We start from the raw sequence: 54938 nt of genomic DNA on the forward strand, positions 1-54938 counted from the left end.
AGGCGTTTCCGCCCATCGGTCCTGATAGAGACCGAAGAGGGCGAAGGCTTTCTCGAAAACGGTTGGGTGGATCACGTCGTCAGGATCGGCGACACTGATATGCGCGTCACCGAAGCCTCGCGCCGCTGCGGCATGACGCTTGTCGCACAGCCCGGCCTGTCCGAAGAGCCCGACGTGCTGCGGGGCATCATGCGCCACAACAAGCGCAATCTCGGGGTCTATGCCACGCCTGCCAAAGGCGTGACGATCAGCGTCGGCGACCCCGTCTACGCCGAGATCTGAAAGAGCCTCGTCTCGGCCTCCGAGATATCCTTCAGGATCGCGCGACCGACGGTCTCCCCAATGTCCCGTGCGCTGGTGATCCCCTGAACGAAGGGCTCCTTATGCAGCAGAAAGGCGATCGCCGCGCAATAGAGCCGGCCTTGCGACATCAGGCCGAGACGCGGGCGATAGCAGTCGTCGACATCAATGCCACCGGTGCGAACCATATCCGGATCCCGGTCTAGCGACATGATCGCCTCGACCTTGGGCGTCGCGGCTTCGCGCACGCCCCCCTGTGCGACAAGCGTTGGAAAGGGGAGATCCGTCGCCGACAGGGTTTCCTGCCCGGTCGCGTCGATGAAGGCACCGAAGCGATGTGTCGTGCCCGACACCTCGACCTCTGCGCCCCGCTCCAGACCGTCCTCGGCCGTGCGGATTGTGTAGTCCTCGCCCAATCTCAAGATCGACAACTTGCCGGCGCGCGACAACGCCAGAAGCCTGCGAATCGACATCAACGGCACCGTTGCATAGTCGTCGATGAAGATGCCCTTGAAGTGCCGGTGGAAGCGTTTCAGGTCGTTCTCATCCAGATGCGGAATGACCCGGGCGACGATCTCGTGGGTGATCAGGATCGCGTAGCGCCACGGCACGGTGTAGCGCTTCAACCTGTTTTCCTCGGCCTCGGCCAGGTTCTTCGCGGCCCAGACGAAGGGATCGCTTTGCGTGCGATCCGCATAGTAAGCGGCAGCGAAGGTCTCTACCGTCAGCTGCGACAGTCCGATCCTGGCGGCATAGTCAGGATCGGCGGCGACAATTTCGCGGCGGAAGAGATCAAAGACATCGTCGAGCAGATCGTGACGACCCGTCGCGATCAAGGCCTCGATCGCCTCTTCGGTGCAGACCTGCGGCTCCACATAGGGCAACGGACAGTAAAAATCGGCTTCCGGCAGGATGCCCTTGCGCGACATCAGCGTCGCGCGAAAGTCCTCCGTGCCCTCAGCCGGCTGATACTGCAGGTCCCCGGCCACATCGCTGTAGAACATGCCATGGGCGGTCGCGACCGTCATCAGCGCGTCGATACCGCTCAACGACGTGCCGAGAATGCCCACGGCCTCGTTGCGGATGGATTTGAGAACGGTCGCCGGCCAGGGCGAGACGAAATAGCCGGGACGGATCTCCGTGCTTTCCGGCCAGTTGTGCCCGGTCGCCATCACGACATGGTCGAAGGCCGCGTCGTCCTCGCCATCCGGATGAGAAACCCGCAGCCGGATCGCATCGTCCTGGATCTCGATATCGGCCACCTTGTGGTGGGCCAGCACGGTGATCTCGTGGCCGCGCTCGGCGGCCAGCGCCAGCATGCGCTCGAATTGCGCCTGCATGTAATCGCCCAGCACGAGGCGCGGGTAGAATTCCCGCTCGTCGATCGCCTCGCGGCGGATGCCATGGCGCATCAGGGTGTCGTCGTCCTGTCGATGCAGCCACTCGGCCAGTGTCTCGGTGAAAGCAGGAAGCTCGATGCTGGGAATGTTCGACAGCATCGCCGGATCGTTCATGTCGGGGTGGTACGGCGTACCCTTTCCCGGCTCGCCCTCGGCCTCATAGAGCGTGATCGACAGGGGAACGGTCGAGCTGATCAATTGTTTGAAGGTGTAGAGGCCGGTCGGACCCGTGCCGATGATCGCAATTCTCGGAAGCATAGATGTACTCGCTGTCCGGCGAGGGATCTCGCGCGGGGGTCCCGAACAATGCGCGCGCGGGGTGGATGTTCCCCTTCTCAACTGCATTCGTCGCCTGACCGGCGTCCGGAACAAATCCCGCCGATCGAGGCTTTCTCAAGCATCGCAACACCCGAAGGAGAATGACCGATGATTTCTGCAGATCAGATCCGCGAACACATGGAAGTGCTGGCTCAGGACGGCGCCCATGTCGGCACCGTCGATCACATGGACGGCGCAAGCCGCATCAAGCTGACCCGCAAGGATTCCGCCGACGGTCAGCACCACTACATCCCGCTCGACTGGGTCGATCATGTCGACCAGCACGTGCACCTGGCCAAGAACGCCGATGACGTGAAGCGCGACTGGTCGGTCAACTGATCGATACCGCTTCCGGCAAGAGGCCGCGGCAATGCCGCGGCCTCTTTCGTTTGTCTCAGGCGCGATGATCAATCGTCGTCGTCGGACGAATTGGACGAGCTGTTCGAGGAAGAGTTCGAGGAACTGTTAGACGAGCCGTTCGAAGAGGAATTCGAACTGGAATTGTTCGACGAGTTCGACGACGAATTGGAACTGCTGTTGGACGAGGAGTTCGAATTGCTGTTGGAATTCGAATTGCTCGACGAGTTCGAGTTGCTGTTGCTGTTCGAGCTCCAGCCACGGCGATCGTCGTTGCGGTTGCCGGACCGTGCATAGGACCGGCCTTCACCGGTCGCCCGGTCGAGGAAGCGGGTCAGCGGATCGTCGGCCAGCGCCGGTGCCGGTGCGGTGGTGCCGATGGCGAGCACCGAGCTCAGGATGGCGATGAATTTCTTCATGGTCAGTCTCCTTGGTTTCTTTCACGGCAGCACGTCGGCTGCAGGGGAGAAACGGACCGGCTTCAGGTTTATTCCGATAAAAATCATTTATTTTCAGATATTTAATTCAAACCGTCGGCACAATCGGAGACGCCACCCGAAACGGTGTTCCGGGTGGTCAGCAACAGGATGATGCTGGTTTCGTCAGCGCTGAGCGCGGGCGAACTTCCGGTACCAGCCTTCCGAGGCGATCGTCTTTCGAAAGATCGTCTTGCGCGCCGTCTGCTCTTCCGCCGTTTCGCTGCGAATATCCCCGTCGAGATCGGATGTCTCTCGCCGGAAGGGAATGACCTGCACGATCGGCGTGCCGCGTTCCAGCACGTGCAAGCCATCCGGGCCTGTCGCGAAGAAGGGGAAATGGATCTCCGACTGATAGGTATCGGTGTCGACGACACCCGCCACGACCTCGAAGAGACCGTTCGGGCGATTGAGCGGCGATACGAAGAGACAACTCCAGCCGGGCGGCGTGCGGATGGTCCAGTAATTGTGGAACTTGCAGGGCGGCATCGGGTCGCGCGGATTGCCGGCCACCTGGTGGGTGGCATGGTTGCTGACGAGGGTGCGATCGAAATCCCAGCCGCAATTCACCGTGCGCCCGCCATCGGCGATCTCCATGCGGACTGTCGCCGGCAGGCCGATCACCCAGCCCGCCATCATCGCGTCGAGGAAGGGCATGCAGCGTTTGACCGTCAGGCCGCTGTCGGTCGGCGAGACCTTGTCTTCCGTCACGGCCGGCAGTTTGCGGAACCACTCAGGCAACACGGTCTTTGCCCGCACCGGCGGCGTGATCACACTCTCGTCCTCGGGGCGGCAGGTGAAGGTGATGCGGGGGGCGGGACGTTTCAGCAGCGAGAGCTTCATCGGCTTTCTCCAGATCCTTGTCTGTTCTGGAGAACGGATGCGGCGGGAGTTTATTCCCGGACCGCATCACTTTTTTCGTTTCAGCGGCTGCGAAGTGCCTCGATATCAGCGGTTTCTTCCTGGGGCGACAGCGGCGCACCGGCGCCGATGCCGGAGAGGAAGGCATCCAGCGTGTCCGTGGTGGAGGCCGGCACATAGCCTTCCGCCACCGGATTGGTGAGCGCGATGCGCGTCTGCCAGCCCGCCGGTCCATGGCAGGCCACCGCCGTGGTCACGGCATCCGCGGCCTTGCGTTCATATTCGCGGCAGAGATGCCCTTCGGCATCGCGAAAGCTCGCGATCATGTGCAGGCTTTCGACTTCGGAGAGCGCGCGCTCCCCGCCCGACGGCAGGGTTTCCAGCGCCTCGTTGACGGCGACGCTCGGGCCCTCAGGTGCGACGCCAGTGGATTGGCCGAGCAGGAAGCCGCCGAGGCCCACCACGACCCCGACGAAGGAGGCGGCAAGGGCCATGCCCCAGGGCGACGACATGCTCGATCCCGTTGACCTAGTCACAAGCGGCGACGGCACGCGTGGCCGGAAGGCGACAACCGTTTCGTCCGCATCGGGCGATGCCGTCTGCTTCTCGCGGGCGGCCGCAATCGCAGAGGCCACCGAAGCCTGCAGCGCGCCCGGCACCGGTTCATCGATCAGTGGCTTCATGGTCGCCGCAAGCTCTTGTCTCGTGTCCATGAACACGGCGAGCCGTTCGGCAAGAAGCTCGTCCTCGGCGAGGGCCGCCTCGATCTCCCCCTGCTCGGCGGGGGCGAGTTCGCCATCAGCAAAGGCCATCAGCATTTCGTCGGAAATCGCGCGTGTCATGGAGTGTCCGCCTTTCTCATGGCGAAGAACGTCTGGCTTCGGGATTTATTCCCGTCAATTCGGAAAGTGCCTTTCGGGCGCGGGCGAGCCGGCTCATCACCGTGCCGACCGGGATTTCCAGCACGTCTGCGGCATCGCGATAGCTCAGCTCCTCGATGCAGACCAGGACTAGCACTTCCCGCTGTTCCGATGGCAATTGCTGCAGGGCGGCTTCAACCCGTTCAAGCGCCAGCCGTGCCTCGCTCTGAGCCTCGCCCGATGCCACGGCAAGATCATGCATCTCGTCGATATCAATGGCGGGGCCGGCCGTCTTCCGGCGGCGCAGCTGGTCGAGCCAGAGATTGCGCAGGATCCGAAAGACCCAGGCATCGAAGCGTGTCTGCGGGTCGAAGCTCGCGGCTGCCGCAAGGGCCCGCTCGCAGGTCTGCTGCACCAGATCATCGGCGACATCGCGCGCACGGCAGAGCGAAATCGCAAAGCGCCTGAGGTTCGGCAGGAAGGAAACGAGGCGCTCTCCGACAATATCGACAGGCTCGACCATAAAAACTTTCCGTCTCTCCGGAATAAACCGGCGGCTCGCGCGTACATTCTGGCATCACATAAGTCGGCGGGCCTCTAAGCCCGGGCATCGGCTAGGGAGAGATGGAACATGGATCGCATCTTGGCAAGGTTGCTCGGCGGATTGCTGGGTCTCGCGGTGGTCCTGCCCCCGCCGGTTTCGCTGCCCTTCGCCCCCACGCACCAGCTCGTCACGCTCGCGCATGCCGATGACGACGATGACGGCGGCGGGGACGACGATGACGGCGGGGGTGGGCGCAGCGACCGCGGCGGCTCCGGTGGATCGGGCGAACGCAGGCCCTCGCGGCAATCCGGCTTCACGCTCTTTCCGTTCCTGCAATCGCCCCGCCCGGCGCCGGTCCGCCGCGCAGCCCCTGCTGCCATTCCCGACCGTGTTCCCAATGAGATCATCGCGGCCGGGCTTTCAGAGGCGGCCATAACCCAGCTGACCACCGAAGGCTATGCCGTCGCCGAGCGGCAGAGCCTCGCACTGCTGGCGACCGAGCCGCCTACCGAGCCAGCGACCGAGATTGTACGCCTCGTCGTGCCGCGTGGCACCGGGCTCGACGCCGCCCGCGCTCGGGTCGCAGCACTCGCGCCCGTGGCGCAGGTCGATTTCAACCATTACTATCGCCCCGAACAGACCGAAACCGACCCCGAATGCGGCGGCCAGAGTTGTGCCCTGGTGCGCGAGATCATCGGCTGGCCTCTCGATCCAGCAGGGCTCGTGCAGCGCTGCGGAAGCCTGCCGAAGATCGGCCTGATCGACACCGCCATCAATCCCGCCCATCCCTCGCTCGACAAGGCGAGGCTCGAAGTCATCCGGATTTCCGACGATGCCCTGCCGCAATCCGGACGCCAGCACGGGACGGCGGTCGTCGCACTTCTGGTGGGCGCTGCCGGTAGCCGGGCGCCCGGCCTTCTGCCGTCATCCGAGGTGATCGCCGTGGATGCCTTTCGTCGGCTCGGCGGTTCGGCCGATGTTGCCTCGACCTTCGATCTGGTGCGTGCTCTCGATGCGCTGGCGGGTCGCAATGTGCGGGTGATCAATCTGAGCCTTGCCGGTCCTGACAATCTCCTGCTGAAGAGGGCCGTGGAGGCCATGATCGCGCGCGGCGCGATCCTCGTCGCGGCCGTCGGCAATGCCGGCCCTCGGGCAAAACCGCTCTATCCCGCCGGCTATGAGGGTGTGATTGCCGTCACCGCCGTCGACAAGGGCCGCAACGCCTATCGCCGCGCGAACCAGGGGGCGCATGTCGATATCGCCGCCCCGGGCGTCAATGTCTGGACGGCAGCCTCGATCAGCGGCGCTCGGCCGAAGAGTGGCACGTCATTCGCCGCTCCCTTCGTCAGCGCTGCTGCGGCCGTCCTGCTGGCCGAGCGACCGGAGCTGACGCCGGCCCAGATGGCCGAGGCGCTGTCGCTGATGGCGCAGGATATCGGCACTCCCGGCCGGGACAGTGTCTTCGGCTGGGGCCTGCTCGATGCCCGTCGTCTCTGCACCGCCGAGGCCTCGGCGGCGCCCTGAGAGCAAACGAACCCGACGTGGCTCAGCCGCCGACCTGGGCGATCCAGTCGGGAAGGCTGTAGTAATTGGAGATGCGGGCGACCTTGCCGTCGCGGATCTCGAAGAAGGCGCCGGCCGGCAGCCGGTAGGTCTGGCCATTCGCTTCCGGCAGACCCTCGTCGGTTGCCAGATACGTGCCGTTGACGATGAATTCGGCAGCACCCCGCGTTCCGTCCTCGTTCACCATCACCACCATGTCGGTGAGCTCTTCCCGGTAGCTGCGGTTCATGTGATCCATGAACTTTGCGAAGGCGTCCTTCCCCGTCTGGCGGGCACCCTGGTTGATATCGTGGGCGACATCCTCAGTCAGCAGCGCGAGAAAGCGGTCCATGTCGCCGGCATTGAAGGCGTCGTAATAGGCACGGATGGTGGCTGCGGCGGTCATCGATCACTCCTCGTCGTGGAATTGCTTTCTCGGGTCGTGGGAGATGGGTATAACCACTCCGCAACGGACTGAAAACACTCTATGACGCTCACCATCCAATCCTATTCCGGCAGCGACGCGACGCCCTTCTTCGGCGACCTCGCGCGGCTCAGATCCACCGTCTTTCGCGCCTTTCCCTATCTCTACGAGGGAAATCCGGACTACGAACAGACCTATCTCTCGACCTATGCGAAGTCCGAGGGCTCCGTCTTCGTGCTGGCGATCGATGGTAACCAAGTGGTTGGAGTTGCCACGGGAACGCCGATGGCGGGCGAAACCGAGGAGGTCAAACGCCCCTTCCTCGCCGCCGGTCTCGACCCTAAGCAATTCTTCTATTTTGGCGAAAGCGTGCTTTTGCCTCAGTATCGCGGCCAGGGTATTGGCGTGAAATTCTTCGAAGGTCGCGAGGCGCAGGCGAAGAGGCTCGGCCTGCGTTACGCCACCTTCTGTGCCGTGGAGCGCCCCGCCGACCATCCACGCCGCCCAGCCGATTACGTGCCGCTTGATGCCTTCTGGGCCAAGCGCGGCTATACCCATCACCCCGAGCTTCGAACGAGTTTCACTTGGCGCGACCTCGACGACACTGTCGAGAGCCCGAAGCCGCTTTCCTTCTGGATCCGGGACCTTTCCACATGACAGCCCTTACCCTTGCCGCCTGCCAGTACAAGATCGAATTGATCGAGAGCTGGGAGGATTACGTCCTCCACCTGACGGGCCTGGTGCATCAGGCCGTCGAACGCGGCGCAAAACTCGTGCTCCTGCCGGAATATGCCGGCCTTGTGCTCGCGGGCCAGTTAGACACTCACACCCGCTCCGACCTTCACGGCTCGATCGCCGGCATCCAGCCGCTGATCCCGGCCTGGGTCGAGCTCTGCGAGGAACTGGCGCGCACCCACGAAATCGTCTTCCAGCCCGGCTCAGCCCCCATCCTTGATTCCGACGGCCAATACCGTAACCGCGCCTTCCTCTTCGGACCCGATGGGCTGATCGGCCATCAGGACAAGATCATCATGACCCGCTTCGAGCGTGAGCAATGGGGCATCGCCGCAGGACTTGAGGGCCTCACCGCCTTCGACACACCACTCGGCAAGCTCGGCATACTCATCTGCTACGACAATGAATTCCCGATGCTCGCCCATAACCTCGCAAACCAGGGCGTCGACCTGATCCTCTCGCCTTCCTGCACCGACACACTCGCCGGCGCCTATCGCGTCCGCATCGGCGCCCAGGCCAGAGCACTCGAAAACCAGATCGCCGTCCTCTCCTCGCCGACTGCGGGCACCGCGCCCTGGTCCCCGGCACTCGACGAAAACCGCGGCCGCGCGGCGCTTTATGTGCCCTCCGACTACGGCCTGCCGCCCAGTGGCATCTATGCCGAAAGTGAAAGCGACGAAGTCGAGGAAAGCCACTGGCTGATTACGGAGATCGATCTCGATACGGTCCGACGCCTAAGGACCGAAGGACAGGTCGCCACCCGCCGCGACTGGCCCGAACAGTTCGGGTTGTGAGCAACTCAGGACGCCACCAACATCTCCCGCCGCCGCTCCAGAAACCGCCGCTCTGCCTCGCCGGGTGAAAGGGCCAGCGCGCGGTGATAGGCCTCCAACGCCGCATGGGCCCTCCCCTGCCGCGCCAAGAGATCCGCCCGTGCGGCATGGAACGGCAGGAAATCGGACAAGGCTTCGGCATCCAGTCCATCCAGCTCGGCGAGCGCCTCTTCCGCCCCCTTTACCTCGGCCAGTGCCACAGCCCGGTTGATGCGGATGATCGCGTCATCGCGCAGCTCGACGAGGATGTCATAGGCCGCCAGCACGGCCTTCCAGGGCGGCGGATCGGCGAGGCTCTTTCGGCCGCACCAGAGCGCGTGAATCATCATCTGCAGGATGCGCGGACCGGGTCCTGATATCCCGAGGGCTCTCCCGCAGTAACGTCGCGCCTCCTCGATCAGCGGCTTCGCCCAGAGCGACGGATCCTGCTCGGCAAGCGGCACCATCACGCCCTCCCCGTCGATTCTTGCCGGACGCCTGGCTTCAGCAAAGCGGATCGTGGCGGCCAGCGCCAGCACCTCGGCCTCATCCGGCAGCATCTCTGAGAGCAAAGCCGTCACTTCCAGCATTTCCCTCGCAAAGCCCGCATGCCGGCCAGAGCCCGCCGCATCCTCATGCGCCTTGGCATAGGCGACTTCGAGCGTCGAGAGCACGGCTGCCAGCCGCTCGGCCCAGTGTTCCGGCCCCGGCACCTCGAAACTCACGCCGGCCTCGGCAATCTTGCGCTTGGCGCGGACCAGCCGCTGGGCGAGCGTCGTTTGGGAAACGAGAAAAGCCCGCGCCACCTCCTCGGTCGAGAGGCCACAGACCATTTTCAGCGTCAGCGCCGCCCGGCTGTCGGCGGCGACGGCCGGGCGGCGCTGACGAAAATCAGCTTTAGCCGCTCGTCGGGAATGACGGCGTCGTCGCTGGCCAACCGATCCTCGACGGTCGGCTCGGGTTCCGGCTCATCCGGCCGGTTTTCCGCCCGGGTTCGCCTGCGCCTGAGGATATCGAGGGCTGCGCGCTCGGCGACCCGGTAGAGCCAGGCGGCCGGATCGCGCGGCAGGTCCTGCCCCTCCTGCCCCCAGGCCTTCAACGCCTTGAGGCAGCTTTCGGCAAAGGCCTCCTCGGCAATGTCGAGATCGCGGTAGCGGGCGGCGAGTGCTGCACGAATGCGCCCGCCCGCCGCCCGGAAGGTCTCGTCGAGGACCGCTGACCGCATCAGCTCAACGCTTCACCGCAGGCCCGGCGGCATCGGCAAGACCGGCCGGACCTCGATTGCGCCATCCTTGCCGAGCGGCACCTTCCTGGCGATCGCGATCGCCGCATCGAGGTCCTCGGCTTCCACGAGATAAAAGCCGCCCAGCTGTTCGCGCGTTTCGGCGAAGGGACCGTCATGGATGGTCTGCTTGCCAGCCGTGGTGCGCACGGTGGTTGCAGCCTCCGTGCCCTTCAGCCCGGCGCCCGCATACATTTTCTCGCCCAGCTCATGGCTGAAGGCGAAATGGCGGGGGCCGAGATCGGCCATGATCGGGCCCATCTTGTCCGGTCCGCCAAAGATTTCCTCATTCTCGTAGATCAGCAGCAGGTATTGCATCGGTTTTGCCCCTCCTTCGGGCCCTTGCGGCATCGTCAATCGATCCCGTCGATGAAGAGACGCGGCTCCAACACCGGATTCGACAACGATCAAAAGATTTTTTCGGGCCCCGCCCACTATCGGCGACAGGCCCGCCGCTGACAACGGTCGTCATAAGGCGGCCCGCCGCCTCCCCGCGACGTCAAAACCGCCGTGATCGCCTGCAAAACCCGATCTTTCCGCTTTGCGATACAGGGGCTCGCTGCTATATGCGCGAGCCATGAGCACCGATCGCACCCCTCTCGACCATATCCGCAACTTTTCCATCGTCGCCCATATCGACCATGGCAAATCGACGCTGGCCGACCGCCTGATCCAGTCGACCGGCGGTCTCGCTGACCGCGAGATGTCGGAGCAGGTCCTCGACAATATGGAGATCGAGAAGGAACGCGGCATCACCATCAAGGCCCAGACGGTGCGTCTGCACTACAAGGCCAATAATGGCGAGACCTATGTGCTGAACCTGATCGACACGCCCGGACACGTCGACTTCGCCTATGAAGTCTCGCGCTCGCTGTCTGCCTGCGAAGGCTCGCTGCTCGTCGTCGACGCCTCCCAGGGCGTCGAAGCCCAGACGCTCGCCAACGTCTATCAGGCGATCGACAACAATCACGAGCTGGTTACCGTCCTCAACAAGGTCGACCTGCCGGCCGCCGAGCCCGAGCGCATCAAGGAACAGATTGAGGAAGTCATCGGTATCGATGCTTCCGAGGCCGTGCTGATTTCGGCCAAGACCGGTCTCGGCATTCCCGACGTGCTCGAAGCCATCGTGCACAAGCTGCCGGCGCCGAAGAGCGAAGGCGGCGAAAAGGCCCCGCTCAAGGCCCTGCTCGTCGACAGCTGGTACGACACCTATCTCGGCGTCATGGTACTTGTCCGCGTGCTCGACGGCGTGCTGACCAAGGGCCAGACCATCCGCATGATGGGCACGGACGCGAAATACGCGGTCGAACGCGTCGGCGTGCTGACCCCGAAGATGGTCGCCGTGGATTCACTCGGCCCAGGCGAAATCGGCTTCTTTACCGGTTCGATCAAGGAAGTGGCCGACACCCGCGTCGGCGATACCATCACCGAAGACAAGCGCCCGACCGCCAAGATGCTGCCGGGCTTCAAGCCCGCCCAGCCGGTCGTCTTCTGCGGCCTCTTCCCGGTCGATGCCGCTGACTTTGAAGATCTGCGCGCCGCCATGGGCAAGCTGCGCCTCAACGACGCCTCCTTCTCCTTCGAAATGGAATCGTCTGCCGCGCTCGGCTTCGGCTTCCGCTGCGGCTTCCTCGGCCTGCTGCATCTCGAAATCATCCAGGAGCGCCTCGAGCGCGAATTCGATCTCGACCTGATCGCGACTGCCCCTTCGGTCGTCTACAAGCTGTTCATGACTGACGGCACGGAACGCGAGCTGCACAACCCGGCCGACATGCCCGATGTGGTCAAGATCTCGGAAATCCACGAGCCGTGGATCAAGGCGACGATCCTCACCCCCGACGATTATCTCGGCGGCATCCTGAAGCTCTGCCAGGACCGTCGCGGCGTCCAGACCGAACTCACCTATGTCGGCAAGCGCGCCATGATCACCTATGAGCTGCCGCTCAACGAAGTGGTCTTCGATTTCTACGACCGCCTGAAGTCGATCTCCAAGGGCTACGCCTCCTTCGACTACCATCTCGACGGCCATCGCGAGGGCAACCTCGTCAAGATGTCGATCCTCGTCAACGGCGAGCCGGTCGATGCACTCTCGATGATGGTGCACCGCATGGCCGCCGAAAAGCGCGGCCGCGACATGTGCGAAAAGCTCAAGGACCTGATCCCCAAGCACATGTTCAAGATCCCGATCCAGGCCGCAATCGGCGGCAACGTGATCGCCCGCGAAACCATCTCGGCGCTCCGCAAGGACGTGACCGCGAAGTGCTACGGCGGCGACGCGTCGCGCAAGCGCAAGCTGCTCGACAAGCAGAAGGCCGGCAAGAAGCGCATGCGCCAGTTCGGCAAGGTCGAGATCCCACAGGAAGCGTTTATTGCCGCGCTGAAGATGAGCGACGAATAATGACGATGTGAGCGCCGGCGAAAGCCGGCGTTTTCTTTCTGGCTTCTCAGCTCACACGACGAACGTCATCAAGGCCAGCGTCCGACCCATCAGATTTTCTCGCATCATGCCCAAGGCCCCAGCCGCCCATGGCGTCGAGCACGGGCACCAGCGAGCGGCCGTAACAGGTATAGTCATATTCGACATAGACCATGTCGCCCTCTTTCAGGGGCTGGCGTGACACGATGCCGTCCCGCTGCAAGGCCGCCAGATTTTCCGACAGAACCTTTTCGGACACGCCGACATAGCGGCGCAGGTCGCCGAATATGGCCGGCCCATCGCGCAGGCGCCAGAGGATCCTCGGCTTCCACTTGCCGCCGATCACCTCGATCGTCGCCATGACCGGACAGTCGCGTATCTTGTCTATGTCCACCGGATATCCTTCCTGGCCCAGCTCGCGACGGCAAGCCCTAACCTCCAGGTAAGCCCTTGCATGCTCGCAGTTTTTGGCCAGCATGCGTTTTCACAACCGGAGGACGTTGAGCATGATCGTCGAATATATCCGCTACGAACTCAAGACCCACGAGCCCCACGAGCTTGTCGAGGCCTATCGGCTGGCCGCGCCGCATTTCGAGGCGGCACCGCAATGCCTCGGTTATGAGATGTCGCATTGCGTCGAGGCGCCTTCGAGCCTGACGCTCCGCATCCTCTGGACCTCGACGGAGGACCATCTGCAGGCCTTTCGCAAAGGCCCGCATTTCCCACCCTTCCTAGCTGCCATCCGGCCCTTCATCGGCGAGATCGCCGAGATGCGCCACTACGCCCCGACAGACGTCGCCTGGACCCGTACCGAAGGATGATGGCTACAAAATTGATGCCGGAGGAGCTTGGTTTGGAGTGGAGGGGGGCTCTACCCGCCTTGCTCGTTTTGCGCTAGAATGCCTCATCCTCGGAGTTGCGCCATGTCGATCGAAGCCCGCAAAGCCCATGACCTGACCGTCAGTGACGCCCTCATTGCAGAAGCGCAATCCCTAGGCCTCGACATCACGGGCGCTGCCGAGAAAGGCATCGCTCTCGCCATCAAGGCCGAGAAGGAACGGCGGTGGAAGATCGAAAACGCCGAGGCGATCAAGGCATCCAACGACTATGTCGCCAAGCATGGCCTTCCACTCGCGAAATACCGGATGTTCTGACCATGACCCGCTTCCACGTTCACTGCATCGGGAAGGACGGAAGCCTGGCCCTCGACGTGCAATCCAATCTACTCAATGCCCTGACGACCCGCGTGGTCGTGCCACTCGCACCAGTCGGTGACGTTGCGACCCCTGTTCCGCGCCTCAATGCGCGCCTTGCCATCGATGGCGAGACCTTTGCGATGCTCACCCAGTTCATCACGACGGTCCCCGTCTCCGCCGTCGGCCCCTCGATCGCCGATCTCTCCGCCCGCGCCGACGAAATCACCGCTCCCACGGATTTCCTCTTCCAGGGCTTCTGAGCCCTGCTTGCCCGCCTGCTCCAGTCGCGCTAGCATTCGAATGCAATCATAAGCCGATGGGCAAAGCAGGGGAGACAGGCATGCACAAGTTCAAGATCCTGAAGACCGAAAAGGGCGAGTTCCGCGTCCAGTTCGTCTACAATGCCGAGATCATGGTCTGGTCGGAAAACTACGCCTCGAAGGCAAGCGCGAAGAACTGCGTCGAGTCGCTGAAGAAAAACGCGCCGGCAGCCCCTGTCGTCGACCTCACCAAGGAGGAGACCGGCAGCGGCTATCGCTTCGAGATCGACGAAGCCAAGAACGGCGAAACCTTCGTCCGCTTCCGCGCCGCCAATGGCGAAAACATGGTGCGCTCGGAAACCTACAAGTCGAAGTCGAGCGCCAAGAACTGCATCGAGTCAGTGCAGAAGCGGGTGGCGGAGGCTCCTGTCGAAGAGGCGGAGTAACCGCATCAAACGGAGGTCAAGCCGGTACCCCACCTCCCCCTATGCGGGGAGGACGGAAAATCGAAGCTTTTGGCGAGCGTAAGCCGCCTAAACTTCAGATTTTCCTGGAGAGGGGCGCGGTTCCGTTGGCGAATACCTCACCGAGCCCCCCCTCTTGCGAAGTTTCAAGGTTTTGCCCTGATCGGGCCAATTCCTTGACGTTGCTTTCTCCCCCCGCAAGGGGGGAGATAGGCCCGCGGTCCTCACTTGTGTTTGGATCCTCGGGTCAAGCCCGAGGATGACGGAGTGTGGGGGAGCGACGGGTATCCTCCTCTGCCGCTTCCATTGCACAACGCCTGAGGAGAATACCTTCTTCCACTCCAAGGAGGTCGTCATCCTCGGGCTTGACCCGAGGATCCAGACACAAGCATTCTGAGGGCCGACGGGGAGCAAGAAGCGCTCCATTTGCCGGAAAAAAGGGGACGTCCCGCAGCGTTTCTCTAACAAAATCAAACCCCGACACATTTTTTCATCCCCCACCATTTCCACCCCCTTACCCTAGTCCCCGTCCCGCCCTCGGATACACCTGACGATGCGATGTCAGGCGAGGCGGGGCCGGCGCCGGGGAGGAGCACTGTCGCAGGTGTGAGTTCTCGGCCCGCTGCAACGGTCTCCCTCCGGACGAGGGGCTGGTAACGAAGGTGACCGGGTCGGATACCAGGTCACCGGATACCCCGATCGGAAGGACGTGCCTCAGAGGCACACAGACAAGGCGCCCACGCTGTCGCGAACATGCCAGACAGCGGGGCGGATAAAACGGCGGGGATGCGCGCCGGGCCGCAAATGGCCAGACGATCATCCCCCGGGCGAGGGTCCCGGTCGGCATGGTGCACCATCCGACGGGAACCTCCCGGGCCACCGGCCAGGCTGAAGCGTCATCATGTGACGCCGCAGCCGGACCCGCGCCCGGTCACTCCTCGGTCATCCTCGGGCCTGACCCGAGGACCGAAGACCGTCGCCGCCTTGCCAGAGAGACGCATGCAGCGGGAATAGACGCCGAACGAGGCGCCGGAAGGAGCCACATAAAACTACTTAGACAGGTTGCTTTTGGCGCCTCGTCCGATCCTCGGGTTTAACCCGAGGGCAAGCATGAACCCACCCGGAGGGAGTGATCCCGACCGGCGGCGAAGCTTGGGGTTTTTGACAGCAATAGATTTTTCCGCCCGCTGCGGAACGGCGCGGCGCTTGCGGGGTCCGATCTCCACCCTTGTGGGGGAGAACGGAAAATCGAAGGCTTAGGCGAGCGCAGGCCGCCTAAACTTCTGATTTTCCAAGAGAGGGGCACAGTTCCATGGGCGCAGGCCTCACCAAGCCCCCCTCTGGCGAAATCTGAGGTTTGGCCCTGATCGGTCCAATTCCTCGATTTCGCTTTCTCCCCCGCAAGGGGGGAGATGGGTGCCCTCACATCCTCTCGCCCGGCCTCCACGCCCTCGGCGTCTTGCCCGGCTCGACCAGATAAAATCCGTCGGTCGCGACCTTTTGCCATTCCCCAGCCTCGCCATCCGGCCAAAGCACGCGGATCTCAGTCTCTGCCTGCTCCCCCAGCCCAAAATGCCACCAACCGGTCTTGCCGCCCGCATGGCCACCGCCGATCGTCACCTCGCGACGCTGGATGACGTCCCCGGTCTTCACCTCGATCCAGGCGCCGACCGCATCGCGGTTCGAGCCGTCCTGCCGGAGCGCAACCTGCAGGAAGCGGCCCGGAGTTTCCGTCGTGTTGCGCCAGATCTCCACGGGCGCGCCCTGGTTGACGACCAGAAGATCGACCAATCCGTCGAGATTGAAGTCGGCAAGCGCACCGCCCCGGCCCTTGGCCATCGAGGCGACGCCAGCCATTTCGCCCATCTCGGTGAACTTGCCGTCCTCGCCCTGGACAAGCAGGTTGTTGGGATCTTTCTCGGCGAAATCGGGCATCTCCGCGACATTGCCCTTGGCGACGAAAAGATCGGTGCGGCCGTCATTGTTGACGTCCTCGAACTCCGTGTGCCAGGCGGTCGAAGGCCGGATTTCGCCACCGACATAGGGCCGGTGGGCTGTGGCCCCCTTGGCGAAGGCGATATCGGCATAAGAGGGCTTCGGCTTGCCGTCGGCGGGGATTTCGCCCAGCTTCTGCAGCTTGTTGTCGGCCATGCTGGTCAGGAAATATTCCGGGTAGCCGTCGAAATCGAGGTCGTGGGCGGCGATGCCCATGCCCCAGATGCGCAGGTATTTCCACCCCTCTTCCTGGGTGTAGAGCCTCGGTGTCTTGCCCGCCTCGACATGCCACATCTGCTCCTGGCCACCCTTGTAATACTCCCGGTCGTTAGAGACACGCAGCGAGGGCGTGCCGGAGCGGTTCCAGTCGGTAAAGAGGATCGACAGTGGGCAATAGGAGGGCGTGAGCGGCAGCGGCGGGGCAAAGCGGCGCTCGGTGGCGGACATGGGGCGGTGCAGCCAGTTGTCCGTGCAGGAGCCCCAGGGCTCAAAATCCTCGAAGCGGTCGATATAGTTGCCGATGGCGAGCGTCGGCCAGGTGTTGCCGCGCTCCCAGGTGGCGGAGAAGGCCGTGGACCAGGCGTCACCACCATCGAAGCCCCAGGCCTCGTTGGCGCGCTCGAAGCGGCATTCGCCCAATCCCCGCATGACGACATTCTCGCCGGAGCGCAGAAGGACGACATCTTGCAGCCCGTCGCCGTCGATGTCGAGCGGATAGGCGCCGATCACCTTGTCGAGTTCGAGGCCTGAGGGTTTCTCCTCGAATTCGAGCGCTCCGCCCGGCTCGCTGCGGTTCAGGTAGAATTTCGCCTTGTCCTCGCCGCCGGAAAGCACCAGGTCGGGGAACCCGTCGGCATTGCAGTCGAAGCTGCCCGCACCACCGCCGACCATGTACTCCCAGTCGCCGCGATAGGTGCTGGCGATGCCGCTGGAAGCGGTTTCGTCGGTAAAGCGGGGAACGAGGGGGCCGCCATTGGCGAGCGCTGGCGCGGCCTCAGGCAGCGACAGCAGAAGGGCAAGGCCCGCGACCCGACCCGGAAGACGAACCGTCCTGCGCCCGGTCATCCGCGCGTCCTCAGGGCGACCGTCTTCTCGCCGATGCAGCGGCCCTGGTCGAGGCCACGGTCGATCGCCGCGCGGAAGTGGATGCCGCCATACAGGCGGGATACGCCGGCTTCTTCTGCGGCTTCCCAGAAGCTGCCAAAGGATCGATTGGGCAGCTTGTCCTTTTCATGCGTGTTGTCGGTAAAGGCGAAGTTCTCGCCGAAGAAGGCGGTGAGAACCGTGGCAGCTGCGCCCGACTGAGTAGAATGGCCGGAGGGATATTCCGGGAAGGGCGGCGTGATCAGGATCGGCTCCCATTTCGGGTCGATCACGCGCTTGATATAGGTGACAGGGCGGAGCAGGTCGTATTCGAATTTGGAATGCCAGCAGCCGATGAAGGCATCGGCCAGGGTCACGCCGAGGCGGGCCATCAGGTCGGCATGGTCGGCAGCGCTCGCCTTGCGCTCGTCGAGGATCTTCAGACCAATCACGATCCAGTGGCCGGGCGGGGTCGGCGAGAGCATCGGATCGTCGGACCAGAAGCGGGCGACAGCGCGCTGCTCGGGCGTCAGGGTCTTGACGGTCTCGTAGACCTCGAGCGCTTCGTTGTAGAAATCCGAGCCCTTGTCCTCGCTGTATGCCGGCGGCGACGGGAGCGGGCAGCCATTGCCCGTTTCCATCGCGAACGGCCGATTCTCGCCCCATTTTGGCAATAGCGGCATCTGCTGCTGGTTGATCAGACTGGTCGGGATCCAGTGGGATGGGCCTTCATTCAGGGCGAATTCCAGCGGAAAGCCCATGTTCTCGACCTTGGCGCCACCGTCGCCTGCCGACCAGGCAAGGATGTGGGCTGTGACGCTTCGGCCATAGGCTTCGCTGCGGGCGACGAGATCGGGGGCGAGGCCGCTCGACACCTCTGCCGACAGCTTTTCCGTCATGCGCTTCAGGGCGCGCTGGCCGGTCGGGCCGGTATTGCCGAAGAGTTCTCGGGCCGCGGATGAAAGAGCCGCCTGCAAGACGACGGCCTCGTCGTAGCTTGCACCCGCTTCACGCCGGGGCACGGGGGTGAGGCCGTTCAACTGGCCGGAAAGCGTCATCAGCGTCGGATCGCCGGAGGCGAGCGACTCGTGGCTCGCCACACCCAGATAGGCGAAGGCGCGGCTGGCGACAGGCGGTGAATAGGTCGGCGTGTGGCGAACGAGCTCGATCACCAGACGATACCAGTCGCGGATGACCTTGTCGGCACCAACGCTGGATGCCTGGGCCGGCGGAACCGCCAGCGCCATAAGAATGAAGCAGAGCGCCAGAAGGCGGTTCCCCACTGCTTTCATGTCCCCCTCCCACAGGTTTCAGAAGCGATCTCAATCGATTGAATGTCGATTAAGCACGGAGGCGGAACACTCGCAAGAGGAGGCGCGACGACGGGCGTTCAAATCCAGCCGATAGCGCTGCCGGTGCTATGGCAGGAATGCCGCCTGCCGACGCTTGAGCCCCGAGGCCGCAGCGGGCCTCTCAAACCGGCGTAATCTGCCGAACCCAGGCACGCGCAAGGGCAAGGCCGGCTTCGTCCGAGAGCGGCCCCTCCGTCGTTTCGAGTTTCGGATGGCGGGCGAGCCAGCCGGGCTCCTTGCGCTCGATCAGGTCAGGGAAATGGGTCATCCAATTGCGTACCACGTCGCGATTGGCCTCGAAGTGGAACTGAAAACCGTAAGCCGCACGGCCGATGCGGAAGGCCTGGTGCCGGGCGGCGTCGTTCTCTGCCAGGTGCGCCGCACCTTCCGGCAGGGTGAAAGTATCGTCGTGCCACTGGAAGGAGAGGAAACGATCGGGCAGGACCGACAGGACAGGATCGGCCTTTCCGGCCTCGGTGCGGCCGATGCTGCGCCAGCCGAATTCGGGGGCCGACCCGATGAGGTTTTCGCCACCATAGGCGCGGGCAAGGACCTGACTGCCGAGGCAGATGCCCAAGACAGCCTTGCCGCTGTCGCCGAAGCGGCGCATGAGGTCCGCGAGATCCGGCAGATGTGGATGCTTCTCGTCGTCGCGGGCATTCTGTTCGCCGCCGAAGACGACGAGGGCATCATGCGCATCGAAATCCGGCAAGGGTTCCCCCGAATAGGCACGGATCGTGACGATCTGCGCGCCGGCCTCGGCAAGCGCAATGCCGACCTGGCCGGCTTCAGTGACGCGGGTATTCTCGACGATGGCAACGCGCATGGGGGAATCGCATCTCGTGGGCGGGATGCCTCAGAGAAAGCATGGACGCGCGGTCGTCGCAAGACAGGAGGGCGCCGCGAACGACGCCCTCCTGCGACCTCAGAAGGTTTTCTTCAGGCGTGCATCGACGGACTGGCTGTTGCCGCCGCGGATGACGAAGAAGAAGGTGATCGCCGCCCAGAGCAGCGACTTTTCGGCACCGGAAAAACCCTGGTCGAGCTGGATCCAATGGAAATAGACGGTAACGAGCAGGACGATCGTGGCAGCGAGTGCCACCGGGCGGGTGAGCAGACCGATGGCCAGCAGGATACCTCCGAAGAATTCCGTGGCGGCGAGCAGCGGCGACCAGAAGACACCCGGATAGAAGCCCAAGCCCTCGACCATCTGGACGGCGCCGAAGGGATCGACGATCTTGCCGGCGCCGTGGATAACGAGAAAACCGCCTGCGACGAGGCGCAGCAGGGTTTCGACCAGATCATGGCCGGAGCGATAGGCGGGAGCAAGAGCGGGGATGAAAAGACGGTTCGGTTCGGTGGACATTCAAATACCTCGAAAAACAATGATCCCGGCCTCTTGGCGCAAGGCCGCGCCCGTGGCAATTGCGAACAGAAATATACCTGAATAAATGAGTTAACTTATGCGTGATGCGAGGAGAGCCAACATGGACAAGCCGCGGATATCGATCACCTATTGCACCCAGTGCAACTGGCTCCTGCGTTCCGGATGGATGGCGCAAGAGTTGCTGCACACCTTCTCCGACGATCTCGGCGAAGTGGCGCTCATTCCCGCAACGGGCGGGATTTTCGAGATACGGCTGAACGACGAGTTGATCTGGGAGCGCAAGCGGGACGGCGGATTTCCCGGTCCGAAGGAGTTGAAGCAGAAGGTACGCGACGCGATCGATCCCGAGCGTGACCTTGGCCATGTCGACCGGGCGAACCGCAACGAAGGGCTCGACAGTTGAGACAGACAAGGCGGCCCGTGGGCCGCCTTGTCGATTTCCGACCAGTCAGTTGAAGGGCGACCGGCAGACCTTGTAGTAGCCGCTCGACGAAAGGAACTGATTGGTGCGCGGATTGTAGGACCGATAGCGGTTCAGGCACCAGTCGACATGCCGCTCCCAGGCGCGGCCCCGCGGGCGATACCCCGGATCGTCATAGACCGGCGGGCGGGGACGCGGACGGTAACCGGGCTCGACATAGACGGGCGGACGCGGGCGCGGCCGATAGACCGGCTGCTCATCATAGACCGACGGCGGATAATATTCAGGCGGCAGCGGGCGCGGGCGGCGCGGCGGCGGGCGATCCCAAGTTTCGTAACAACCGGAGAAGTCACAGACCAGATCGACCTGCTCGATGTCCGTGCGCTGCTCCGCGTTGGGTTGAAACGGCTTCGGCATGGCGGCCTCGGCCAAAGGGGCAAACAATTGGGTGCCGGCCAGTGCCAGGGCCATGAGGGCAGTTCTCGTCGTCATCTCTTCTTCCTGTTTTGGACCCGGCATGCGGCTCACCGCGCTTCGCCGACACGGAAACAGAGCCGTTCGATCACGGCTTTTTCACGACGACGTCATCGACCAGCAGGTGGCAGCTGGCACGGCCGAGGCCAGTTAGGTGTCGCAATTCGCCTGATGGTTCTCCCACCATTCCGGGCCCTTTCGCAGGGCTGACATGAAAACTTCAAAATGCCGGTTGACAGGCCGGGGTAGTCCCTTTACACGGCTCCTCGTCGCCCAGATGGCGGAATTGGTAGACGCGCCAGCTTCAGGTGCTGGTACTCGAAAGGGTGTGGAGGTTCGAGTCCTCTTCTGGGCACCAAATTCCGATTTGAGATCAGCAGTTTATGCGGTCGTCAAACAATAGAAAAAAGCCCGGCTTGCCGGGCTTTTTTCTTGTCTTTGGCACGCTTTCAGAACGCCCGAAAAAGCCGGCGCGAGGGCTTGCTGCTCATCCCTTCACGACCGTTCCGATTGCCGAAAAGGACAGACCATGGACGAGACAATCGCCATCGAAAGCCGCAGTGATTTTGCCCTCTGGGCGATCGAGCGGGCGAAGGAAATCGTGGCCCAGGAAGGCACGGCGCTCGCGCTTGCTGCCCGGGACATGGACGAGGAAAGCCTGCGAGAAGCTGGTCACAAGCTGGGCGGCGCAATCAGCGAAGCACTTCTGGAAGTTTTCGACGGTCTGCTCGGCCAGGACGATCAGGGCTGAGCCCGCAATCATGACGCGGAGCCTATCCGCAGGCGATCAATCGATGATGCGCGGGTTTACGCCCGGATACCACTGACGGCCCGAGCGCGGCGGCTGGGTGCCCTGATAGACGATGCCGTTTTTTTCGCAGCGATAGACGGTGTAGGGCAGCGTGTCGCGCAGTTCGCGCCGACCGCCGAAACCCGGCCGCGGCGCAACCGTGCGGGTTTCGCAGCTGTAACCCTCGCCGAACTGATTGGCCGGATCCTGCGGCTTGACGCCCGGGAGATCCTGGAAGCTTTCCTGTCCGGCATTGCCCCAGGCCACGCCTTCGGCGGCAAGGGCCGGAGCCGAAAAAGCCGACGAAAGGACCATCAGTAGCGCGATTGCGCTCTTGCGGCCGACAGAACTCGGCATTGGAATGTCTCGGCGAACGGGTAGCATGGCAGCAATCTCTCAAAGTATGACCAGGCCGATATAAGGTCTCGCATCCCCAGCACCAAGGGCCGACACTTCACGTTTCGGCGACAGGGCGGCGATAGCCTGTCGGCGCGCCATAGAGCCAGCCGATGCGTTCGATCGCGGCTTCCAGCGTCTCGCGCGCCACTGTCATGGTATGGCCATTGGCATGGATCATCGTCATCTCGTCTTCCATGATCGCCACATGCCCCTTCCAGAAGACGAGATCACCGCGCCGCAGGGCGCGGCGCTCGATCGGCATTCCGAGGCCCGAGGCCTGCATGTCGCTGTCGCGTGGGGCCGCATGGCCGGCCATGCGCATGGCAATCTGGACGAGGCCGGAGCAGTCGATGCCGAAGCCGGATTTGCCGCCCCAGAGATAGGGCGTTTCGTGGAAGAGGCCAGCGACCGAGACGTAATCGGGTGCCGGCGGATCGGAGACGGGGCCAAGGTGGCGGGCGACGAGTGCTCCGCCGTCGGCAAGGAGGAGATAGCGCGTGCCGCGGGTCTCTGCCTCACCTGCGATCCTGAGCCGGCTACCCATCGAGAGCACCATGCGGGTGGGGAAACGCAGGTCGGCGCCGGAATAGACGAAGGTGCGCGGGACAGTGACGATGTGGGTCGGTGTGACGACCGGGCCGAGTGCATCTTCCGGCAGATAGCCGACATAGCCGTCGCCGATCGCCTGGACCCAGGCCCAGCCCTCGGCCCGCTCGAAGACGTGGACTTCCTCGCCGAGCAGGAGTTCGGTGTCGATACCGATGGCCCTATCCGGCTTCGGGCGAAGTGCCACGACCGGCCGACTGACCATTGCGGGTTCGGGTGTGACGAACCGTTCGGCTTCCACTTGGCCCTTCAGGGCAATGTCGGCAAGGTCCGGACGGAAGGCGTTGAGGCGCCGGTCGAGCATGAAATTCTCCGTCAGCCGAGCGAGCGGCCTTTGGCGATGACACAATCGCCGAATTTTTCCAGGAAGAGCGCACCTGATACTGTGCGCTTGACGATGACACTGCGGCGGTCGAGATCATCCCTCACTCGATCGACCAGGCCTACTTCGCCGAGCGTATCCAGCGCGCGGGTGATGACCGGCTTGGTGACATTGAGTGTCGCGGCAAGGCCGCGCACCGTGTGTGGTGGCGGCACGAGATAGATCTCGAGTAGCACGGCAAGCTGGCGCATGGTGAGATCGTGCCCCTCGCGCTTGACCTGATCCAGGGTCACCCTGTGCCACAGGCCGAGCGCCTGGGTCGCCGTCATTTCGAGGCCCATGGCCCCTCCCCCTCGTCAGATGCGGGCCGTCTCGCCCCTTGCGTTTATCATTCCGGCAAAGAAACGATCTGGCAAGAGGCGACCCGACAGGATGTGACGCTGGCAACCTTCGAGCGGAAAGACCGGATCAGCCCGCCTGCAGCATGCGGTAGAGGGCGCGGATTGCCTGGGCCTCACCGCCGACGGGCGAATGGGCACGTTCGCTCTGCGACCAGCCGAAGATATCGAAATGCGCCCAGCGCCGACCGGGAGAGACAAAGCGCTTGAGGAAGAGGGCGGCGGTGATTGCGCCCGCCATGCCACCCGAGGGGGCGTTGGTGAGATCGGCGATCTGGGCTTTGAGCATGCGCTCGTAGCCCTTGTGGAGCGGCAAGCGCCACAAGGGATCGTCGACCTCGATGCTGGCATCGGCGATCGCATCGGCCAGATCCTCGTCGTCGGTGAAGAAGGGTGGTAGGTCGGGACCGAGCGCGACGCGGGCGGCCCCCGTCAGGGTCGCCATGTCGATCAGGAGATCCGGCTCTTCGGCATCGGCATAGGCCAGCGCATCGGCGAGGATCAGGCGGCCTTCGGCATCGGTGTTGTCGATCTGGACGGTCAGGCCCTTGCGGCTCTTGTAGACGTCACCGGGGCGGAAGGCATTGCCGGCGATGGCATTCTCGACGGCGGGGATGACGACGTGCAGGTCGACCTTCAGCTTGGCGTCCATGATCATCAGCGCGAGGCCGAGCACATTGGCCGCGCCGCCCATGTCCTTCTTCATCAAAAGCATGGAGGAGGCCGGCTTGATGTCGAGACCGCCGGTGTCGAAGCTGACGCCCTTGCCGACGAGGGTGACCTTTCGGTGGCCCTTCTTGCCCCAGCGCATCTCGATGAGGCGCGGCGCGACGGTAGAGGCGCGGCCGACGGCGTGGACGAGCGGGAAATTCTTGTCGAGGAGTTCATCGCCAGTGATGACGGAGACCTCGGCCTTGTAGTGGTCAGCAAGACGCCGGACGGCCTGTTCGATGTCGGCCGGGCTCATGTCGTTGGCCGGCGTGTTGATCAGGTCACGGGCGAGATAGACGCCTGATATCTGACGCTTGATGTCGGCGGCGTCTGCATCCTGAGGGATCAGCAGGCGCGGCTCGGTGACGCGCTCGGAGCGATAGCGGTCGAAGCTGTAGGCACCGAGGCCATAGCCGAGCAGCAGGCGATTGGCGGTGAGCGGAGCAGTCTCGATATGCCATTCGCCGGCCGGCAGGGCTCGGGCGAGCTTGCCGGTCAGATAGGGGTTCTCGGAAGGATTGGATCCGAGCCCGAACAGCGCACCGCCGACATGACCCTCGGCAGTCGGGACCAGCAGGACCGAGCCCGGTTCGGCCTTGAAGCCCGCCTTCTTCGCCCAGTCGAGGGCGAGTGGCTCCAGCGTGCCGGTTTCGACATGGGCCGGGGTGACGGCGAAGACCGGCAGTGACTTTCCGCCCTTGGTGCTGAAGGGGGACGGTCTGTCGATATATTGGAAGGGAGCCATGGTGGACGCTTTCTGGAGATTCGCGGGGAGTGACCGATTAACACTCCGTTAGGGTTAACAGATTATTGCTTGAGTGGAGATTGCGCCGCCCGTCCCTGGCGCGGCGGTGGGGAAAACGGAACTCGGGACGATCACCATGCGCATGCGAAATCCAGGTTCGGCAAACCGTTTGCAGATCGCGGCCACGGCCGGCCTGATGATGGCCGCGCTCGCGCTCACCGGCTGTGCATCGGGCAAGAAGGAGCTGACGACCGGCTCCATCCCAAAGATGAACCGCTCGCTCGATTCGCTCAGCGGGCCGGCGCTCAACCAGGCCGTCAACGGCATCGGCCAGTCCTACGAGCGCAATCCCCGCGACCGGAATGTCGGACTGTCCTATGCCAATGGACTGATGATGACGGGGCGCAACGCACAGGCGCTGGCCGTCATGCAGCAGGTGGCGATCTCGCATCCGAGCGACCGCGAGGTGCTCTCCGCGCTCGGCAAGGCTCAGGCCGCGGCCGGGCAGCTGGAGAAAGCGCTCGGCACCATCCAGCGGGCGCAAACGCCCGACCGACCAGACTGGCGGCTCTATTCGGCCGAAGGCGCGGTGCTCGACCAGCTCGGCCGCTCCAACGATGCGCGCTCGCGCTACCGCATGGCGCTGCAGATCCAGCCCAACGATCCGAGCGTGCTGTCGAACCTCGGCATGTCCTATGTGCTTTCCGGCGACCTGAAGACGGCCGAGACCTATCTGCGCCAGGCCTCGCAGCAACCCGGCGCCGACAGCCGTGTGCGGCAGAACCTCGCGTTGGTGGTCGGCCTGCAGGGCCGGTTCCAGGAGGCCGAACAACTGGCGTCTCAGGAACTGGATCCGCAGCAGGCGGCTGCCAATCTGCAATATCTGCGCGGCATGCTCGCTCAGCAGAATTCCTGGAAGCAGCTTTCCAGCCAGGACATGCCGAAAAAGAAGAGCTGAGGCTTCAATCCGGAAATGTAAGGTTTGAACGGCCGCTGGTCAGATCACGGATCAGCCTGATCGCCTGATCTTCGTCACCCTGCCGCAGGGTCACCGTGAGATCCACACCCTCTGCCGTAAAGCTCTCGCCGAGGACCAGGTGCGGGATCGCGGTCAGCCTTGCCTTGACCAGTGCGAGATCGGAAAAACTCACGGCGCATTCGCCCGTCACCATCGGGATGATCTCGCGCTTTTCAGCCGGACGCAGCATCTGGGCTGCCGTGCCGCCATAGGCGCGCATGAGGCCGCCGCTGCCGAGCAGGATGCCGCCGAAGAAGCGGGTGACGACCACCACGACACCGTCGAGATCCTGACCGTCTATCGCCTGGAGGATCGGCTTGCCGGCCGTGCCTGAGGGTTCGCCGTCGTCGGAGAAACGGTAGGACTGACCAATGCGCCAGGCCCAGCAATTGTGATTGGCCGCGGGATCGGAGACCTCGGCGATAAAGGCCTTGGCTTCCTCCTCACTCCCGATCGGTGCCGCCTTGCCGATGAAGCGGCTCTTCTTGATGTCCTGTACGAATTCGGCGGGAGCGACGAGCGTGTGGGGCATGGCGCTGCCTCAGGTGCCCGGTTCGTGGCGGGCGAGCCAGTCGGCGAGTGCGGCGATGACCGAGAGCCTCAAGGCCGACTTCATGGCCAGCGCCCGGGTGAGCGAGGCGTCCCGGCTGGAAAAGCCGAGTTCGGCCATGACGCCGGAGGGGGTGAGCCGGCGCGCGCGCATCACGGTCTCGATGCGTTCGATCGTCGAGGGAAGCAGATAGCGGCCGTTGGCGATCAGGGCGGCGGCGTCATCCGGGAGATGATGCTCAGGCGGTTCGACCCGTTGCGCGCTCTGTCCCCTCGCCCGCGATTCGGCCGAGACGAAATCGAGAAACGCCTGACGCTCTTCCGACGTGGCGGCGGTCCAGGCTTTCAAGAGCTTCTTCAACGGGCTGGGCTTCTCTTTCTTGGACATGACCGGCTTTCTGTTCGTGTCCGTCCATAGCCCGAGCGCGGAGCCGGCGCGAGAAAAAAACTTGGTCTCCCACTTCTTCTGGTGCGGAGCAAAATTCGGCTTTGGCTACAGCGGGATCAGGGGTGAAACGGGCGTTTTGAGCCTGCTCATGCATTAGAGATTTCTGCCGGACGGAAAGCGGTCGTTAACCTTTATTTTCTACTCAGATAGCTCAGTTTTCGCGTTCTTGTATCCCGCCAGCGTTCAGGTTTCCGATGCACCGTCCCCGTTCCAGTTCCGCGTATCAGGTCAATCAATCAGGGGAGAGCGACGGTCAGGGTACCGATCAATCCGCAGCAAACCAGATCGAGGGGCGCGAGGAAACGCCTGTCTGGCAGAAGGCCTTCGTGTTGGGGCCAAATGTGCGCTTCACCCGCACGCCCGATCGAGCGCCCTCCAAGTCCGAGGTGGAGCTAAGCGCATCGCCGCAGCCAACCGGCATGCCGACGAACACACCCGTCAGCACTCATGCCGGCACTCCGGCGCGCACGATCCCAGTCCAGCAAGCCCCGCAGCCGCAGCCGCAGCCCGCGCCAACGGCACAGCCGACGCGGCATCAGATTTCCACGCCCAAACCACCTGCGCGAACGGCCTCGCCTTCGACCGGGGTGCCCTTTGCCGGGCTGCCGCGGACCGGCCCTGCCGCGCCAGCGCCCCAGCCCCCGGCTACGCGGGTACCGGCTTCCGTGACGCTGCCGCAGCCGCCGGACGCCATCGGCGCGCGGGCACTCACCTACAAGCTCCGCCGCGAACTGGCACGCCAGCAGGCCGAACAGGCTGCCTGGGAAGCATCGGTCGCAGACGGCGCCGGCAGCGAGATCGGACCGGCGCCACAAAACATGCAGCCGGCACCGCTGGTCCAGGGCATGCGCAGCGTGCTCGCCAGCACCCAGGCGGCGACCGTGAGCGCGGCTCAGCGTCCGGCAAACGAGGCTTCGGTGCCGCCGCATCTGCAGCGCTCGCTGGCGCAGCAGGCCGAGGCCGCGCGGCTGGCCGCCCTGCAGGCTGCCCACACGACGCGGGCACCCATGGTGCGCAACGCTTTCCTGCGGACGCCGGTTCAGACCTCGCCGGAGCCCGCGCCGGCCCAACCGGCAGCGGTAGTGCCGAGCGCCACATCCCAATTCACCTCCGGCTTTGCCGCCTGGGCGCAAATGACGGCTCCGGCCGCCCAGGTGCCCGAAGCTTCTGCAACGGTCGCTCCTCAGGTCATCGAGGCAGAGGCGAAACCGGAGAGGCTGCCGATCGCGGCGCTGCTGTCGGATCATATTTTCTTCGAGGCGATGATCGAGCCGGTGGAAATGCCTTCAGACATCGAGATGGTGCGTCCCGCCGTTTCGATGCCGCTTCTGACGGCTCGTCTGCCTGCTGTTCGTCAGACAATTGCGCCGTCTGTTTCCCAGGCAGTGCGGACCATTCCGGCACGGGCCCCAGAGGCCGCCGTCAGAAGTCGCGCCGAGGTGGTTCGTTACCGACCTGATGCGCTTACGACAGCCGCTCGGTCCGGTATGGCCTTGCCGCGCAAGCCTGCGTTCGAAGCGACGGCCGGATCGGTCATGGCGCTCTACCGGGAAGTCGCCCGTCGTGACGTGACGGCCTCGACCTTGGTATTGCCGTCGACTCCGATGCTAGAGACGGTCGCGCCGCTTGAGGTTGCCGTACCGCCGGCCGTTCAGACAAGCCATGCTTCCATCGTTCCCGTCTCGGCCGCACTGCCCCGTCAGCCTCTGTTCCGGGCGCAAGAAGCGCTGGGCGAAGGCGAATACGAACTGCCTTACCTCGACTTCCTGCAGATGCCGCCGGTCCAGACCGGCGTCACCATGACGGCGGAAGCGCTGGAGCAGAGCGCCGGTCTTCTGGAAAGCGTGCTCGAAGATTTCGGCATCAAGGGCGAAGTGATCGACGTGCGTCCCGGCCCCGTCGTGACGCTCTACGAATTCGAGCCGGCACCGGGGGTCAAGTCCTCCCGTGTCATCGGTCTCTCCGACGATATCGCCCGTTCGATGTCCGCTTTGTCCGCTCGCGTCGCGGTCGTGCCCGGCCGAAACGTAATCGGCATCGAGCTGCCGAACCCGGTGCGCGAGACGGTCTATCTGCGCGAGCTGATCGAAACGCCTGATTATGCCGAGACGCGCTACAAGCTGCCGGTCTGCCTCGGCAAGACCATCGGCGGCGAGCCTGTGATCGCGGAACTTGCGAAGATGCCGCATCTGCTTGTCGCCGGCACGACCGGTTCGGGCAAGTCGGTCGCGATCAACACGATGATCCTCTCGCTGCTCTACCGGTTCCGGCCGGACGAGTGCCGGTTGATCATGGTCGATCCGAAGATGCTGGAGCTCTCCGTCTATGACGGTATCCCGCATCTGCTCACCCCCGTCGTCACCGACCCGAAGAAGGCCGTGATGGCGCTGAAATGGGCGGTGCGCGAGATGGAGGACCGCTATCGCAAGATGAGCCGCCTCGGCGTGCGCAATATCGACGGCTACAATGCCCGTGCGGCCCAGGCACGCGAGAAGGGCGAGACGATCACCGTCAGCGTCCAGACCGGATTTGACCGGCAGAGCGGCGAGATCGTCTACGAGGACCAGGAACTCGATCTCTCGCCGATGCCTTACATCGTCGTCGTGGTCGACGAGATGGCCGACCTGATGATGGTCGCCGGCAAGGAAATCGAAGGCGCGATCCAGCGGTTGGCGCAGATGGCGCGTGCGGCGGGTATCCACCTGATCATGGCGACGCAGCGTCCATCGGTCGACGTCATCACCGGCACGATCAAGGCGAACTTCCCGACCCGCGTCTCCTTCCAGGTGACCTCGAAGATCGACAGCCGCACCATTCTGGGTGAGCCGGGCGCCGAACACCTGCTCGGCCAGGGCGACATGCTGCACATGGTCGGCGGCGGACGCATTGCCCGCGTGCATGGTCCCTTCGTTTCCGACGAGGAAGTGGAGAAGGTGGTCGCGCATCTGAAGATGCAGGGGCGTCCGGATTATCTCGGCACCGTGACCGAGGATGCCGACGACGTGGAAGACGAGCCGGAAGAGGACGTCGCCGTCTTCGACAAGAGCGCCATGGCGGAAGAGGACGGCAACGATCTCTACGACAAGGCGGTCAAGGTTGTGCTGCGCGACAAGAAGTGCTCGACCTCCTACATCCAGCGCCGTCTATCCATCGGCTACAACAAGGCCGCATCGCTGGTCGAGCGGATGGAGCAGGAAGGCATCGTCGGTGCTGCCAACCATGTCGGCAAGCGGGCGATTATCGTCGGCGGGCGCGAGGTGAATGCCGAGGGCGATTTCGAAGGCTGATACCATTGGATCTGGCCGGGGTCGATGGAGGCCCCGACCGCGTGAACCAGGCGAAGGCGCTTCGGTTCGGTGCCTCCCAGCCTTCAGATCTGCACGGGTCTGATCGTGTCTACGCCGATCTCGCCGTCGATGAGGCCGCGGGTGAGACCCTGCCTGTCACGCGCGATCTCGATGACCGTGTAGAGTTTCTCCGAGCGGAAGGCACTTGCCATTCCGGTCGTCACGTCCTCAGCAGGCTTGGCGTCGATTTCCATATAGTCAAGCTCCTGCGAGGCAGCGACAAGGCGGGCATCTCCCGATGAGCGGGCGGCCACGGTCACCACGCCATGACCGGGGGCATTGTCCCAACGCGGATCGTCTGGCCCGGCTATGGGTTCCAGCCGGTAGATGTTGAGCAGTTCATCGCCTTTCGACATACCATGTTCGGCGACAGCCGCATCCGACCGGCGCGCGGCCACTTCCACGGGCTGCGCCAGATGAGGATCGACTTCCTTACGCCGCTGATTGTTCGGCACTTCGTGATCGGTGTCGTCGGACATGGTTTTTTCTCCCTGTGGAACACTCGGGTCTCCAACTGGTCCAGGCCTGATACGGTTCCGTTGCGCCTCTCGCGCCTCGGCAGGGAACATGGCGGGATGCGGACCAGTTTCCCTGACAACAAGGAGCCCAACATGCCGCCAGCGACACCTTCATCCCCGCCTCCCACCGCCTCTCACGTCCGCGATGAACGGGGCCGGGATGCGCGCAGTCCCGGCGACATTCCGGTGCGTGGCCTGTGGGACGTTTCGCTGAGGCTGCTCTCACGGGTGACTTCCGACCGGGTGATGCTGGCAGCGGCGGGTGTCTCGTTTTACGTGATGCTGTCTTTGTTTCCCGGCCTTGCAGCACTTGTATCGCTCTACGGCCTGATCGCCGATCCGACAACGATTGCGGGACGGCTCGACTTCCTCTCCGAACTGTTGCCCGCCGATGGCGTCGCTATGATCCTCGGTCAGCTTCAGGCGCTGGCCGATGAAAACGACAGCACCTTGAGCACCGGTTTTCTCGTGGGTCTCGGCGTTTCGCTGTTCAGCGCCCGCAACGGCATGGTTGCCCTCTTCGAGGCGATGAACATTGCCTATGAAGAAGCGGAGAAGCGTGGCTTCCTCCATACCACGCTCCTTGCCGTTGCTTTTACGCTCGGCGCCATGGCCATTCTCGGCGTCATCGTCACGGCGCTCGCGATCCTGCCGCTGATCATGTCCATCATCTTCATTTCCGAGCGAGCCGAGCTGATTGTCCGATTGATCCGCTGGCCGATCCTGATCGGGGTGATCTGGCTCGGGACCGTGATGATCTATCGCTATGGGCCGAGCCGCGAAAACGCCAAGCTACGATGGCTCACCTGGGGCACGCTGCTGAGCTCGCTCGTCTGGCTGATCATGTCGCTGGGTTTCTCCTTCTATCTGGAGAATTTCGCCGACTTCAACGCGACCTATGGCGCACTCGGCACTTTTATCGGCTTCATGTTCTGGACCTGGCTGTCGGTGGTGATCCTGATCGTCGGTGCCATGCTGAATGCGGAGCTCGAACATCAGACGGCAGTGGACACGACGACGGGACCGGCAGAGCCGATGGGACATCGGGGCGCGCATATGGCCGATACGATCGGCGAGTCGCAGTAGCCGTGATGAGAGACCCAAAGAAGAAGGGCGGCACCGGAATGCCGCCCTTCCTCTATGGGTCGTATCGATCACGCCTGTGGTCAGGCGTTGCGGCGCTCGCGGGCGCGGCTGCCTGGAAACAGCAGCTGGATGAAGCTCTCGGCCGTTGGCTGGGGCTCGTGATTGGCCAGGCCGGGCCGCTCGTTGGCTTCAATGAACACGTAGTCCGGATTTCCAGGGTCATGGACCATGAAATCGATGCCGACGACCGGGATCTTGATGGCCTTGGCAACCCGGCAGGCGGCATCGACGAGGTCGGGATGGACGGTCGCGGTGACGTCGTGGATCGTGCCGCCGGTGTGGAGATTGGCAGCCTTGCGCACGGTGATCTCACGGCCTTCTTCGAGCACGCTGTCGAGATCGAGATCCTGTTCGGCGAGGCATCGCTTCGTCTCGGTATCGACAGGGATGCGGCTTTCACCGCCGGTGGCGGCGGCGCGACGACGGGACTGCTGATCGATGAGCTTGCGAATGGGTGAACGGCCATCCCCGACCACGCGGGGCGGACGGCGGACGGCGGCGGCGACGAGCTTGTAGTCGATGACGACGAGGCGCAGGTCTTCGCCTTCGAAGCAGGCTTCCAGAAGCACGCGGTCGCAGACCTGGCGGGCCTGGCGGATGGCGGCCTGCAATGCTTCCATCGAGGAAATGCCGACCGAGATGCCCCGACCCTGTTCGCCACGCGCGGGCTTTACGACCAGCTTGCCGTGCTTTTCGAGGAAGGCCTGTTTTTCGGCATCCGGGGCATCGGCGGACAGTTGTTCCGGGACACTGAGGCCAGCGGCTTCGGCGAAGCGGCGGGTCACGGCCTTGTCGTCGCAGATCGACATGGCGACAGAGGAGGTCAGGTCCGACAGGCTTTCGCGACAATGAATGCTGCGGCCGCCATGGTTCAGCCGGAAGAAGCCACCCTCGGGATCGGTCACCTCGACATGGATGCCGCGGCGGAGCGCTTCGTCGACGATTAGGCGGGCATAGGGGTTGAGCGCTTCGTAGCCTTCGACCGGCTGCGCGAAGAACTTCTCGTTGATGGCGTTCTTGCGCTTCACGGCGAAGAGGGGCACGCGGCGGAAGCCGAGCTTCTCGTAGAGGCCTATCGCCTTGTCGTTATCATGCAGGACGGAAAGGTCGAGATAGGCGAGACCGCGTGCGTGGAAATGTTCGGCGAGGATGCGCACGAGGCCCTCGCCGATGCCCGGCTGGCGCGCTTGCGGGTGCACTGCGAGACACCAGAGCGAGGCACCGCGCTCCGGGTCGTCGAAGAGGCGGTGATGGTCGATGCCGGTGACCGTTCCGACAATCTCGCCGGTCAGATCGTCCTGTGCGACGAAATAGGTGACTGGGCGGTTGTCACGCTCGCCAGCGAAGAAATCTTCGCGCACCTGGACCATGCCGCAATTGGCATAAACCGCATTGATGCCCGCCGCATCGCTCTCGGACGAAAAGCGCCTGATGGTGACTCCCTTCGGACGACGCCCTCCGGCGCGATAGGTGGAGAGATCGAGGCGGAAGGTATGGGACGGATCGAGAAAGATCTCCTGCGGCGCCTGGGCCAGCAGGACATGGGGATCGCCGACGTGAAAGGCGATGTCGCGCGTGTCGGGGGCTTCTTCGCGGAGCGCATCAAGCAGGTCCTGATAGCGGTCGAAGGTCGGGGTAAAGAGGAGACGCCCCCAGCCGCAATCGAGGGCGATGTTGCGGTTTTGCGCATCAGCATCTGAAAGACGAGGCGTCGATCCCTGGCCGCCGCCGGGAGTGCGGAGGCGGGTCAACCGATGTGACAGGGCATTTCCGCGACGCGGCTTGCGCGATTGGCCCAGGGGCTTCTTCTCGGCCTTGCTCACGTCAGTTCTCCTGCGCCTGCAACCACATTTCGAGAAGGCCGATCTGCCAGAGTTCGGAGCCCTGCAGCGGCGTGATATGCGAGGCGGGATCGGCCACCAGACGATCGATGTAGTCCTGGCGGAAGAGGCCACGCTCGCGGGCAGCCTGTGACGACAGGGCGTCGCGGAGCATGTCTAGATAGGGGCCGGCGATGTATTTCAGCTGCGGGACCGGGAAGTAGCCCTTCTTGCGGTCGATGACCTCGGAGGGGATCACCTTGCGGGCGACATCCTTGACGATGCCCTTACCGCCGTCGCGGAGTTTTTCCTCAGGGGGAATGCGGGCGGCGAGTTCGACCAGTTCGTGATCGAGGAAGGGGACGCGGGCTTCCAGGCCCCAGGCCATGGTCATGTTATCGACACGCTTGACCGGATCATCGACGAGCATGACGTTGCTGTCGAGGCGGAGTGCCTGATCGACGGGCGTATCGGCACCGGAGCGCAGCAGATGTTCGCGCAGCAGGTCGCCGCTGACGTCACGGTCGGCAATCCAGCGGTCCTGCAGCTGGGTCGTCAGCGTTTCATGCGAGCGGTCGCGGAAAGCGCGGCCGTAATCGCCGACGACATCGGTGGAGCCGACCAGCGGCGGATACCAGTGGTAACCGCCGAAGACCTCGTCTGCGCCCTGGCCCGACTGCACGACCTTGATGTGTTTCGAGACTTCCTTCGACAGCAGGTAGAAGCCGACATTGTCATAGGAGACCATGGGCTCCGACATGGCGGCGATCGTGCCGGGAAGCGCGCCCATCAGATCGGCGGAGGGCACGAATATCTTGTGGTGGTCGGTGCCGAAGCGTTTGGCGATCAGGTCGGAATAGACGAATTCATCGCCCTTTTCGCCATTGGCTTCTTCGAAGCCGACGGAGAAGCTCATCAGGCCGGTCTGGCCGGCTTCGGCAAGCAGGCCGACGATCAGGCTGGAATCGACGCCGCCGGAGAGGAGGACGCCGACGGGGACGTCTGCAATCATCCGGCGCTTCACGGCCAGACGCAACGCATCGAGCAATTGCTCCTGCCAGTCCTCGCGGCTCATGCGCGCATCTTCGGCGCTGCGCGTATAGGCAGGATCCCAATAGCGCTTGTCCTCGAAGCTGCCATCGGGCTGGTATACCCGGATGGTTGCCGGAGGCAGCTTGCGCACGCCCTTGTAGATTGTCCGCGGCGGCGGCACGACGGCGTGGAAGGTCATGTAGTGATGGAGGGCCGTGACATCGATCGCTGTGTCGACTCCACCGGTCTTGACGAGGGCCGGCAGCGAAGAGGCGAAGCGCAGGCCGCCGGAGATTTCGGCAAGATACAGGGGCTTGATGCCGAAGCGGTCGCGCGCCATGGCCACGCGACCGGTGTCGCGCTCGTGGATGGCGAAGGCGAACATGCCGTGGAAACGCGATACGCAATCCGGGCCCCAGGCATGCCAGGCCTTCAGGATGACTTCGGTGTCGCCATCGGAGAAGAAGCGGTAGCCTTTCGCTTCCAATTCGCTGCGCAGTTCACGGAAATTGTAGATACAGCCGTTGAAGACGAGCGAGAGGCCGAGATCGGGATCGACCATCGGCTGCTGCGATTTGTCGGAGAGGTCTAGGATGCGCAATCGTCGATGGCCGAGCCCGACATTGCCCCTGACCATTACGCCGGCCGAATCCGGCCCTCGTGGGGCCAGGACGTCCGCCATGATCGAAACCGCTGCTACCGACGGCGACGCGCCATCGAATCTCACTTCTCCACAAATGCCACACATGAACCGGGCTGAAACCTCCGTTGAAAGATCAAACGCAATTGTGCCGGCGTGCCGATCATCGATCGTCGGCGCTCCGGGCACATGTTTTGCAAATGTCGGAGCGGTTCCATTGTTCCATTCTTTTTTTGGAACATGGCAGCAGGTGACGCGGCGCCCCTCAATCCGGGGCGCCGATGCTCGATCAGCTCAAAGCCTTCTTCAGCGGGGCGATGTGGCGGAAGACCAGGATATCCAGGAGAAAAACTGCCAAGAGGACGGCGCCCGACAGCGGGAAAAGCAGTGCCGTCGCAAGCATGACGAAGGCGCCGGTCTTCCACAGCGGCCCCGGAGCACCCACGGTCGGCGCCACCAGACGGGCGGCACCCTTCGGGCGACGCTTCCACCACATGACGAAACCGCTGACCGAGAGGAAGATGATAGACAGACAGAAAATATTGACCAGCACCAGGTTCCAGAGGCCCATGTCGCCTTCGTGGAGAGCGATACCCGCCGCCATGGCTTTGCCGGCTGCGCCGTAGTCACCGAAACCGACATCGGCGAGGATGCGGCCGGTATACTGATCGATGTGGACGGTGCGATCGTCAAGCGGGTTGGCGCTGTCATTGCTCATCGTGTCGCGGGCAATGGTCCAGACGGCAGTTTCGTCGCCTGGGAAAGCCAGCTGGAAGCGCTGGTCGAAGCCGAGGGTGCGGGCGAGCGTAGCGATGGCATCGAGAGTGACGGGTTCATCTTCCGGCGTACCGGTGACGCCCGCTGCGGAGCCGGAGGCTGGCATCGGCGTCTGCTCGAGCGTCCACGGGACTTCCTTGATGCCGCCATGGTTCATGCTGGCATGGGTCTTGTCCGAGAGGGGGACGTTGTCCCACTTCTCCGCCGGGAAGGTGCTCCAGGCCTGGGTCATCTTCTCGCCCCAGATGCCGGCCCAGGTGAGACCCGAAACGAGGAAGACGACCAGGAAGAGCGAGGCGTAGAAGCCGATCGTCATGTGCAGCGACTTCCACAGCTGGCGGCCCCTGGCGGAGAGCTGCGGGACGAGCACAGAGCCCAAGCCACGGCCGTCGCGCGGCCACCACAGATACAGGCCGGTGACGACAAGCATGATGCCGAAGCCGGCGGCGATTTCGATCAGACGATCTCCGAGATCGCCGATCAGGAGCGTACCGTGAATGGCGCTGGCCAGATCATAGAGACCGTCGCGCCGGTGCCAGTAGCCGAGGGCTTCCGCCTTGTAGGGATCGACGGCGACCATGAAGGAGGTTTCCCCCTGATTGATCCGGAACAGCGAGGCCTGTTCATCCGTGCGCGGGGCGATGTATTGCACGATCTGGCCGGGAAGCTCGCGGACGGCGGCTTCGGCCTGGGCGGAGACACTGGCATGCGTCGCCTGGGGCGTGACGACATAGGTCTTTTCGCCGTCGCGGCCGAAAAGCGTGGCGGTCCAGAGCATGGTCAGGCCGGTGACGGCGAGCATGAGCAGGAAGGGGGCGACATAGAGGCCGGCATAGAAGTGCCAGCGCCAGGCTGTGATGTAGAAGCGGCGGGACAGCGCAGAGCTGTCGGCCTTGGCGGGGGAGAGATCGGAAACGAGGGTCATCCTGGGTCTCGACTGTTTAGAGGAGGGTTCAGTAGGAAAGCGGGCGATCGCCAGCGGCGAGGCCCGAAAGCTGTTGCGGGTCGAGCACGGTGACGAGATCGCCGCGCTCGAGGTCGATGAGCCCCGCCTTCTTCAGGCGGGTGAAACACCGGCTGACGGTCTCGACGGTCAGACCGAGCCAGTCGGCCAGGTCTCCGCGGGTCGGATAAAGATGGTAGGTGATCGCGCGGCGGCGCTTGTCGCGCGCCGGGCGGCCGAAATGGCGCGCGAGATCGAGGAGGGCGAAGGCCACGCGCTCTGGCGCCGTCTTGCGACCGAGGAGCATGACCAAACCTTGGGAGCGCTCGAGCATCTCACCAAGGGCCAGCTCCCGGTCGCTCTGGCTCATGGTCACGGCTTCCAGCCGGGTGAAGCCCAAGGTTTCTGCGGAGTATCTTATGTGTTCACCGAGCCCAAGGCCGATCAGCCGGCCGGGCCCGATCAGATCGATGATCTGCCGCCTTCCGTCAGACAGGGTCTGGGCGGTGGCGACACATCCATCGACCACGCGGTATTGCGGGGAGCCGGCGAGGCCTTCGCGGAAGATCATGGTCCTCGGCGGCAGAAGTGGACCGGCCAGGGACGTGGTTCTGGTGGGCTTGGGGATGGAGGAAGACGCAGGCGGAAACGCAGGCGACGGCCCGCGATCGGCGAGGATTTGCAGCATGACACACATCCGATTTCGACCGGAGCTGCAAAGCGTGCAAACTCACCGGCCTGACGACACTGGTGACCGGACGCGAGGACGCGCCGGCCATGACCTTCGATCAGGTGGTGACGGGTGGTGCGCGGGGATGGGTGTCGGGCGGGAAGAGCTGGCGGTAATGCGCTTCTGCCAGCTGCGGCAGAACGACGGAGGCGGTCATGACCATGCGCTTGCCGACGGCATCGGCGGGCGCGGGCAAGAGGACTGCGGCCGAGATGCGGCAGGCTTCACAATCGGAAGCAGCGGCATGCGGCTTGCCCTTGCCGTCGTCCGACGGCAGACAGAGTTCGGGCAGGCTGCCGTCCGGCAGCATCAGGGCGGCGATTTCATCCGGGGAGAATTGCGGCGCGGGGGCGGCGACCGGGCGATGGGCGAGGCCGAGCAGAACCAATGCGACGACGCAGATCATGCGTATCGCTCGGTCAAAGCTCATCCGGACGCCCGTTTCAGTCATTCTATCCCCCGACAGATCCGCTGCGGATATCACCGGGCCGCGCCGCTCACAAGCCGGTGATCTCGCTGCATGTCGTCGCAGGGATCACCGCTAAAACAGCAACACCTGAAGCAATCGACGTCAGGCGGCGGGCTGGCTGCGCATCTGGCCGGGCGTGCGGCCATAGGTGCCCTTGAATACACGGGTGAAATGCGAGGTGTTCTGGAAGCCGACCTGGAGCGCGATGTCGATCAGCGAGGCATTGGTCTGGGTGACCAGCATCTTGGCGCGCTCCATGCGGAGCTTGGTGTAGATCCGGGCCGGAGAGACGTCGATCTTCTGGGCGAAGAGGCGCTCCAGCTGGCGGCGCGACAGGCCGACGGAGCGGGCGAGCTGGTCGATGGTCAGCTCGTTTTCGAGGCTCTGCTCCATCAGGATGAGCACCGCCTTCAACCGGGGATCGTCGCATTCAATGGTCAACGGCCGGCGGACCTGGATGTCCTTGTTCGTCCGTGCCTTCTCGATCTGCAGGACTTCGAGTGCGTTGCGCTCTGCATCATGGCCGAGATACTGGCGGACGATGAAGGCGGCGAGATCGGCGGAACTGCTGCCACCGGCGCAGGATCCGCGGCGGCGATCGAGATTGAACAGGCGGTCGGAGCGGACTTCGTGATCGGGGAAACGATCGCGGAACTCCTGGTAATGCAGCCAGCTGACGCAGGTCTGGTGGTTCTTCATCAGCCCGGCTTCGGCCAGGATGAAGGTGCCGGTGCACAGCCCGATCAAGGGCACCTTCTGGGCATCGGCCTTTTTCAGGAAGGCGACGGTCTGATCGTCGACGGTCGGTTGACGGCCGAGCAGGCCGCCGACCACGACGATATAATCGAACCGGCTCGGATCGACGAAATCACTGGTGGGCGCCACCTGCACGCCGCAGCTCGACGTGATGAGATGCCGCGTGCTGCCGATGACCTGCCAGTCGGCAAGTACCCGACCCGAGCGGTCATACTGGTCGCTGGCAAGCCGGATGGTATCGATGAAGAGCGCAAAGGCCGAGAGCGTGAACGACCGTGACAACACGAAGCCGATCTTCAGCCGTGGCTTTTTGGTTGCCTCGTCACCCGGCATCGTCTCATTCTCCGCACGAAGTTACGCGTTATTTGCAGATTCAGCATCAACCGGCTGAGCACCCATTTCTCCTTCAAGCTCTTTCTTGAAGGCTTTAGTTGGCTCAAGCGTGTACTCATCAAACCTGGCGTCGTGAAACTTAAACTTCACGCTAAACGCCATAACTATCAATATAGATAGGGCAATCAACATGATAGCGGCAGCCGAAATTAGTTTCGCACTCAACTCGGAAGCATCACCTAGAATAACCTTTGCCGCTGTCCCAACAATCAAAGCCACAATAAGAATGGCGATGCCTATGTATAAAATGGCCATTAAAAGACCTAAAGCGGGCAGCACACCCTTATGCGCCAAACCAGACCTGTCGCCGAAATATCTCGGCGTTAGAGGATCGACCCAAATATTCACTGGGCTCTTATCCAAGAGAAAAAGATCAAACGAATATATATCAATATTTTGACCTATCCGCGAAATGTACCTGTCGATAAGAAGGCCTTCGATAAACTTCATTACAAAATTCAAAAATGCCGCTGCCGCGAACACATTCAATATGGGAACCATAGATTGCGAAACTGCAATCTGGTTGGAAAATATGGTTAATTTTTGCGGCAATAGATCGAAGTAGGCCAACGCTAAACTGGAGGCCCCCAAGAAGCCGGCCGCTTTTCCGACGGCCATGTGAATCTCGTATCTGGTTTTACAGATCCCGGACAGAAATTCATCCGTATAGAAGCGCCTTCCAAAGTCTCCATTTAGGTAGGACTGAAATGTTAGAGCACTGCGCTCCATCAGGCTCATTCGCTTGAAGGGAATCGTCACTTCTTGGCCTCCCCACAGTATTGTACGCCAGACAATCGCTTCCGAGAGCTTAGAACGCAGCGCGCGTCTGTATACAAGGCACAAACGAGGCTTTGCATACCAGGGGCATAGTGTCGAAAGGCTCGATCCAGTTCAATGGCTGGTGACGGCAGACGCCACCGGCCCCTATCGTCTCGCCTATCTCGACACGTCGGAACTGCCAAATGAGGGCCCCGGCACGCCGCGTCCCCCGGCCAGGACGTCGATTGCGGTCGGCTGTTGGCGCTCTATACCGATCTGAAATGTGGGCGGGCGGGAGACATGAAACTCCTCCGACGCAGCCATTGCACTCCCACCCGCATTCAATCACGCCTGTTCGAAGCGGATCGGCTGTGCCCCTTCCCAGAGGGTCTTGTTGCCGAGCTCGGGCAGTTTGTCGAGGTTCGACGTCAGTGTGATGAAATGGTTGCCGGCCAGCTGGCCCATCTTCGACGAGAAATCGACGCCGCCATAGGCGAGCAGGATTTCGGTTTCGCTGATGCCGCCCGGGTAGAGGAGGATATGGCCCGGGGCCGGATGGCTGGTGTGGTTCTCATAGCCGACGCCGAAGCTGTAATCGCCGAGCGGAATCCAGACACCTTCGCCCGACCAGCGGACATGGACGATCTGACCATCGAAGGGCAGACGCTCCAGGAAAGCCTTGCTGGTCTGAGGCGCCTTCTCCGTTTCGAGAACAGCATCGAAGACGAATGGGCCGGCGGTGACTTTCAGTTTCATGATCAGATCTCCATAGTGTTCGTGTTGTGCCTTGATTGACGGGGCTTTGCCGGGCGATAGGCACCGGCACCCTTTTCGCCGACCAGCTTTCCCTCGTCGACCATGATGCGGCCGCCTAGGATCACTGTGGTCGGCCAGCCGGTCACGGCGATACCTTCATAGGGTGAGTAGTCGGCGGCGTCGTGCAAATCGACATGTCGGATCGTCCGGCTTTCGCTCGGATCCCAGATGGCGATGTCCGCATCGGAGCCGATCGCGATCGTGCCCTTTTGCGGATAGAGGCCGTAGGTCTTGGCGTGATTGGTGGCCGCAAGCGCGACGAAGCGCGGAAGATCGATCCGGCCCTTCATCACACCCTCCGAAAACAGGATGGGCAGTCGCGTTTCGACGCCGGGTATGCCGTTCGGGATGTGGCGAAAGCTCTTCAGGCCCCGGGGATTGCGCTTGCCCTGCTCGTCGGCATAGCGGAACGGGCAATGGTCCGAGGAAAACAGGTCGAAGACCCCGGTCTCGATCCCCCGCCAGCATTCTTCCTGTGCGGCCTTGTCTCGCGGCGGCGGTGAGCAGACGAATTTTGCGCCTTCCCAATCCATGCCGTCGAGATCATCGGCCGTCAGCATGAGATATTGCGGGCAGGTTTCGCCGATGACCTTCACGCCGCGGGCGCGGGCGCGGGCAATCTCTTCCATCGCCTCGCCGTTGGACACATGGACGATGACAATGGGAACATCGACGATCTCCGCCAGGGACAGGGCACGATGGGTCGCTTCGCGCTCGACTGCGACGGGGCGCGTCGAGGCGTGCGCCCGGGGGGAAACCTCCCCTGCCCGCTCATGACGGCCGATCAGGAAACGGATCGCATCCTCGTTTTCGCAATGGACCATGACCGTCGCGCCGGTCTCGCGCGCCACATCGAGTGTCTTCAGAATGTCGGCGTCACTCAGGCGCAGGTCCTCATAGGTCATGAAGACCTTGAACGACGCGTAGCCGTCGGCCGCAAGTGCCGGAAGCTCCTGCCCGATCAGGGCGTCACTGGCGTCGCTGACGATGAGATGGAAGCTGACATCGATATAGCAATTTCCCTGTGCAAGCGCGTGATAGGCGGTCAAGGCCTCACGCAGGGGGCGACCCTTTTCCTGCAGGCAGAACGGCATGACGGTCGTGTTGCCGCCGAACAGGGCCGACAGGGTTCCGCTTTCGAAACTGTCGGCCATGACGATGCCCTCGCCCGAAGGCTGAGCGACGTGGACATGGCTGTCGATGCCGCCGGGCAGAACATATTTTCCGGATGCGTCGATGATCCTTCCGGCGCCGGTCAGGTTCTCGCCGATCTGCACGATCCGGCCGTCGAGGATACCAAGATCTGCCAAGAAGACGTCCGAGGCGGTTGCGATCGTGCCGCCTCTTACAATCAGGTCGAATTCGCTCATGTGTTCACCTCAGTGATGCAAGATCTTGCTGAGGAAAGCCTCAGTGCGCGGATTGGTGTGGTTGTCGAAGAATTCGTCGGTCGGCAGGTCTTCGACGATTTCGCCCTGGTCGATGAAGACCACGCGGGTCGCGACCTTGCGCGCAAAGCCCATTTCATGGGTGACGACCATCATCGTCATGCCTTCGCGCGCGAGGCCCGTCATGACGTCCAGGACTTCGGAGATCATTTCGGGATCGAGTGCCGAGGTCGGCTCGTCGAACAGCATCGCCTTGGGGTTCATCGCCAAGGCGCGCGCAATCGCCACGCGCTGCTGCTGGCCGCCCGAAAGCTGGCCGGGATATTTGTGCGCATGGCCCGTCATGCCGACCCGATCAAGCAGATCCATGGCGCGTTTGCGGGCTTCGGTCTCGCTGCGATGCAAGACGATACGCTGGGCGAGCATGATGTTGTTTTCGATCGTCAGATGCGGAAAGAGCTCGAAGTTCTGGAAGACCATTCCGATGCGGGAGCGAAGGTCGGGCAGATCCGTCGAGGGATCGCTGACCTCGATGCCATCGACCCGGATCGACCCTTTTTGAATAGGCTCCAGTGCATTGACGCATTTGATGAGGGTGGACTTGCCCGAGCCGGATGGGCCGCACACGACGACAACCTCGCCCTTGGAGACGCGCGTGGAGCAATTCTTGAGTACGGCGTGGTGACCATAGTATTTGAAGATACCGTCGATCTCGATCATGGCTGCCCTCCTTGGAAGCGAGAAATGGAAAAGGCCGAAAGGTCGCGCGCCGGATCACGATCGCGGACCAGTGCTGCGGTCAACTGGCCGACGAGCGGCCCGAGTGTGTAACCGTTCGACGTGACGGCGTTGAAGAAGCCCGGCATGCCGGGATGCTGCCCCAGGATCGGAGCGCCATCGATATTGATGTTCATTGCCGCCCAGCTGCGGATGACATGCAGCTTGCGCAGGCCGGGAACGACGTGCTGGGCGACCCAAAGATTGCCTTCAAGGCTCGAAAACATCGGGCGCGGGTGGCTGTGAAATGGGTCGAGGCCCGCCGTCCATCCTCCGCCGATAAGGAAATTGCCGTTGGCGGCCTGTTTCAGCGTCAGGTGGCGATCAGCATGGGCGACGAGGTGACTGATTGCAGGCGCTGCTGCTTCCGTGACGACCATCTGCAGAGGCGCGCCGAAGACCGGTACGTTGAGACCAAGCATGGCGCCGATGCGCGACGCGAAGGCACCTGCGGCGTTGACAATCCGGCCGGCCCTGATGACACCGCGCGAGGTAGTGACGGCAAATCCGTCCGCCTCCCGATCGATCGACACGACCTCGGTTCGGTCGAAGACATGGGCGCCGGCTGCAATCGCGGCATCCTGGATATGGCGGGTGGCGACGAGCGGGTTGATCTTGCCTTCCTGGGGACAGTAGGAGGCGCCAATCATTGCCGGTGACAAGGCGGGCTCGAGCGCCTGAAGATCGTTCTTGCCGACGACATGGCAATCGATGCCATTGTCGCGCTCCAGACGCGTCTTGTCCTCCAGGAAGCGCATCTGCGCCTCCGTCTCGGCGACCATCAGGCCACCGGTGATCTTCATCTCGAAATCGACGCCGAGGCGGCCTTCCAGCGCTTGCCAGAGCGTGATGGAGTCCCTCTGCAAGGGCAGGCTGCGGGCGGCGGGACCGCCGCCCCCTTCGGCCCGCGTGCCGTGATCGAAGGAGAGGAGTTGCGCATGCAGGCTTCCGGCATTGCCGCCGGAGGCAAGGCCGCCGGGAAACCCGCGCTCCAGAACCACCACGTCCTCGCCGGCTTCGGCCAGGAAGAGAGCGGTCGAAAGTCCTGCGATCCCGCCCCCGATCACCACGACCGAAGCCTTTTTCAACGGAAGAGGCTCGGGGTGGGGAATGGGCGGGCGATCCGGGAGAAGAGCGCGCTTGTGTCCGCCCCATTCGGGCTTTTCGACGGCGAGTGACGCCAACGGCACCGGCCTCAGCGGAATTTGCGGCGCGAGAACGCCGACCGTCGCGCTGACCGGCTGCCCCGTCAAGGCGGTGAGCGTCGATGCGCAATAGCGCCCCTGGCAGCGGCCCATGCCGGCGCGCGTCAGTCTCTTGAGCGTGGCGATATCGGGGGGACCGTGTCTGGCCGCCTCTCGCAGCGTTCCCATGGACACGCTTTCACAGCGGCAGGCCAAGGCATCATCCGGCGGTAGCGACTTCGGCGTCGATGGTTCGAACAGCCGCCAAAGGGCTGCCTGGAAGGTCTTTGCCCGGCCGAGTTTCCTCGCAGCTGCGCGATCGGGCGTGGCTTCGAGCCCGAGCTGTGCCGCAGCGGCCAGGCCAGCCAGTCTGCCTTCCGCAAGCGCGACATGCGCACCGCCGAAGCGCACAGCCTCGCCGACGATATAGACATCGGGGAGCGAGCTCATTCCGGTGTCATCACAGACGGCGCGGAAGCGACCGTCCGGCTCCACAGTATGGGCGCAGCCGAGAAGGCGTGACAATTCGCTGGAAGAGGTGAAATCGCCGCCGAGCAACACCGTGTCGGCTTCGACGACGACCTCGCCGCCGGGGCCCGTCAGAATGGCCCTCTCGACGTGACCATCGCCACGCAGGGACGTGATCTGCGACTGCCATGCGATCTTGACGCCGGCGCGTTGCAGGCGCCCGAGCTCGCGCATGCCCTTGATCGCCAGGGCAGGATCATGCCGCAGAAGCCCGACGGCCTCGGCAGGCCTGCTCCATGGCGCGCGGGCGCGCTCCGCCAGGGCGACAATCTCGCCGCCTGCCTTGATGACTTCCGTCGCAACCTGAATGTTGAGTGGGCCGTTTCCGGCAATCAGGATGCGTCTGCCCGGCAATGTCCCGTAGCTTCGCAGAAGCGTCTGGGCCGCGCCGGCCGTCATGACGCCCGGCAAGGTCCAGCCGGGCACGGGCTGCGGCCGTTCATAGGCGCCGGTTCCAATCACCAGGACGCGCGGGCGGCAGTAGAAGGCGCCCTCGGGCCCGAGGCAGGAAATCACCGTCGCGGAATTCTCATCACGCGCCGCGCCCCAGACCGTGACGTCCGACAAGATGCGGACACCGAGCGACAGGGCCCGAGCGATCAGGTCCCGCCCATCAGCGGCCTGCCGGTCGTTTTCGAGGGCCTTGCGCGCGGTGGGCGTGTTGGGCTGCTTGTAGAATTGGCCACCCAGCGTGTGGCGTTCATCCAGGATGGTGACGGATGCACCGGCCTCGGCGGCTGCCACGGCCGCCGCAAGACCACCGGGGCCTGCCCCTACGACCAGCACATCGACGGCGAGTGTAGCAAGACGTTCCGGGACGGGTCGCAAATCCTCGAGGGTGGCTGCTGTAATATCCGGCCTGGATTGCTGCCTGTCGATGCGCATGCTATCCGCGACAGGTGTCATGCAGGATCGCTGGCTGGTTTTTCCGTCGATGGTCACCAGACAGTCGTTGCAGACGCCCATGCCGCAGAACAGGCCACGATTTGCGCCTGCGGCATCCGTCGAAAAGTCGGTGCGGCCGAGGCTCGTCAACGCGGCCGCAACGGACAGCCCCGGCTCGACGCTGAATCGCGTCCCATCAATGATGAGGGTCTGCTTTCCGTCTTCCGAGATCGAGGCTGTCATAGGGTTACTCCAACGCGCGTTTACTGGAACCGCAGTCCGTAACGCGCGACAAGGGCCTTCATCTCGGCATCTTGCGGAGCGGGGAGAGAAAGGCGCGGGGGAAGCGGTGAGCCTGCCGAGAAGCCCATATGGTTGAGCAGCGCCTTGGATCCTGCGACATAGGCCTGTCCACCGACCGCCTGGATGATCGGCAGCCATTCCAGATAGAGAGCGCGGGCTTCGTCGTACTTCTTTTCGTCGGCAGCGAGCGTAAAAATGCGTGCCATAACAGAAGGCGCGACATTCGACGCCACAGCCACCCAGCCCTCGGCTCCCATGACGAAGGATTCGAACCCGAGAATGCCACCGAACGGGGTCATCTTGTCTCCGGCCAGGCGGACGATGTCGCGAATGCGGGTGACTTCGAGGGTCGATTCCTTGACGTAGTCGCAACCCTCGATTTCCGCGATCCGGGCAAGAAGCTCAGGCTTGAGATCGACGTTGGAGGTTGCCGGATTGTTGTAGACCATGATCGGGATGGTGATGGAGGCGGCGATCGTCCTGTAGTGGTTGACGATCTCGTCATCCGTCGGCGTCGAGTAGAAGGGTGGAATGATCATGACGCCATCCGCGCCCAGGGCTTGAGCCTTGCGGCTGAGACGGACGGCTTCGCGGGTGTCCTCGGCGCCGGTGCCGATCAGAACCGGAACTCGGCCGGCGGCGGTCTCGATGACCGTGCGCGCCACAGCTTCCCAATCCTGCTCGGAGAGTGACAAAAACTCGCCGGTCGAGCCCAGCGGGATGAGACCATGGATACCTTCGCGGATCTGCCAGTCCGTAAAAGCGGTCAATGCCGGCAGGTTGACCTTGCCGTCTTCATCGACAGGCGTGATCATCACGGTGAAGACACCGCGAAACGTCTTGGACATAGAAATAATTCCCTTGTTGAAATCAGCGCTGTTCTGCGAGTTGGACGGGGGCCGTCGACTGGCCGAAACGCCGTTCGATGCGCCTCTGTATGAAGTCCCACACGGTTGTCAGCAGGAGGTAGTAGATGGCTGCAACGGCGAAGAGTTCGAGCACCATGAACTTCTCCTGGATGAGAACCTGTGTCCGGCGCAGCAGTTCTTCCATCGAGATCACCGATGTGACCGACGTCGTCTTGAGCAAGCCGTTCACGGAATTTCCGAGCGGCGGGATGATCACCTTGAAGGCCTGCGGCATCACGATGTAGCGCATGATCTTGCGCTCGGTCATGCCCAACGCCCTGGCCGCACGCGATTGCCCCTCGGGCACCGCCTCGATCCCGGCGCGGATGATTTCGGCAAGATAAGCCGCTTCATTCAACGCAAGACCGATCAGGGCGGCCTCCACGACAGAGAAGCGCAGCCCCATTTGCGGCAGGGCCGTGTAGATCACGATCAACTGCACCAAAAGCGGCGTGCCGCGGAAGATCCAGATGTAGAACCAACCCACGCTTCTGAGCAGGCGCAGCCTCGAGCGGCGCATCAGGGCGACGACGAAGCCGAGGATCAAACCTGCGACCAGCGACACGCAGGTCAACCAGATCGTGGTGACCACGCCACCGAGGATGAACGGATTGACGAGATAGTCGAAGAAGCCTGACCAACTCCAAAATGACATACCGGGGCCTTTCTAGATCGTTTTCGGCGAAGACGGGACGCCTTCGATGTTCCATCTCTGTTTTACGCTGTTCCTGACGCAAAACCGGCTTCCCACGTCAGCTGGATTGCTCCAGTGGTGGGGGTGTCGACGTTTGCCGACACCCGTTTTCGAGACTGGACTGCCGAGGATCAGCGACCCGGGCCCTTGACCGCGTAGTCACCGGCGACCATCGGCATCCCGTAGGCATCAAAGAGCTTTCCGAGCGAACCATCGGCTTTCATTTCCTGAAGAACGGTCGAAACCGCGTCCGAGAGCGCGACGCTCTTGAAGGCAACGGCAACAGGGGCAGGATAGAGACCGCTGATGGCGCGGCGGAAGTCACCGCGGGCATCATATTCCTTCGCGACACCGTCAATCGAGACGACGCCTTCAACCTGGCCTGCACGAAGCGCCTGATAGGCGAGCGCGAAGTTGTCGAAGGTCTGGATTGCAAGCCCTTCCTTGCCCGCAGCCTTCAGCTCCTCATCCAGAAGCCTCGTCTTGGTTTCCTCGAAGCCGCCGATTTCCACGCCAATGCGCATGCCGGCAAGATCTTCCTTGGCCTTGACGGCTTCATTATCGGTCGAGACCGAGATGCTGATCGCCTGGTCTTCGTAGGGGATCATCTGCATCATGGCTGCACGTTCGGGCGTGAAGAAGATGCCGGTATTGATCATGTCCCAGCGCCCGGCCTGAAGACCAGGGATCATCGCCGAAAACTCGATGCGAATATATTCCGGGGTGAGGCACAGGCGCTTGGCGATTTCCGTGCCCAGTTCGACGCGCATGCCCTTCAGCTCGCCCGTGGAATCCACGAACTGCAAGGGCGGCAGGGTGGGGTTCGTCGACATGACGAGGGTGCCGGGCTTGACGAGTTCGCTGTCGGCAACCTTGGGGGTGCAGGTCTGCGAATATGCGGAAACGGTGGTGGTGAGCAGCAGTCCGGCTGCAACGGAGACAATACGGAATGACATGAGAACCTCTGGTGTTTTTTGATCTTCTGGCGGACCAACCCTTGAATGTCTTGAGCTTCGCATTCAATTGGTATACCAATTTCATACACAAAATTTGCCCAACCGCAAGTCATTCGTGCCGGACAGGCGAAAATTCGATGACAATGCAGAAAACAGGCCGCCTCGGCGCCTGTCAGTCAGTAGGTCGAAAGAACGTTGCGACGGATATGTTCAAGATGCTGGGTCATTGCACTGCGGGCCGCCTCACCGTCGCGCTCGTTCAACGCCGTCAGGATGGCTTGGTGGTCCGCGAGGCCGGGCTTGCGCTGTGCCAGTTTGCGCTGGCGCTCGAAGATTGTCGTGTATCGCCGCATCTGGCCGATGATATCCGCCAGGAACCGATTACCGCTCGCCGAGGCGATCCCATTGTGAAGGGCGTCATCGAATTCCCAGATGAATGCCGGCGCTGGATCCGGGTCTGCATCGATCGCCTCCAGCATGCCGCGCAAGGTCTGAAGCGTCTCCGTGGAAATCGCGTTGCATGCCTGGGCAGCTGCGCTCGGCTCGATCAGGAGGCGCACGGCAATGCTGTTCAGGTAATCGGCCAGGGTGATGACCTTCACCGTCAGCACGCCCTTGGCATTGCGAACCAGAAGTCCCTGCCCTTCGAGGCGGCCGAGCGCATCGCGCATCGGCGACCGGGACACGCCCAGGCGCAGGGCAAGGCGGCGCTCCTGGATGACGGCGCCTCCGCTCAGTTGCGCCGACAGAATTTCTTCGAGCAAGCTCCTGTAGGTTTCGTCCGCAAGACTTCGGTCAGCCGTGGCGGCTTCGTCCATTTGTCGTCCACTCCAAGCCATTTGACATCCAAGCCCGGTATGGACCATGGCTTGTCGCAAGAAAACCCTTTAGGCAAATATCGAGGGATCAAAGCACCATGAGGGCTTGGAGGCCAGATGCATCGTGACTGAGGCTGATGCACATCTCGAAATCGGCAGGACGGCAAAGGAAGGCGGCCACAAGTTGGCGGCCCTCGCCTACAATGCCGTGTCCGACATGATCCGGCATAGGCGCCTTGGAGGCGGGCACGTGATCGTGGAAGCACGCCTTGCCGAGACCCTTGGCGTCTCACGTACGCCATTGCGCGAAGCCCTGCAAAGGCTCGAAGGCGAAGGGCTGGTTCACAAGGGAGACGGGCGCAACTACGTCGTCCGCCATGTGGATATCGGCGAGTATATCCAGAGCCTGAAGTTGCGTCTCCTCATCGAGCCCCAAGCCGCAGTCGAGGCCATGAACAATATCCCGGGTCGCAAGCTCGTCGAAGTTCATCGCGAGATCGACGAACTCATGGGGGCGACCGCCTACCATACCGACGCACACTGGTTCTCGGACGATCACCTGCACAATCTGATTATCGACTATTGCGGCAACGAAGTTATGGCGGGCGTCCTTCGCAGCCTCAGGGCGACGACCCGGCTGTTCGAGATTGGCCAGCTCAAGGATCGCCTGAAACCCGACTCCACCGAACATCTCGTCATCATCGACGCCTTGCAGCGAAAGGATCCCATCGCTGCGCATCATGCAGTGGCGGCCCATATCGAGAGCCTCATCGCCTTTGCCCGAATGCACATCGTGATCAACGAGTAAATCGGGCAGGCTCGGGCGCAGGCCATCAGGCCAGGGTGAGGAGGCGCGCCGGCGTCTCGACGAGGAGCATGTCTATCTCCGCCGGACTGAAGCCGCGATCGCGCATCAGAGGGATCACATTGGTCATGATGTGACCATAGCCGTGCCCGCCATAGGACTGCAGCCGCGAGCGCGTACAGATATCCTGCGATATCACCACATTGGACCCGAGGCCCGCCTCGAAGAGCCGTCTTATGTCATAGATGCGCATCCAGTCCGTGGGCAGATCGGCTTGGCCCAGCCAGTATCGTGACTGTTCGATACCGAAAAAGTCGTATTCGACGACACAGCCGCGACTTGCCAGCGCAAGCACCTGCTCTACGCTGGTATAGGTGCGCTCCATGTGGTCGATGATGGTGCGCGTCAGATCTGCACCGGCGCGTTCAAGGATATCGAGGATCTGCCCGGGCGCTTCCGGGTGGCGGCCGGGATGCACGGTAATCGATGCGCCCGTCTGTCTCTGGGCCAGAGCCGCCGCCTGCAAGGATCGCATCTCAAAGAGTGTCAACGGCCATGAGCAGCCGATTTCGCCGATGATGCCGCAACGCACATCCGTTCCCCATGCACCCTCGGTCAACTGCGCGACCATGATCTCACCGAGCTGTTCCGCATCGAGGCGCAGCGTCTGCTCGTCCTGATAGGGTTCGGTATAAAAGCCGGCGCCGAGAACGATGTTGACGCCGGTATCTTCGCTGATCCTTCGCAAACGAAGGGGATCGGGCTCCAGGCCACCTGTCGTCATCTCGACGATCGTTCCTCCGCCCTGCCCGGCATATCGGCCGACCTCCCTCAGCGCGATATCGACATCCTGCAATCGGTGGTTTCCCGGGTAATCATTCGGCCGATAGGTGACGTCGAACACATTCTCGAGCGTTATCACCACCTCGTCTTCGGCCGGCACCCGTTTCGATTTCGACGTGAGATCGCAGAGAATATGCTCGTGCATCAGCGTCTTGCCGAGTTCTCCCGTATCGACAAACCCACTCACCGTTTGCACCTTGCCGTTTCCGATCACACCCAGCCTCCATCTTGCACCACGCATAATAGTGGTATACCACAAAAATACAAATGTGCATCCATTGAGATGCCGTGGGAGACATTTAGGAGGGGGCTCGGTGATGGAGAGGGCAGGAACTGGCGTTCATCGTTCCGGAGGCGTCAACCATGGGCGGTCCGACCGCCTGGGGATCATTGGCTTCGGAGCCATCGGGCGCCGCCTCGCCAGCTTCTTCGCCACGACAGAGGACGGCCCGAGAACCCTTGCTCTCCTAGTACGCGACCACCAGCGCGATGCAGCCAGCGCTCTGGTTCCGGAGGCTCAGGTCTGTACCGACTTGCAGCACTTTCTCGATGTCGCCCCGACTGTCGCTGTCGAATGCGCATCCGCCACCGCATTCGGCGCATGCGGCCCGCACGTGCTCGAAGCCGGTTGCGATCTCATTCCGTTGTCTCTGGGCGCTTTCGTGGATCGGGCGACGGAACGCCGCCTGCTCGACGCCGCCGCCAGGGGACCGGGGCGGCTCGAGATCGCCGCGGGCGCCCTCGGCTCCATTGGCTTCCTCGCCGCAGCGCGGGAGCATGAGCTCGACCGCGTGACGATCACCATCGGCTATCCGATCGAACGCTGGAGGGCCATGGGCGCGGACCGCTTCATCGACCTGGATCAGGTGCGATTGCCGACACCGTTCCTTGAAAGTGACGCCCGAAACGTCGCGACACTTTTCCCGGGGCATCTCAACGTCGTCACGGGTGCGAGCCTGGCAGGGCTCGGGCTCGATCGCACGCATGTGGCTCTCGTGGCCGATCCGACCGTGAGCCAGGCGTGGTTCCAAGTGGAGGCATCCTCCGCCTCCGGTCCCGTTCGCATGCAGATAGGCGGTCGAGACGCAGCGGTGGACGCCGACCCGATAGACTACACCACCTTCTCCGTCATCCGCCTTCTCAAGAGGCGCTGCGCATCTCTGGCAATCTAGGAGCATGGCCATGCACGACATCACCGCCCGGATCTGGGCCGAGGCGCAGAAGACCCGCGAGGAGATCATCTCGGATCTCAGAGATTTCATCGCCGCCGGCGAAGGCGGCGAGGACGGCATTCAAGATCTCTTCTGCCGGAAGGCCGAGGCTCTCGGATGCGACATCACATCCAGCAGCTACCATCCGACGGATGTGGTTTTGGTCGAAGAGTTCGCCGGCAGCGCTGCGATCGATCCGCAGGAGCGCATCAGCGTGGTGGCGCATGCGAAGGCTGGCGGCAAGGGTCGCAGCCTGATCCTGTTTGCCCACCCCGACTGTGAGAAATTCGTCGATGACCAGGGCTGGGCCCATGACCCGTTCAAGGGCGAGATCATCGACGGAAAGCTGTATGGCTGGGGCGTTGCCGACGACCTGTCCGGCATCGCTGCCGGACTGCAGGCCATCGCACTGCTGCATGCTCTCCGCATCCGTCCCGCCGCCGACGTCTATGTGGCGAGCACGCCAAGCAAGAGACACGCGCGGGGCGTTTCGCATCTGCTACAAAAAGGGCTGCAGGCGGATGCGGCCGTCTATCTTCATCCGGCCGAATCCGGCGTCGGCCTGCAGGAAATCAAGGGCTTCACCTCTGGCCAGATCGAGTTCCGCATCGAGATCGCGGGGCTGGCGCCCCCCACGACCGAACCCCATCAGACGGCCTTCGCCCACAAGGGCATCAATGCCATCGACAAAGCCTACCTCATCTGGGGGGCCCTCAAGCGGCTGGACGAGGAACGCTCTGCCACCGTGCGGCATCCGGCGCTCGACGCCGAAATCGGCCGGTCCACGAATCTGATGGTGTCGCATATCGACGCCGGCAGTGCCTCGCGCCTGACCCGCGGCGCAGACCGGTGCATATTGGGAGCAGCACTCTCCTTTCCGCCGACGGAAACGCTGGAATCGGTGCGCCTCGCGATCGAGACAGCCGTTGCACAGGCGGCGGCAAAGGACGCCTGGTTGAGCCTTCATCCCCCGAAGTTCATCTGGGATTCCGGCGTTGCCGGCGCTGAAACCGTATCCGAGCACGACCTGGTGACCTCAGCCATGGCGGCGATCCAGTCCGTGTCCGGCGTCAGGCCGTGGATCAATCCCATGCATACGGGCTCCGACATTCGCAATCCGATCGTCCAGAAGGCGATACCGACCATCGGACTGGGACCGCGCTGCGGAAATCTCGCTCAAAACGGCGCCCTCGACGAGTGGGTCGATGCGGACGACCATGTAAGGTTCGTGGCCGCAACGGCAATGATCATAGCCACGTGGTGCGGCCTCGAGCCAGTCCCCGCCAACGTGTAGACTTGCCGAACCAAAACACACAAGGAGAGAAGAATGCTGACAATCAAGCGCCTGAGCCTGGCGGACGCCCGCATCCTGATCGAGGGTGCCCGCAAGAAGGCCGAGGACATCGGAGTTCCGATGTGCATCGCGGTGACCGACGAATCCGGCCAGTTGATCGCGTTCGAACGCATGGACGGAGGCAAGATCACCAGCACCATCATTGCCCAGGACAAGGCCTATACTGCCGCCGGCGCCAAGCGGACGACGGAGAGCTACGGGATCGCCAGCCAACCGGGAAGTGCAGCATACGGCATCAACACGGCTATAGGTGGCCGCCTGACGATCGTCGGCGGTGGCCTTCCCGTGATCGTCGACGGAGACGTCGTCGGCGGCATCGGCCTCAGCTCAGGAACGCCGGCGCAAGACACCGAATGCGCCCAAGCTGGTATCGAGCATTTCCTGAGAAGTGTTGCGACCGATCCTGCCTGAGACCATTTGAAAGCACTCAGTCCTTTGACGGGCTCTTGTCTGGACGCCGGACGCCGCCTTTCGCAAGCTAGAGAGCATGCAATAGGCTGGCGCCAGCGTCCCAAGGACCCCACGTCGCCAAACGCCGCAACGATCGGCATACCGGCGATTTATGGGAACTGAGAAAAACAGGCCGGAAATGGCGTGTCGATCCAACAACGGCTCGCTCGGAGCCGTTTATGAAACGGTGTTATTGCATGAGATAAGATGGCGGACAGGGTGGGATTCGAACCCACGGTACGCTTTCACGCACACACGCGTTCCAGGCGTGCGCCTTAAACCACTCGGCCACCTGTCCAGGGGGATCGCGGGGAAAAAACCACCGCGGTTGGTCGGGCGCGATATATACCGATGAATTCCGGCGGATCAACCGAAATCTATCAGAATTTTGACATCGGCCGACAATTCCCTATCTATAAGGCCGGGTCCCTATCTATAAGGCCGGGCGCGGCGGGCTGGAGGCCGTGCCGAGCTTCCGCCGGAGACATTGGTCGTGCGATTCCTGTTCAGGATCTTGAGTTTGCTTGCGCTTTGCGTCGGCGTCGTGTTCGGCGTCGTGGATTCGATCGCGTCGGTTTCAGCGTCGCAGGTCATCATGACACCCCTCTCGGAGGCCTGGATCGACGCCCATCCGGGCTCGCTCATGGCGCTCGAAGGACTGGTGGAGGCGCGGCTCGGCGATGGCGCATGGCTTGCGCTGCGCGACGTGGTTCTGCCGCAGCCGGCGTCTGCCGCGTTTCTAG

Annotated in this window: 58 protein-coding genes and 2 tRNA genes (2 of these 60 only partly in view); 21 read left to right on the top strand and 39 right to left on the bottom strand. The window is 63.0% G+C overall.

Annotation, left to right across the window (positions count from 1 at the left end; all coding sequences use genetic code 11):
* On the top strand, positions 1-282 hold the 3' end of the coding sequence (locus E9677_RS05105; RefSeq protein WP_136556968.1) for an MOSC domain-containing protein. The gene continues 447 nt to the left of window position 1, outside the view; 282 of the gene's 729 nt are visible here — the last part of the coding sequence; its start codon lies beyond the left edge, outside the window; its stop codon occupies positions 280-282.
* On the opposite strand, the gene E9677_RS05110 is transcribed toward E9677_RS05105, so the two are convergent.
* On the bottom strand, positions 267-1958 hold the full coding sequence (locus E9677_RS05110) for an FAD/NAD(P)-binding protein (RefSeq protein ID WP_136556969.1): 1692 nt from the start codon (positions 1956-1958) through the stop codon (positions 267-269). The two genes, E9677_RS05105 and E9677_RS05110, sit on opposite strands and share 16 nt — an antisense overlap.
* A 168-nt stretch (positions 1959-2126) precedes the next feature.
* Here E9677_RS05110 and E9677_RS05115 point away from each other — a divergent pair, with 168 nt between their 5' ends.
* Positions 2127-2357 carry a DUF2171 domain-containing protein gene (locus E9677_RS05115; RefSeq protein ID WP_112247233.1) on the top strand — a complete coding sequence of 77 codons (231 nt, stop codon included), beginning with the start codon at positions 2127-2129 and terminating at the stop codon, positions 2355-2357.
* Between the two features lie 68 nt (positions 2358-2425).
* Here E9677_RS05115 and E9677_RS05120 read toward each other — a convergent pair whose 3' ends face one another.
* The 4 genes from E9677_RS05120 to E9677_RS05135 form a co-directional block, all read right to left on the bottom strand.
* Positions 2426-2794 (bottom strand): hypothetical protein, encoded by a 369-nt coding sequence (locus E9677_RS05120; RefSeq protein ID WP_136556970.1) that lies wholly within the window; start codon positions 2792-2794, stop codon positions 2426-2428.
* A 183-nt stretch (positions 2795-2977) separates the two neighbouring features.
* Entirely contained in the window at positions 2978-3694 is a 717-nt protein-coding gene (locus tag E9677_RS05125; RefSeq protein ID WP_136556971.1) for a DUF6065 family protein, read from the bottom strand.
* An 80-nt stretch (positions 3695-3774) separates the two neighbouring features.
* The gene (locus E9677_RS05130; RefSeq protein WP_136556972.1) at positions 3775-4554 is read right to left on the bottom strand and encodes an anti-sigma factor family protein; all 780 of its coding nucleotides are present in this window, start codon (positions 4552-4554) and stop codon (positions 3775-3777) included.
* A 16-nt stretch (positions 4555-4570) separates the two neighbouring features.
* Complete coding sequence (locus E9677_RS05135; protein WP_136556973.1) at positions 4571-5095, bottom strand: RNA polymerase sigma factor; 525 nt, start codon at positions 5093-5095, stop codon at positions 4571-4573.
* A gap of 108 nt (positions 5096-5203) precedes the next feature.
* On the opposite strand from E9677_RS05135, the gene E9677_RS05140 reads away from it, so the two are divergent.
* A complete protein-coding gene (locus tag E9677_RS05140; protein ID WP_136556974.1) occupies positions 5204-6640 on the top strand; it encodes a S8 family serine peptidase in 1437 nt (478 codons plus the stop codon).
* A 22-nt stretch (positions 6641-6662) separates the two neighbouring features.
* Here the strand turns inward: E9677_RS05140 and E9677_RS05145 are convergent, their stop codons facing one another.
* Positions 6663-7064, bottom strand: a complete 402-nt coding sequence (locus E9677_RS05145; protein WP_136556975.1) for a ketosteroid isomerase-related protein — start codon at positions 7062-7064, stop codon at positions 6663-6665.
* A gap of 81 nt (positions 7065-7145) precedes the next feature.
* On the opposite strand from E9677_RS05145, the gene E9677_RS05150 reads away from it, so the two are divergent.
* Both E9677_RS05150 and E9677_RS05155 read left to right on the top strand, forming a co-directional pair.
* Entirely contained in the window at positions 7146-7739 is a 594-nt protein-coding gene (locus E9677_RS05150; protein ID WP_136556976.1) for a GNAT family N-acetyltransferase, read from the top strand.
* Positions 7736-8611 carry a carbon-nitrogen hydrolase family protein gene (locus E9677_RS05155; RefSeq protein ID WP_136556977.1) on the top strand — a complete coding sequence of 292 codons (876 nt, stop codon included), beginning with the start codon at positions 7736-7738 and terminating at the stop codon, positions 8609-8611. The genes E9677_RS05150 and E9677_RS05155 overlap by 4 nt, the downstream gene beginning before the upstream one ends.
* Before the next feature lie 5 nt (positions 8612-8616).
* On the opposite strand, the gene E9677_RS05160 is transcribed toward E9677_RS05155, so the two are convergent.
* Genes E9677_RS05160 through E9677_RS05165 form a run of 3 tightly spaced genes read right to left on the bottom strand, consistent with a single transcriptional unit; the run spans position 8617 to position 10229 of the window.
* Positions 8617-9462 (bottom strand): RNA polymerase sigma factor, encoded by an 846-nt coding sequence (locus E9677_RS05160; protein WP_205910101.1) that lies wholly within the window; start codon positions 9460-9462, stop codon positions 8617-8619.
* A gap of 8 nt (positions 9463-9470) precedes the next feature.
* Positions 9471-9854 (bottom strand): sigma factor, encoded by a 384-nt coding sequence (locus tag E9677_RS25390; protein ID WP_205910102.1) that lies wholly within the window; start codon positions 9852-9854, stop codon positions 9471-9473.
* 12 nt (positions 9855-9866) lie between these two features.
* Positions 9867-10229 carry a YciI family protein gene (locus tag E9677_RS05165; protein ID WP_136556978.1) on the bottom strand — a complete coding sequence of 121 codons (363 nt, stop codon included), beginning with the start codon at positions 10227-10229 and terminating at the stop codon, positions 9867-9869.
* A gap of 259 nt (positions 10230-10488) precedes the next feature.
* Here E9677_RS05165 and lepA point away from each other — a divergent pair, with 259 nt between their 5' ends.
* Positions 10489-12309: a translation elongation factor 4 gene (gene lepA / locus E9677_RS05170; RefSeq protein WP_136556979.1), complete on the top strand. Its 1821-nt coding sequence runs from the start codon at positions 10489-10491 to the stop codon at positions 12307-12309.
* Between the two features lie 46 nt (positions 12310-12355).
* On the opposite strand, the gene E9677_RS05175 is transcribed toward lepA, so the two are convergent.
* Positions 12356-12721 (bottom strand): winged helix-turn-helix transcriptional regulator, encoded by a 366-nt coding sequence (locus E9677_RS05175; protein WP_235882850.1) that lies wholly within the window; start codon positions 12719-12721, stop codon positions 12356-12358.
* A gap of 112 nt (positions 12722-12833) precedes the next feature.
* Here E9677_RS05175 and E9677_RS05180 point away from each other — a divergent pair, with 112 nt between their 5' ends.
* From E9677_RS05180 to E9677_RS25850, 4 genes are all read left to right on the top strand, one after another.
* Positions 12834-13148, top strand: coding sequence for a putative quinol monooxygenase (locus tag E9677_RS05180; protein WP_136556981.1), 315 nt, complete (start codon positions 12834-12836; stop codon positions 13146-13148).
* Positions 13149-13250: 102 nt separating this feature from the next.
* Positions 13251-13481 (top strand): type II toxin-antitoxin system CcdA family antitoxin, encoded by a 231-nt coding sequence (locus E9677_RS05185; protein ID WP_136556982.1) that lies wholly within the window; start codon positions 13251-13253, stop codon positions 13479-13481.
* A 2-nt stretch (positions 13482-13483) separates the two neighbouring features.
* Complete coding sequence (locus tag E9677_RS05190; protein ID WP_136556983.1) at positions 13484-13783, top strand: CcdB family protein; 300 nt, start codon at positions 13484-13486, stop codon at positions 13781-13783.
* 80 nt (positions 13784-13863) lie between these two features.
* A complete protein-coding gene (locus E9677_RS25850; RefSeq protein WP_136556984.1) occupies positions 13864-14229 on the top strand; it encodes a YegP family protein in 366 nt (121 codons plus the stop codon).
* Between the two features lie 1440 nt (positions 14230-15669).
* On the opposite strand, the gene E9677_RS05200 is transcribed toward E9677_RS25850, so the two are convergent.
* The 4 genes from E9677_RS05200 to E9677_RS05215 form a co-directional block, all read right to left on the bottom strand.
* Positions 15670-17307, bottom strand: a complete 1638-nt coding sequence (locus E9677_RS05200) for a CRTAC1 family protein (RefSeq protein WP_136556985.1) — start codon at positions 17305-17307, stop codon at positions 15670-15672.
* On the bottom strand, positions 17304-18617 hold the full coding sequence (locus E9677_RS05205) for a vanadium-dependent haloperoxidase (protein ID WP_168801120.1): 1314 nt from the start codon (positions 18615-18617) through the stop codon (positions 17304-17306). The genes E9677_RS05200 and E9677_RS05205 overlap by 4 nt, the downstream gene beginning before the upstream one ends.
* A gap of 181 nt (positions 18618-18798) precedes the next feature.
* The gene (locus E9677_RS05210) at positions 18799-19503 is read right to left on the bottom strand and encodes a type 1 glutamine amidotransferase (RefSeq protein ID WP_136556986.1); all 705 of its coding nucleotides are present in this window, start codon (positions 19501-19503) and stop codon (positions 18799-18801) included.
* Positions 19504-19602: 99 nt separating this feature from the next.
* Complete coding sequence (locus tag E9677_RS05215) at positions 19603-20043, bottom strand: DoxX family protein (protein WP_136556987.1); 441 nt, start codon at positions 20041-20043, stop codon at positions 19603-19605.
* 121 nt (positions 20044-20164) lie between these two features.
* On the opposite strand from E9677_RS05215, the gene E9677_RS05220 reads away from it, so the two are divergent.
* Complete coding sequence (locus E9677_RS05220) at positions 20165-20467, top strand: SelT/SelW/SelH family protein (protein WP_136556988.1); 303 nt, start codon at positions 20165-20167, stop codon at positions 20465-20467.
* Positions 20468-20512: 45 nt separating this feature from the next.
* Here E9677_RS05220 and E9677_RS05225 read toward each other — a convergent pair whose 3' ends face one another.
* Entirely contained in the window at positions 20513-20977 is a 465-nt protein-coding gene (locus E9677_RS05225) for a BA14K family protein (RefSeq protein ID WP_136556989.1), read from the bottom strand.
* Between the two features lie 253 nt (positions 20978-21230).
* Between E9677_RS05225 and E9677_RS05230 the strand changes: the two genes are divergently transcribed.
* Together E9677_RS05230 and E9677_RS05235 are read left to right on the top strand one after the other, a co-directional pair.
* Positions 21231-21317, top strand: a tRNA-Leu gene (locus E9677_RS05230).
* A 171-nt stretch (positions 21318-21488) separates the two neighbouring features.
* A complete protein-coding gene (locus tag E9677_RS05235; RefSeq protein ID WP_136556990.1) occupies positions 21489-21710 on the top strand; it encodes a hypothetical protein in 222 nt (73 codons plus the stop codon).
* A 36-nt stretch (positions 21711-21746) separates the two neighbouring features.
* Here the strand turns inward: E9677_RS05235 and E9677_RS05240 are convergent, their stop codons facing one another.
* From E9677_RS05240 to E9677_RS05255, 4 genes are all read right to left on the bottom strand, one after another.
* Positions 21747-22106, bottom strand: a complete 360-nt coding sequence (locus tag E9677_RS05240; protein WP_136556991.1) for a hypothetical protein — start codon at positions 22104-22106, stop codon at positions 21747-21749.
* A gap of 97 nt (positions 22107-22203) precedes the next feature.
* Positions 22204-23058: a C40 family peptidase gene (locus tag E9677_RS05245; RefSeq protein WP_136556992.1), complete on the bottom strand. Its 855-nt coding sequence runs from the start codon at positions 23056-23058 to the stop codon at positions 22204-22206.
* 11 nt (positions 23059-23069) lie between these two features.
* Complete coding sequence (locus tag E9677_RS05250; protein WP_136556993.1) at positions 23070-23417, bottom strand: MarR family transcriptional regulator; 348 nt, start codon at positions 23415-23417, stop codon at positions 23070-23072.
* A gap of 127 nt (positions 23418-23544) precedes the next feature.
* Entirely contained in the window at positions 23545-24930 is a 1386-nt protein-coding gene (locus E9677_RS05255) for a leucyl aminopeptidase family protein (RefSeq protein WP_136556994.1), read from the bottom strand.
* 142 nt (positions 24931-25072) lie between these two features.
* On the opposite strand from E9677_RS05255, the gene E9677_RS05260 reads away from it, so the two are divergent.
* Entirely contained in the window at positions 25073-25888 is an 816-nt protein-coding gene (locus E9677_RS05260) for a tetratricopeptide repeat protein (protein WP_408014686.1), read from the top strand.
* Positions 25889-25892: 4 nt separating this feature from the next.
* On the opposite strand, the gene E9677_RS05265 is transcribed toward E9677_RS05260, so the two are convergent.
* Positions 25893-26480, bottom strand: coding sequence for an IMPACT family protein (locus tag E9677_RS05265; RefSeq protein WP_136556996.1), 588 nt, complete (start codon positions 26478-26480; stop codon positions 25893-25895).
* Positions 26481-26489: 9 nt separating this feature from the next.
* A complete protein-coding gene (locus E9677_RS05270) occupies positions 26490-26885 on the bottom strand; it encodes a hypothetical protein (RefSeq protein WP_136556997.1) in 396 nt (131 codons plus the stop codon).
* Positions 26886-27139: 254 nt separating this feature from the next.
* Here E9677_RS05270 and E9677_RS05275 point away from each other — a divergent pair, with 254 nt between their 5' ends.
* Positions 27140-30232, top strand: a complete 3093-nt coding sequence (locus E9677_RS05275; RefSeq protein WP_136556998.1) for a DNA translocase FtsK — start codon at positions 27140-27142, stop codon at positions 30230-30232.
* Between the two features lie 83 nt (positions 30233-30315).
* Here the strand turns inward: E9677_RS05275 and E9677_RS05280 are convergent, their stop codons facing one another.
* Positions 30316-30771: a hypothetical protein gene (locus E9677_RS05280; RefSeq protein WP_235882851.1), complete on the bottom strand. Its 456-nt coding sequence runs from the start codon at positions 30769-30771 to the stop codon at positions 30316-30318.
* 132 nt (positions 30772-30903) lie between these two features.
* Between E9677_RS05280 and E9677_RS05285 the strand changes: the two genes are divergently transcribed.
* Positions 30904-31896 carry a YihY/virulence factor BrkB family protein gene (locus E9677_RS05285; RefSeq protein ID WP_136556999.1) on the top strand — a complete coding sequence of 331 codons (993 nt, stop codon included), beginning with the start codon at positions 30904-30906 and terminating at the stop codon, positions 31894-31896.
* 80 nt (positions 31897-31976) lie between these two features.
* Here E9677_RS05285 and ngg read toward each other — a convergent pair whose 3' ends face one another.
* The 15 genes from ngg to E9677_RS05360 form a co-directional block, all read right to left on the bottom strand.
* Complete coding sequence (gene ngg / locus E9677_RS05290) at positions 31977-33779, bottom strand: N-acetylglutaminylglutamine synthetase (RefSeq protein ID WP_168801121.1); 1803 nt, start codon at positions 33777-33779, stop codon at positions 31977-31979.
* Position 33780: 1 nt separating this feature from the next.
* Entirely contained in the window at positions 33781-35556 is a 1776-nt protein-coding gene (locus E9677_RS05295; RefSeq protein ID WP_136557000.1) for an N-acetylglutaminylglutamine amidotransferase, read from the bottom strand.
* Positions 35557-35737: 181 nt separating this feature from the next.
* Complete coding sequence (locus E9677_RS05300; protein WP_136557001.1) at positions 35738-37150, bottom strand: PepSY-associated TM helix domain-containing protein; 1413 nt, start codon at positions 37148-37150, stop codon at positions 35738-35740.
* Positions 37151-37178: 28 nt separating this feature from the next.
* Entirely contained in the window at positions 37179-37856 is a 678-nt protein-coding gene (locus tag E9677_RS05305; protein WP_168801122.1) for a Crp/Fnr family transcriptional regulator, read from the bottom strand.
* A 100-nt stretch (positions 37857-37956) separates the two neighbouring features.
* On the bottom strand, positions 37957-38349 hold the full coding sequence (locus tag E9677_RS05310) for a hypothetical protein (protein WP_136557003.1): 393 nt from the start codon (positions 38347-38349) through the stop codon (positions 37957-37959).
* Between the two features lie 120 nt (positions 38350-38469).
* Positions 38470-39456 carry a GlxA family transcriptional regulator gene (locus E9677_RS05315; RefSeq protein ID WP_136557004.1) on the bottom strand — a complete coding sequence of 329 codons (987 nt, stop codon included), beginning with the start codon at positions 39454-39456 and terminating at the stop codon, positions 38470-38472.
* 21 nt (positions 39457-39477) lie between these two features.
* The gene (locus E9677_RS05320; protein ID WP_136557005.1) at positions 39478-40275 is read right to left on the bottom strand and encodes a hypothetical protein; all 798 of its coding nucleotides are present in this window, start codon (positions 40273-40275) and stop codon (positions 39478-39480) included.
* 345 nt (positions 40276-40620) lie between these two features.
* Complete coding sequence (locus tag E9677_RS05325; protein WP_136557006.1) at positions 40621-41031, bottom strand: DUF3830 family protein; 411 nt, start codon at positions 41029-41031, stop codon at positions 40621-40623.
* A gap of 2 nt (positions 41032-41033) precedes the next feature.
* On the bottom strand, positions 41034-42461 hold the full coding sequence (hydA, locus tag E9677_RS05330; RefSeq protein ID WP_136557007.1) for a dihydropyrimidinase: 1428 nt from the start codon (positions 42459-42461) through the stop codon (positions 41034-41036).
* Positions 42462-42470: 9 nt separating this feature from the next.
* Positions 42471-43199: an amino acid ABC transporter ATP-binding protein gene (locus E9677_RS05335; RefSeq protein WP_136557008.1), complete on the bottom strand. Its 729-nt coding sequence runs from the start codon at positions 43197-43199 to the stop codon at positions 42471-42473.
* Positions 43196-46096: an FAD-dependent oxidoreductase gene (locus tag E9677_RS05340; protein WP_235882852.1), complete on the bottom strand. Its 2901-nt coding sequence runs from the start codon at positions 46094-46096 to the stop codon at positions 43196-43198. Before E9677_RS05340 ends, E9677_RS05335 begins: the two co-directional genes overlap by 4 nt.
* A gap of 20 nt (positions 46097-46116) precedes the next feature.
* Positions 46117-47004 carry a dihydrodipicolinate synthase family protein gene (locus E9677_RS25505; protein WP_136557010.1) on the bottom strand — a complete coding sequence of 296 codons (888 nt, stop codon included), beginning with the start codon at positions 47002-47004 and terminating at the stop codon, positions 46117-46119.
* 22 nt (positions 47005-47026) lie between these two features.
* Positions 47027-47719 (bottom strand): amino acid ABC transporter permease, encoded by a 693-nt coding sequence (locus E9677_RS05350; protein ID WP_136557011.1) that lies wholly within the window; start codon positions 47717-47719, stop codon positions 47027-47029.
* Positions 47720-47889: 170 nt separating this feature from the next.
* Positions 47890-48714 carry an ABC transporter substrate-binding protein gene (locus E9677_RS05355; RefSeq protein ID WP_136557012.1) on the bottom strand — a complete coding sequence of 275 codons (825 nt, stop codon included), beginning with the start codon at positions 48712-48714 and terminating at the stop codon, positions 47890-47892.
* A gap of 176 nt (positions 48715-48890) precedes the next feature.
* The gene (locus E9677_RS05360) at positions 48891-49532 is read right to left on the bottom strand and encodes a GntR family transcriptional regulator (protein WP_136557013.1); all 642 of its coding nucleotides are present in this window, start codon (positions 49530-49532) and stop codon (positions 48891-48893) included.
* 124 nt (positions 49533-49656) lie between these two features.
* Here E9677_RS05360 and E9677_RS05365 point away from each other — a divergent pair, with 124 nt between their 5' ends.
* A complete protein-coding gene (locus E9677_RS05365) occupies positions 49657-50340 on the top strand; it encodes a GntR family transcriptional regulator (RefSeq protein WP_136557014.1) in 684 nt (227 codons plus the stop codon).
* Between the two features lie 25 nt (positions 50341-50365).
* On the opposite strand, the gene E9677_RS05370 is transcribed toward E9677_RS05365, so the two are convergent.
* On the bottom strand, positions 50366-51394 hold the full coding sequence (locus E9677_RS05370) for a phosphotriesterase family protein (RefSeq protein WP_168801123.1): 1029 nt from the start codon (positions 51392-51394) through the stop codon (positions 50366-50368).
* Between the two features lie 103 nt (positions 51395-51497).
* On the opposite strand from E9677_RS05370, the gene E9677_RS05375 reads away from it, so the two are divergent.
* Genes E9677_RS05375 through E9677_RS05385 form a run of 3 tightly spaced genes read left to right on the top strand, consistent with a single transcriptional unit; the run spans position 51498 to position 54156 of the window.
* Positions 51498-52352 (top strand): aspartate dehydrogenase domain-containing protein, encoded by an 855-nt coding sequence (locus tag E9677_RS05375; RefSeq protein ID WP_235882873.1) that lies wholly within the window; start codon positions 51498-51500, stop codon positions 52350-52352.
* 10 nt (positions 52353-52362) lie between these two features.
* Positions 52363-53685, top strand: coding sequence for a M20/M25/M40 family metallo-hydrolase (locus E9677_RS05380; protein WP_168801124.1), 1323 nt, complete (start codon positions 52363-52365; stop codon positions 53683-53685).
* A gap of 33 nt (positions 53686-53718) precedes the next feature.
* Positions 53719-54156 (top strand): GlcG/HbpS family heme-binding protein, encoded by a 438-nt coding sequence (locus E9677_RS05385; protein ID WP_136557018.1) that lies wholly within the window; start codon positions 53719-53721, stop codon positions 54154-54156.
* Between the two features lie 247 nt (positions 54157-54403).
* On the opposite strand, the gene E9677_RS05390 is transcribed toward E9677_RS05385, so the two are convergent.
* Positions 54404-54493, bottom strand: a tRNA-Ser gene (locus E9677_RS05390).
* A 222-nt stretch (positions 54494-54715) separates the two neighbouring features.
* Here E9677_RS05390 and E9677_RS05395 point away from each other — a divergent pair.
* Positions 54716-54938, top strand: partial view of a hypothetical protein gene (locus tag E9677_RS05395; protein WP_235882853.1) — the 5' portion only. Its footprint extends 68 nt past the window's final position; 223 of the gene's 291 nt are visible here — the first part of the coding sequence; it begins with the start codon at positions 54716-54718; its stop codon lies off the right edge, out of view.

This window comes from Peteryoungia rhizophila (assembly GCF_004912145.1).
Classification (GTDB): domain Bacteria; phylum Pseudomonadota; class Alphaproteobacteria; order Rhizobiales; family Rhizobiaceae; genus Allorhizobium; species Allorhizobium rhizophilum.

Bases quoted from the DNA above. Each gene is read 5' to 3' on its own strand.
- hydA (WP_136557007.1), bottom strand. From the start codon at position 42,461: ATGAGCGAATTCGACCTGATTGTAAGAGGCGGCACGATCGCAACCGCC.
- E9677_RS05200 (WP_136556985.1), bottom strand. From the start codon at position 17,307: ATGACCGGGCGCAGGACGGTTCGTCTTCCGGGTCGGGTCGCGGGCCTT.
- E9677_RS05385 (WP_136557018.1), top strand. From the start codon at position 53,719: ATGCTGACAATCAAGCGCCTGAGCCTGGCGGACGCCCGCATCCTGATC.
- E9677_RS05305 (WP_168801122.1), bottom strand. From the start codon at position 37,856: ATGCTGCAAATCCTCGCCGATCGCGGGCCGTCGCCTGCGTTTCCGCCT.
- lepA (WP_136556979.1), top strand. From the start codon at position 10,489: ATGAGCACCGATCGCACCCCTCTCGACCATATCCGCAACTTTTCCATC.
- E9677_RS05355 (WP_136557012.1), bottom strand. From the start codon at position 48,714: ATGTCATTCCGTATTGTCTCCGTTGCAGCCGGACTGCTGCTCACCACC.
- E9677_RS25850 (WP_136556984.1), top strand. From the start codon at position 13,864: ATGCACAAGTTCAAGATCCTGAAGACCGAAAAGGGCGAGTTCCGCGTC.
- E9677_RS05165 (WP_136556978.1), bottom strand. From the start codon at position 10,229: ATGCAATACCTGCTGCTGATCTACGAGAATGAGGAAATCTTTGGCGGA.
- E9677_RS25505 (WP_136557010.1), bottom strand. From the start codon at position 47,004: ATGTCCAAGACGTTTCGCGGTGTCTTCACCGTGATGATCACGCCTGTC.
- E9677_RS05350 (WP_136557011.1), bottom strand. From the start codon at position 47,719: ATGTCATTTTGGAGTTGGTCAGGCTTCTTCGACTATCTCGTCAATCCG.
- E9677_RS05375 (WP_235882873.1), top strand. From the start codon at position 51,498: ATGGAGAGGGCAGGAACTGGCGTTCATCGTTCCGGAGGCGTCAACCAT.
- E9677_RS05255 (WP_136556994.1), bottom strand. From the start codon at position 24,930: ATGGCTCCCTTCCAATATATCGACAGACCGTCCCCCTTCAGCACCAAG.
- E9677_RS05335 (WP_136557008.1), bottom strand. From the start codon at position 43,199: ATGATCGAGATCGACGGTATCTTCAAATACTATGGTCACCACGCCGTA.
- E9677_RS05125 (WP_136556971.1), bottom strand. From the start codon at position 3,694: ATGAAGCTCTCGCTGCTGAAACGTCCCGCCCCCCGCATCACCTTCACC.
- E9677_RS05180 (WP_136556981.1), top strand. From the start codon at position 12,834: ATGATCGTCGAATATATCCGCTACGAACTCAAGACCCACGAGCCCCAC.
- E9677_RS05155 (WP_136556977.1), top strand. From the start codon at position 7,736: ATGACAGCCCTTACCCTTGCCGCCTGCCAGTACAAGATCGAATTGATC.
- E9677_RS05250 (WP_136556993.1), bottom strand. From the start codon at position 23,417: ATGGGCCTCGAAATGACGGCGACCCAGGCGCTCGGCCTGTGGCACAGG.
- E9677_RS05270 (WP_136556997.1), bottom strand. From the start codon at position 26,885: ATGTCCAAGAAAGAGAAGCCCAGCCCGTTGAAGAAGCTCTTGAAAGCC.
- E9677_RS05245 (WP_136556992.1), bottom strand. From the start codon at position 23,058: ATGCTCGACCGGCGCCTCAACGCCTTCCGTCCGGACCTTGCCGACATT.
- E9677_RS05280 (WP_235882851.1), bottom strand. From the start codon at position 30,771: ATGTCCGACGACACCGATCACGAAGTGCCGAACAATCAGCGGCGTAAG.
- E9677_RS05265 (WP_136556996.1), bottom strand. From the start codon at position 26,480: ATGCCCCACACGCTCGTCGCTCCCGCCGAATTCGTACAGGACATCAAG.
- E9677_RS05235 (WP_136556990.1), top strand. From the start codon at position 21,489: ATGGACGAGACAATCGCCATCGAAAGCCGCAGTGATTTTGCCCTCTGG.
- E9677_RS05110 (WP_136556969.1), bottom strand. From the start codon at position 1,958: ATGCTTCCGAGAATTGCGATCATCGGCACGGGTCCGACCGGCCTCTAC.
- E9677_RS05310 (WP_136557003.1), bottom strand. From the start codon at position 38,349: ATGACTGAAACGGGCGTCCGGATGAGCTTTGACCGAGCGATACGCATG.
- E9677_RS05160 (WP_205910101.1), bottom strand. From the start codon at position 9,462: ATGGTCTGTGGCCTCTCGACCGAGGAGGTGGCGCGGGCTTTTCTCGTT.
- E9677_RS05275 (WP_136556998.1), top strand. From the start codon at position 27,140: ATGCACCGTCCCCGTTCCAGTTCCGCGTATCAGGTCAATCAATCAGGG.
- E9677_RS05190 (WP_136556983.1), top strand. From the start codon at position 13,484: ATGACCCGCTTCCACGTTCACTGCATCGGGAAGGACGGAAGCCTGGCC.
- E9677_RS05380 (WP_168801124.1), top strand. From the start codon at position 52,363: ATGCACGACATCACCGCCCGGATCTGGGCCGAGGCGCAGAAGACCCGC.
- E9677_RS05115 (WP_112247233.1), top strand. From the start codon at position 2,127: ATGATTTCTGCAGATCAGATCCGCGAACACATGGAAGTGCTGGCTCAG.
- E9677_RS05225 (WP_136556989.1), bottom strand. From the start codon at position 20,977: ATGACGACGAGAACTGCCCTCATGGCCCTGGCACTGGCCGGCACCCAA.
- E9677_RS05210 (WP_136556986.1), bottom strand. From the start codon at position 19,503: ATGCGCGTTGCCATCGTCGAGAATACCCGCGTCACTGAAGCCGGCCAG.
- E9677_RS05140 (WP_136556974.1), top strand. From the start codon at position 5,204: ATGGATCGCATCTTGGCAAGGTTGCTCGGCGGATTGCTGGGTCTCGCG.
- E9677_RS05120 (WP_136556970.1), bottom strand. From the start codon at position 2,794: ATGAAGAAATTCATCGCCATCCTGAGCTCGGTGCTCGCCATCGGCACC.
- E9677_RS05285 (WP_136556999.1), top strand. From the start codon at position 30,904: ATGCCGCCAGCGACACCTTCATCCCCGCCTCCCACCGCCTCTCACGTC.
- E9677_RS05360 (WP_136557013.1), bottom strand. From the start codon at position 49,532: ATGGACGAAGCCGCCACGGCTGACCGAAGTCTTGCGGACGAAACCTAC.
- E9677_RS05185 (WP_136556982.1), top strand. From the start codon at position 13,251: ATGTCGATCGAAGCCCGCAAAGCCCATGACCTGACCGTCAGTGACGCC.
- E9677_RS05295 (WP_136557000.1), bottom strand. From the start codon at position 35,556: ATGTGTGGCATTTGTGGAGAAGTGAGATTCGATGGCGCGTCGCCGTCG.
- E9677_RS05315 (WP_136557004.1), bottom strand. From the start codon at position 39,456: ATGCCGGGTGACGAGGCAACCAAAAAGCCACGGCTGAAGATCGGCTTC.
- E9677_RS05130 (WP_136556972.1), bottom strand. From the start codon at position 4,554: ATGACACGCGCGATTTCCGACGAAATGCTGATGGCCTTTGCTGATGGC.
- E9677_RS05300 (WP_136557001.1), bottom strand. From the start codon at position 37,150: ATGACCCTCGTTTCCGATCTCTCCCCCGCCAAGGCCGACAGCTCTGCG.
- E9677_RS05205 (WP_168801120.1), bottom strand. From the start codon at position 18,617: ATGAAAGCAGTGGGGAACCGCCTTCTGGCGCTCTGCTTCATTCTTATG.
- E9677_RS05325 (WP_136557006.1), bottom strand. From the start codon at position 41,031: ATGAAACTGAAAGTCACCGCCGGCCCATTCGTCTTCGATGCTGTTCTC.
- E9677_RS05145 (WP_136556975.1), bottom strand. From the start codon at position 7,064: ATGACCGCCGCAGCCACCATCCGTGCCTATTACGACGCCTTCAATGCC.
- E9677_RS05150 (WP_136556976.1), top strand. From the start codon at position 7,146: ATGACGCTCACCATCCAATCCTATTCCGGCAGCGACGCGACGCCCTTC.
- E9677_RS05260 (WP_408014686.1), top strand. From the start codon at position 25,073: ATGCGAAATCCAGGTTCGGCAAACCGTTTGCAGATCGCGGCCACGGCC.
- E9677_RS05220 (WP_136556988.1), top strand. From the start codon at position 20,165: ATGGACAAGCCGCGGATATCGATCACCTATTGCACCCAGTGCAACTGG.
- E9677_RS25390 (WP_205910102.1), bottom strand. From the start codon at position 9,854: ATGCGGTCAGCGGTCCTCGACGAGACCTTCCGGGCGGCGGGCGGGCGC.
- E9677_RS05215 (WP_136556987.1), bottom strand. From the start codon at position 20,043: ATGTCCACCGAACCGAACCGTCTTTTCATCCCCGCTCTTGCTCCCGCC.
- E9677_RS05135 (WP_136556973.1), bottom strand. From the start codon at position 5,095: ATGGTCGAGCCTGTCGATATTGTCGGAGAGCGCCTCGTTTCCTTCCTG.
- E9677_RS05340 (WP_235882852.1), bottom strand. From the start codon at position 46,096: ATGACAGCCTCGATCTCGGAAGACGGAAAGCAGACCCTCATCATTGAT.
- E9677_RS05240 (WP_136556991.1), bottom strand. From the start codon at position 22,106: ATGCCGAGTTCTGTCGGCCGCAAGAGCGCAATCGCGCTACTGATGGTC.